This is a genomic window from Donghicola tyrosinivorans (genome assembly GCF_003003355.1).
Classification (GTDB): Bacteria; Pseudomonadota; Alphaproteobacteria; order Rhodobacterales; family Rhodobacteraceae; genus Donghicola; species Donghicola tyrosinivorans.
Map to the genome: position 1 here is coordinate 54,697 of NZ_PVTQ01000011.1, position 56,540 is coordinate 111,236.

The 56,540-nt window shown below is 61.2% G+C and carries 52 protein-coding genes and 2 riboswitches (2 of these 54 only partly in view); of the genes, 30 read left to right on the plus strand and 22 right to left on the minus strand.

What is annotated here, in order from left to right:
- From gcvT to CLV74_RS15060, 7 genes are all read right to left on the minus strand, one after another.
- Window positions 1-331, minus strand: the 5' portion of a protein-coding gene (gene gcvT, locus CLV74_RS15030) for a glycine cleavage system aminomethyltransferase GcvT (protein ID WP_106266346.1). It extends 776 nt beyond the left edge of the window; 331 of the gene's 1,107 nt are visible here — the first part of the coding sequence; it begins with the start codon at window positions 329-331; its stop codon lies beyond the left edge, outside the window.
- Window positions 332-471: 140 nt separating this feature from the next.
- A riboswitch (glycine riboswitch) is annotated at window positions 472-559 on the minus strand.
- Window positions 560-701: 142 nt separating this feature from the next.
- Window positions 702-824 (minus strand): cytochrome bd-I oxidase subunit CydX, encoded by a 123-nt coding sequence (gene cydX / locus CLV74_RS15035; RefSeq protein WP_106266348.1) that lies wholly within the window; start codon window positions 822-824, stop codon window positions 702-704.
- A gap of 18 nt (window positions 825-842) precedes the next feature.
- Complete coding sequence (gene cydB / locus CLV74_RS15040) at window positions 843-1,991, minus strand: cytochrome d ubiquinol oxidase subunit II (protein WP_106266350.1); 1,149 nt, start codon at window positions 1,989-1,991, stop codon at window positions 843-845.
- A 6-nt stretch (window positions 1,992-1,997) separates the two neighbouring features.
- Window positions 1,998-3,608 (minus strand): cytochrome ubiquinol oxidase subunit I, encoded by a 1,611-nt coding sequence (locus CLV74_RS15045; protein WP_106266352.1) that lies wholly within the window; start codon window positions 3,606-3,608, stop codon window positions 1,998-2,000.
- 133 nt (window positions 3,609-3,741) lie between these two features.
- Complete coding sequence (locus CLV74_RS22590) at window positions 3,742-5,370, minus strand: amino acid ABC transporter ATP-binding/permease protein (protein ID WP_146134966.1); 1,629 nt, start codon at window positions 5,368-5,370, stop codon at window positions 3,742-3,744.
- Complete coding sequence (locus CLV74_RS15055; RefSeq protein WP_106266354.1) at window positions 5,367-7,016, minus strand: ABC transporter ATP-binding protein/permease; 1,650 nt, start codon at window positions 7,014-7,016, stop codon at window positions 5,367-5,369. Before CLV74_RS15055 ends, CLV74_RS22590 begins: the two co-directional genes overlap by 4 nt.
- A 72-nt stretch (window positions 7,017-7,088) precedes the next feature.
- Window positions 7,089-7,835, minus strand: coding sequence for an ABC transporter permease (locus CLV74_RS15060; protein WP_106266356.1), 747 nt, complete (start codon window positions 7,833-7,835; stop codon window positions 7,089-7,091).
- Window positions 7,836-7,937: 102 nt separating this feature from the next.
- Between CLV74_RS15060 and CLV74_RS15065 the strand changes: the two genes are divergently transcribed.
- Both CLV74_RS15065 and CLV74_RS15070 read left to right on the plus strand, forming a co-directional pair.
- A complete protein-coding gene (locus CLV74_RS15065) occupies window positions 7,938-10,031 on the plus strand; it encodes a 4Fe-4S binding protein (RefSeq protein ID WP_106266358.1) in 2,094 nt (697 codons plus the stop codon).
- Window positions 10,028-10,897 (plus strand): FAD:protein FMN transferase, encoded by an 870-nt coding sequence (locus CLV74_RS15070; protein WP_106266360.1) that lies wholly within the window; start codon window positions 10,028-10,030, stop codon window positions 10,895-10,897. Before CLV74_RS15065 ends, CLV74_RS15070 begins: the two co-directional genes overlap by 4 nt.
- Window positions 10,898-10,961: 64 nt before the next feature.
- On the opposite strand, the gene CLV74_RS15075 is transcribed toward CLV74_RS15070, so the two are convergent.
- From CLV74_RS15075 to pedF, 6 genes are all read right to left on the minus strand, one after another.
- Entirely contained in the window at window positions 10,962-11,747 is a 786-nt protein-coding gene (locus CLV74_RS15075; RefSeq protein WP_106266363.1) for an FAD binding domain-containing protein, read from the minus strand.
- 93 nt (window positions 11,748-11,840) lie between these two features.
- The gene (locus CLV74_RS15080) at window positions 11,841-14,204 is read right to left on the minus strand and encodes a xanthine dehydrogenase family protein molybdopterin-binding subunit (RefSeq protein WP_106266366.1); all 2,364 of its coding nucleotides are present in this window, start codon (window positions 14,202-14,204) and stop codon (window positions 11,841-11,843) included.
- A gap of 70 nt (window positions 14,205-14,274) precedes the next feature.
- Window positions 14,275-14,760 (minus strand): (2Fe-2S)-binding protein, encoded by a 486-nt coding sequence (locus tag CLV74_RS15085; protein WP_106266368.1) that lies wholly within the window; start codon window positions 14,758-14,760, stop codon window positions 14,275-14,277.
- A 51-nt stretch (window positions 14,761-14,811) separates the two neighbouring features.
- A complete protein-coding gene (locus CLV74_RS15090) occupies window positions 14,812-15,369 on the minus strand; it encodes an SRPBCC family protein (RefSeq protein ID WP_106266370.1) in 558 nt (185 codons plus the stop codon).
- A gap of 85 nt (window positions 15,370-15,454) precedes the next feature.
- A complete protein-coding gene (locus CLV74_RS15095; RefSeq protein ID WP_106266372.1) occupies window positions 15,455-16,366 on the minus strand; it encodes a substrate-binding periplasmic protein in 912 nt (303 codons plus the stop codon).
- The gene (gene pedF / locus CLV74_RS15100; protein ID WP_106266374.1) at window positions 16,367-17,065 is read right to left on the minus strand and encodes a cytochrome c-550 PedF; all 699 of its coding nucleotides are present in this window, start codon (window positions 17,063-17,065) and stop codon (window positions 16,367-16,369) included. It abuts the gene before it with no gap.
- 196 nt (window positions 17,066-17,261) lie between these two features.
- Here pedF and CLV74_RS15105 point away from each other — a divergent pair, with 196 nt between their 5' ends.
- The 6 genes from CLV74_RS15105 to CLV74_RS15130 all read left to right on the plus strand — a co-directional run bounded on the left by CLV74_RS15105 (window position 17,262) and on the right by CLV74_RS15130 (window position 22,006).
- A complete protein-coding gene (locus tag CLV74_RS15105) occupies window positions 17,262-18,434 on the plus strand; it encodes an ABC transporter substrate-binding protein (protein ID WP_106266376.1) in 1,173 nt (390 codons plus the stop codon).
- A gap of 2 nt (window positions 18,435-18,436) precedes the next feature.
- Window positions 18,437-19,402, plus strand: a complete 966-nt coding sequence (locus CLV74_RS15110; protein ID WP_106266378.1) for a YVTN family beta-propeller repeat protein — start codon at window positions 18,437-18,439, stop codon at window positions 19,400-19,402.
- 25 nt (window positions 19,403-19,427) lie between these two features.
- Window positions 19,428-19,883 carry a cupredoxin domain-containing protein gene (locus CLV74_RS15115; RefSeq protein ID WP_106266380.1) on the plus strand — a complete coding sequence of 152 codons (456 nt, stop codon included), beginning with the start codon at window positions 19,428-19,430 and terminating at the stop codon, window positions 19,881-19,883.
- Window positions 19,880-20,602: an ABC transporter ATP-binding protein gene (locus CLV74_RS15120; RefSeq protein ID WP_106266382.1), complete on the plus strand. Its 723-nt coding sequence runs from the start codon at window positions 19,880-19,882 to the stop codon at window positions 20,600-20,602. The genes CLV74_RS15115 and CLV74_RS15120 overlap by 4 nt, the downstream gene beginning before the upstream one ends.
- On the plus strand, window positions 20,599-21,393 hold the full coding sequence (locus tag CLV74_RS15125) for an ABC transporter permease (protein ID WP_106266384.1): 795 nt from the start codon (window positions 20,599-20,601) through the stop codon (window positions 21,391-21,393). The genes CLV74_RS15120 and CLV74_RS15125 overlap by 4 nt, the downstream gene beginning before the upstream one ends.
- A gap of 67 nt (window positions 21,394-21,460) precedes the next feature.
- Window positions 21,461-22,006: a tetratricopeptide repeat protein gene (locus CLV74_RS15130; protein WP_170108073.1), complete on the plus strand. Its 546-nt coding sequence runs from the start codon at window positions 21,461-21,463 to the stop codon at window positions 22,004-22,006.
- Between the two features lie 16 nt (window positions 22,007-22,022).
- Here the strand turns inward: CLV74_RS15130 and CLV74_RS15135 are convergent, their stop codons facing one another.
- A complete protein-coding gene (locus CLV74_RS15135) occupies window positions 22,023-22,676 on the minus strand; it encodes an ATP-binding cassette domain-containing protein (RefSeq protein WP_245888564.1) in 654 nt (217 codons plus the stop codon).
- 9 nt (window positions 22,677-22,685) lie between these two features.
- On the minus strand, window positions 22,686-23,660 hold the full coding sequence (locus tag CLV74_RS15140; RefSeq protein ID WP_106266386.1) for an ABC transporter substrate-binding protein: 975 nt from the start codon (window positions 23,658-23,660) through the stop codon (window positions 22,686-22,688).
- Between the two features lie 160 nt (window positions 23,661-23,820).
- Between CLV74_RS15140 and CLV74_RS15145 the strand changes: the two genes are divergently transcribed.
- The 5 genes from CLV74_RS15145 to CLV74_RS15165 all read left to right on the plus strand — a co-directional run bounded on the left by CLV74_RS15145 (window position 23,821) and on the right by CLV74_RS15165 (window position 30,501).
- Window positions 23,821-24,237 carry a c-type cytochrome gene (locus CLV74_RS15145; RefSeq protein ID WP_106266388.1) on the plus strand — a complete coding sequence of 139 codons (417 nt, stop codon included), beginning with the start codon at window positions 23,821-23,823 and terminating at the stop codon, window positions 24,235-24,237.
- A 205-nt stretch (window positions 24,238-24,442) separates the two neighbouring features.
- Window positions 24,443-26,206, plus strand: a complete 1,764-nt coding sequence (locus CLV74_RS15150) for a PQQ-dependent methanol/ethanol family dehydrogenase (protein WP_106266392.1) — start codon at window positions 24,443-24,445, stop codon at window positions 26,204-26,206.
- A gap of 179 nt (window positions 26,207-26,385) precedes the next feature.
- Window positions 26,386-27,069, plus strand: coding sequence for a response regulator (locus tag CLV74_RS15155; RefSeq protein WP_106266394.1), 684 nt, complete (start codon window positions 26,386-26,388; stop codon window positions 27,067-27,069).
- A 97-nt stretch (window positions 27,070-27,166) separates the two neighbouring features.
- Window positions 27,167-28,294, plus strand: coding sequence for an FIST N-terminal domain-containing protein (locus CLV74_RS15160; protein ID WP_425430983.1), 1,128 nt, complete (start codon window positions 27,167-27,169; stop codon window positions 28,292-28,294).
- Window positions 28,294-30,501 carry a hybrid sensor histidine kinase/response regulator gene (locus CLV74_RS15165; protein WP_106266398.1) on the plus strand — a complete coding sequence of 736 codons (2,208 nt, stop codon included), beginning with the start codon at window positions 28,294-28,296 and terminating at the stop codon, window positions 30,499-30,501. The genes CLV74_RS15160 and CLV74_RS15165 overlap by 1 nt, the downstream gene beginning before the upstream one ends.
- 655 nt (window positions 30,502-31,156) lie before the next feature.
- Here CLV74_RS15165 and CLV74_RS15170 read toward each other — a convergent pair.
- Window positions 31,157-32,398 (minus strand): NAD(P)/FAD-dependent oxidoreductase, encoded by a 1,242-nt coding sequence (locus CLV74_RS15170; RefSeq protein ID WP_106266400.1) that lies wholly within the window; start codon window positions 32,396-32,398, stop codon window positions 31,157-31,159.
- Window positions 32,399-32,503: 105 nt separating this feature from the next.
- The gene (locus CLV74_RS15175) at window positions 32,504-34,390 is read right to left on the minus strand and encodes a bifunctional sugar phosphate isomerase/epimerase/4-hydroxyphenylpyruvate dioxygenase family protein (RefSeq protein ID WP_106266402.1); all 1,887 of its coding nucleotides are present in this window, start codon (window positions 34,388-34,390) and stop codon (window positions 32,504-32,506) included.
- A 150-nt stretch (window positions 34,391-34,540) separates the two neighbouring features.
- On the opposite strand from CLV74_RS15175, the gene CLV74_RS15180 reads away from it, so the two are divergent.
- A complete protein-coding gene (locus CLV74_RS15180; protein ID WP_106266404.1) occupies window positions 34,541-35,233 on the plus strand; it encodes a TetR/AcrR family transcriptional regulator in 693 nt (230 codons plus the stop codon).
- A 1-nt stretch (window position 35,234) separates the two neighbouring features.
- Window positions 35,235-36,158, plus strand: coding sequence for an AEC family transporter (locus tag CLV74_RS15185; RefSeq protein WP_106266406.1), 924 nt, complete (start codon window positions 35,235-35,237; stop codon window positions 36,156-36,158).
- A 2-nt stretch (window positions 36,159-36,160) separates the two neighbouring features.
- On the opposite strand, the gene CLV74_RS15190 is transcribed toward CLV74_RS15185, so the two are convergent.
- Complete coding sequence (locus CLV74_RS15190) at window positions 36,161-37,606, minus strand: cobyric acid synthase (protein ID WP_106266408.1); 1,446 nt, start codon at window positions 37,604-37,606, stop codon at window positions 36,161-36,163.
- 278 nt (window positions 37,607-37,884) lie between these two features.
- A complete protein-coding gene (cobO, locus tag CLV74_RS15200) occupies window positions 37,885-38,505 on the minus strand; it encodes a cob(I)yrinic acid a,c-diamide adenosyltransferase (RefSeq protein ID WP_106266412.1) in 621 nt (206 codons plus the stop codon).
- A gap of 36 nt (window positions 38,506-38,541) precedes the next feature.
- Window positions 38,542-38,775, plus strand: a riboswitch (cobalamin riboswitch).
- Between the two features lie 95 nt (window positions 38,776-38,870).
- Here cobO and CLV74_RS15205 point away from each other — a divergent pair.
- From CLV74_RS15205 to cobJ, 7 genes are read left to right on the plus strand one after another with little or no spacing between them, the layout of a single operon-like run.
- Window positions 38,871-39,239, plus strand: coding sequence for a DUF1636 family protein (locus CLV74_RS15205; protein WP_106266414.1), 369 nt, complete (start codon window positions 38,871-38,873; stop codon window positions 39,237-39,239).
- A gap of 2 nt (window positions 39,240-39,241) precedes the next feature.
- Window positions 39,242-40,276 (plus strand): cobalamin biosynthesis protein CobW, encoded by a 1,035-nt coding sequence (gene cobW / locus CLV74_RS15210; protein ID WP_106266416.1) that lies wholly within the window; start codon window positions 39,242-39,244, stop codon window positions 40,274-40,276.
- A gap of 3 nt (window positions 40,277-40,279) precedes the next feature.
- The gene (gene cobN / locus CLV74_RS15215; RefSeq protein ID WP_106266418.1) at window positions 40,280-43,525 is read left to right on the plus strand and encodes a cobaltochelatase subunit CobN; all 3,246 of its coding nucleotides are present in this window, start codon (window positions 40,280-40,282) and stop codon (window positions 43,523-43,525) included.
- Complete coding sequence (gene cobG, locus CLV74_RS15220) at window positions 43,522-44,691, plus strand: precorrin-3B synthase (protein WP_106266420.1); 1,170 nt, start codon at window positions 43,522-43,524, stop codon at window positions 44,689-44,691. Before cobN ends, cobG begins: the two co-directional genes overlap by 4 nt.
- Window positions 44,692-45,321, plus strand: a complete 630-nt coding sequence (locus tag CLV74_RS15225; protein ID WP_106266422.1) for a precorrin-8X methylmutase — start codon at window positions 44,692-44,694, stop codon at window positions 45,319-45,321.
- Window positions 45,322-45,324: 3 nt separating this feature from the next.
- Window positions 45,325-46,041 (plus strand): precorrin-2 C(20)-methyltransferase, encoded by a 717-nt coding sequence (locus CLV74_RS15230; protein WP_106266424.1) that lies wholly within the window; start codon window positions 45,325-45,327, stop codon window positions 46,039-46,041.
- A complete protein-coding gene (cobJ, locus tag CLV74_RS15235) occupies window positions 46,038-46,790 on the plus strand; it encodes a precorrin-3B C(17)-methyltransferase (protein WP_106266426.1) in 753 nt (250 codons plus the stop codon). Before CLV74_RS15230 ends, cobJ begins: the two co-directional genes overlap by 4 nt.
- Here cobJ and CLV74_RS15240 read toward each other — a convergent pair.
- Window positions 46,760-47,515 (minus strand): cobalt-precorrin-6A reductase, encoded by a 756-nt coding sequence (locus CLV74_RS15240; RefSeq protein WP_106266428.1) that lies wholly within the window; start codon window positions 47,513-47,515, stop codon window positions 46,760-46,762. The two genes, cobJ and CLV74_RS15240, sit on opposite strands and share 31 nt — an antisense overlap.
- Here CLV74_RS15240 and cbiE point away from each other — a divergent pair.
- The 6 genes from cbiE to cobF are packed head-to-tail and all read left to right on the plus strand — an operon-like array spanning window position 47,514 to window position 52,620.
- Complete coding sequence (gene cbiE / locus CLV74_RS15245; RefSeq protein WP_106266430.1) at window positions 47,514-48,701, plus strand: precorrin-6y C5,15-methyltransferase (decarboxylating) subunit CbiE; 1,188 nt, start codon at window positions 47,514-47,516, stop codon at window positions 48,699-48,701. The genes CLV74_RS15240 and cbiE overlap by 2 nt on opposite strands.
- Window positions 48,698-49,060 (plus strand): cobalamin biosynthesis protein, encoded by a 363-nt coding sequence (locus CLV74_RS15250; RefSeq protein ID WP_106266431.1) that lies wholly within the window; start codon window positions 48,698-48,700, stop codon window positions 49,058-49,060. The genes cbiE and CLV74_RS15250 overlap by 4 nt, the downstream gene beginning before the upstream one ends.
- Entirely contained in the window at window positions 49,057-49,842 is a 786-nt protein-coding gene (cobM, locus tag CLV74_RS15255; protein WP_106266433.1) for a precorrin-4 C(11)-methyltransferase, read from the plus strand. The genes CLV74_RS15250 and cobM overlap by 4 nt, the downstream gene beginning before the upstream one ends.
- Window positions 49,842-51,152: a cobyrinic acid a,c-diamide synthase CobB gene (locus CLV74_RS15260; protein WP_106266435.1), complete on the plus strand. Its 1,311-nt coding sequence runs from the start codon at window positions 49,842-49,844 to the stop codon at window positions 51,150-51,152. The genes cobM and CLV74_RS15260 overlap by 1 nt, the downstream gene beginning before the upstream one ends.
- Window positions 51,149-51,865 (plus strand): uroporphyrinogen-III C-methyltransferase, encoded by a 717-nt coding sequence (gene cobA, locus CLV74_RS15265; protein WP_106266437.1) that lies wholly within the window; start codon window positions 51,149-51,151, stop codon window positions 51,863-51,865. Before CLV74_RS15260 ends, cobA begins: the two co-directional genes overlap by 4 nt.
- A complete protein-coding gene (gene cobF / locus CLV74_RS15270) occupies window positions 51,865-52,620 on the plus strand; it encodes a precorrin-6A synthase (deacetylating) (protein ID WP_106266439.1) in 756 nt (251 codons plus the stop codon). The genes cobA and cobF overlap by 1 nt, the downstream gene beginning before the upstream one ends.
- Window positions 52,621-52,873: 253 nt before the next feature.
- Here cobF and CLV74_RS15275 read toward each other — a convergent pair whose 3' ends face one another.
- Together CLV74_RS15275 and CLV74_RS15280 are read right to left on the minus strand one after the other, a co-directional pair.
- Window positions 52,874-53,719, minus strand: coding sequence for a fumarylacetoacetate hydrolase family protein (locus CLV74_RS15275; protein ID WP_106266441.1), 846 nt, complete (start codon window positions 53,717-53,719; stop codon window positions 52,874-52,876).
- 9 nt (window positions 53,720-53,728) lie between these two features.
- Entirely contained in the window at window positions 53,729-54,403 is a 675-nt protein-coding gene (locus tag CLV74_RS15280; protein WP_106266443.1) for a GntR family transcriptional regulator, read from the minus strand.
- A 228-nt stretch (window positions 54,404-54,631) separates the two neighbouring features.
- Here CLV74_RS15280 and CLV74_RS15285 point away from each other — a divergent pair, with 228 nt between their 5' ends.
- Both CLV74_RS15285 and CLV74_RS15290 read left to right on the plus strand, forming a co-directional pair.
- Window positions 54,632-55,648 (plus strand): TRAP transporter substrate-binding protein, encoded by a 1,017-nt coding sequence (locus tag CLV74_RS15285; RefSeq protein WP_106266445.1) that lies wholly within the window; start codon window positions 54,632-54,634, stop codon window positions 55,646-55,648.
- 116 nt (window positions 55,649-55,764) lie between these two features.
- Window positions 55,765-56,540, plus strand: partial view of a TRAP transporter small permease subunit gene (locus tag CLV74_RS15290; protein WP_106266447.1) — the 5' portion only. 31 nt of this gene lie beyond the right edge of the window; the window shows 776 of its 807 coding nt (coding positions 1-776); the start codon lies at window positions 55,765-55,767; its stop codon lies beyond the right edge, outside the window.

Here is a 56,540-nt window from a genome sequence, read left to right on the forward strand (position 1 = left end):
ACAGATGATCGCCACGGTTGGCAAACATCAGGTCATCCAGAATACCGCCCTGATCATTGGTAAAGAACCCGTAGCGTTGGCGACCCTCTTTCAGACCCAGCACGTTCTGGGGGATCAAGCCTTCCAGCGCCGCGCCCGCGTTTGCCCCGCGCAGGATCACCTGCCCCATGTGGCTGACGTCAAACAGACCTGCCTGCGCACGGCAGTGCAGATGCTCGTTCATCACGCCAAGGGGATACTGTACGGGCATCTCATAGCCCGCGAAAGGCACCATCTTGGCGCCAAGCTCCAGATGCAGGTCGTATAGCGGTGTGCGATGCAGATCGCTCATTCGTCTCTCCGGTTCTCCGGAGGCGCACTCCGGCATCGTAAAATGACGGCAAATCCCGTCACCCGATGCCCCCTCTGTCCGTTGCGCCTGAGATCGCTATCCCTTCGGCGGACGCTGTTCGCGCCTCTCTCCAGAGTTTTTGAGTAGGAAGGTTCTTTTGCCTGAGAGTTTACCGGGGCGGTTGCTCCTTCGGCCCTGAGAGTACTCAGTGTCTCCCGTTCCTGTCGTTTTCCCTAAAAGAAGAGTCGCAATGGCGCAATAGGGATTCTTTATCGATTTGAAACTGCGGCACCTTTGCGGGCCGCGACGGCGTCAAAATGCACAAAGGCGACCCGATGGGCCGCCTTTGCAGATGTCCGATGGACGGTCTTCAGTGATCGTCGGGATGCTCTTCGGCCAGCCGAGCATCCTCGCGCAGCTCTAGCCACATGGCGTTCAGAACTGCCAGCAAAGCGGCCAGAGGCAGACCCAGCATCCATGCAAAATACCACATAAGATTGGCTCCTTTTCCTTAGTACAGCGTCTCGCCGCTGGTTTTGATTTGCTCTTCGGTGACCTTGCCCCACAGCACTTTGTAGACCCATGCGGTGTAGGCCAGAATGATCGGCATAAAGAACACCGCCGCCACCAGCATGATGAACAAGGTCATGTGCGAGGACGACGAATCCCACACCGTAAGCGAGCTATCGGGATCGACCGAGCTTGGCAGGATGAAGGGAAACATGGTCAGCCCCACGGAAGAGATCACCCCAAGGATGCCCAGTTTGGACCACAGCAGCGTGGTCGCCTCGCCCCCCGACTGCAAGCCGCGCAAGGCCATGGCCATCCCGACGAACCCCATGATGGGCGCCACGATGATCCACGGACGATCTGCATAAGCTGCCAGCCAACTGCCGCCGTGAGCCACGCCATTGAACAGCGGGTTCGACGGGCCATCCACTGCTACTGCGTGGGTGAAGTGATAGCCCGGCATCATTGTCAGCCAAAGACCGGCCAGCGCATAGCCTGCCATCGCCACCACACCCGCGCGAGTGCCAAAGCGGCGGGCACGGGACTGGATCAGCCCTTCGGTCTTCAGATTGATCCAAGCCGCGCCATGCATGGTCAGCATTGCCAGCGACGTCAGACCCACCAGCAGCGCAAAGGGGTTCAGAAGCCCAAAGAACGAGCCCTCATAGGTCGGCATCAGAAAGTCATTCAGGCGGAACGGCACACCGCGCAGCACATTGCCCACGGCCACGCCAAAGATCAGCGCCGGAACCGCGCCACCAGCAAACAACGCCCAATCCCAGACGCTGCGCCACGTACTGCTTTGCCGTTTACTGCGGTATTTGAACGCCACAGGCCGCACGATAAACGCCGCCAGAACGATGAACATCGCCATGTAAAAGCCGGAAAAGCTGATCGCATAAAGCGGCGGCCAAGCGGCAAAAATCGCACCGCCCCCAAGGATGAACCACACTTGGTTGCCTTCCCAGACGGGGCCAACAGTGTTGATCACCACGCGGCGTTCGGTGTCATTGCGGGCGACGAAAGGCAGCAAAGCCCCCGTCCCCATGTCAAAGCCATCGGTCATCGCGAACCCGATCAGCAGCACCCCCAGAAGGGCCCACCAGATCACGCGCAGCGTGCCGAAATCGATCAATTCATGCAGGATCATCTTCGTTTACTCCGCAGGGGTTGCGCCGGGGACGTTGCCGTCATGGGTACGCAAACGGTGGCTGTGCTTTTCCATCCACTTGTCCGTGATCTCCTCGTCCTGGACGGGGCCTTTGCGGATGTACTTCAGCATCAAGCCCATTTCGACGATGAAAAGGACCGAATAGAACAGGCTGAAGCCCGCGATGGTCAGCAACAGCTGCCCTGCGCTTAGGTTACTGACCGACATGGCGGTTGGCAGAATGCCGTCTACGGTCCAAGGCTGACGGCCGAACTCGGCCACGATCCAGCCCATCTCGGCGGCGATCCAAGGGGCGGGAATGACCACGACGGCCAGACGCAACGCCCAACGGGGGAACTGCATGCCTTTGAACGATGCGCGGTAAAAGAAGTACCCCAGAACAGCGATAAAGCTGAACCCAAGGCCCACCATGATACGGAACCCCCAGAACAGCGGCCAGACGGTGGGCACGGTATCCTCGGCCGCCTGCGCAATCTGCGCGTCGGTCGCCTGACGGGGATCATCCAGATACCGCAGCAACAAGAAGGCATAGCCCAAATCGTCGCTGTGCTCCTCAAAGGTCGCCTTCACAGTGTCAGAGGTCTTCTCACGCTCGGCCTGAATGGTCATCAGCGCGTCATAGGCGATAAGACCCGAGCGAACGCGCTCTTCGGCCTCTTCCACCAGCTGCTCGATCCCCGGAATTTCCGTGTCCAGCGAGCGGGTGCCGATCAGGCCCATCACATAAGGCACGTGGATCGCATAGTGGGTTTCGCGTGCCTCTTGATCAGGGATACCGACCAGCGTGAACGAGGCTGGTGCGGGCTCGGTCTCCCACATGGCCTCAATCGCGGCCAGCTTCATCTTCTGGTTCATGCCCGCGTCATAGCCGCTTTCATCCCCCAGAACGACGACCGACAGGGCCGAGGCCAGACCGAAAGACGACGCTATTGTGATCGAGCGGCGGGCCAGTTCCACATGGCGTCCCTTCAGCAGATACCAACTGGACACCCCAAGCACAAAGATCGACGCGGTCACATAACCCGCCGATACGGTGTGAACGAACTTGGCCTGCGCCACTTCGTTGAAGATCACCTCAAAGAAGTTCGTCATCTCCATCCGCATGGTCATCGGATTGAATTCCGCGCCCACGGGGTTCTGCATCCAGCCGTTGGCGATCAAGATCCACAGGGCCGAGAAGTTCGAGCCGATCGCCACCAGCCATGCCACCACAAGGTGCTGCACGCGGCTGAGCTTATCCCAACCAAAAAAGAACAGACCCACAAAGGTCGCCTCAAGGAAAAAGGCCATCATGCCTTCCAGCGCCAGCGGTGCGCCAAAAACGTCGCCCACATAGTGGCTGTAGTAGGCCCAGTTCATGCCGAACTGGAACTCCATCGTGACGCCGGTTGCGACACCCAGCACAAAGTTGATCCCGAAGAGGGACCCCCAGAATTTCGTCATTTGCCGCCAGATCGGGCGGCCTGTCATCACATAGACTGTCTCCATGATCGCGACGATGATCGACAGACCCAGCGTCAGCGGCACGAAGAGAAAGTGATACAAGGCGGTCAGCGCAAATTGCAGGCGCGACAGCTCTACCACATCGAATTCCATTTCCTTCTCCTTCGCAGGAAAGCTGAAACAAAGATTCAGCTTTACAGGTGCATTCGTGCCTCATGAAGCAACTGGCGCACCTTGATCCATGTCAAAAGATGAATCACAGATTTGGAATTTATGAGAGCGCAAATCAGCGCAGGGGGATCACCCGATCCGCAAAGCGGCGGTCAGACTGGCGATGGCTGGCGATCACAATCGCCGCCTCTGGCAGGGCTTTGCGCACCCCTTCCAGTACCGCTTTGGCCGTGGCTTGATCCATACCTTCTGTTGGCTCATCCATAAGCAAAATCATAGGCTTGCATGAAATAGCTCGTGCAATTGCCACACGTCGACGCTGGCCGCCCGACAGGGTATCGCCCGCAACACCAACGGGCGCATCCAAGCCGCCCCGCGCAACCAGTAACTGCGACAGATCGACCGAGCCATAAAGCGACTGCATAGCGGCATTGTCCATCTCTCCGCCAGCCAGAGTCAGGGTCTCTGCGAACGTCCCGCTTAGCAGGACAGTGCGCTGGGGCACGTAACCCAGCATGTCCCGAAGGACAGCTTCGGGCATCTTGTCCGGCGCAGCACCATAGATTCGCACCGCCCCGTGGGTTGGCGCCGCAAGCCCCGCCAACTGCCCCAACAGCGTGGTCTTACCGCCTCCGGATGCGGCCGAGAGGATCACCGTTTCCCCTGCCCCAACCGTAAAGCTGATCGGCGCGTCATCGCCGCGCAAGCGCCAGTCGCGCACTTCGATCATAGGAGCAGACAGATCGGCCTGCGCCGCGCCGGGATCCGGTGCAACGGCCATGACATCCCGCTGCACGCGGCGGGCCGCATCGGCCATCCGCCCCAGTTCTGAAACGGCACGGGCCAGCGGCATCAGGCTTTCACCCAAGGCCAAGGCCACCAGAACCGCCATCATCGCCAGCGGAGCGCTCAGCGCCCTCTCAGCCACAGCTGTGAAGCCCACATAGACCGACAGCGCCAATGAGGTTTGCACCCCAAGACTGGTCAGCAAACGTGTCCCGCGCTCGATCCGATCTTGTTTATCCTGAGCATCATCCAGACGACGGGCCGCCGACATCACATGATCGCGTTGCCGCCCCATCGCACCGTAGACGGTCAGATCAGCGCGGGCGGCGAACAGGTCATAGGCCCGCTTGCGCACCGCTTGTAGGGCGCGTTCGGCGCGGGTGGCAGGTTTCAGCCCTGCCCGCCCGAACATTGCCACCACCACCACCACCGCTGCGATCTGGGGCGCAACCACTGCCAGCGCGACAGGCCATGAGGTCAGCCAGACCAGTACCCACAGCGCCGCCAGTTGCGTCAGAACACCAGCCCCAAGCGGCAAGGCCAAACGCAGCAGCACCCCGTCCAGCGCATCCACATCCGCCACCATCCGGTTCAGGGCGCTACCGGCCCGCAAACGCTCGATCCCGCGCAGGGGGCGGGTCATCAGACCGGCCAACAAATCCACGCGCAAAGCGGCTAGCGCCCGCAAGGTCGCCTCATGGGTCACAACACGCTCACCATAGCGGGCCGCCGTGCGGCCAATGGCCAGAAAACGCACGCCTGCGCTGGGACGGAAGACGTCAAATAAAACGCCACTGCCCGCAAGGCCCGCGATCCCGGCCGCCGTGATGAACCAGCCCGACACACCCAGCAGCGCCACGCCCATCAAGAGCACCGCCACCGTCAGCAATGCTCCCGCAATGATCGACTTGGGGGCAGAGGCAACCGTCCGCCTCAGGATAAACCACATCGCCCTCATGCTGCGGCCTCCGCAAGTTCCGGCGCGATTTGCAGATCACACGCAGCGATAAGAGCAGGGTCATGGCTGGCGATCACCAACATCGCGCCCGAAGCGCGTAGCCCCTGCAAATGCTGGCGCACCGCCTGCGCGGTCTCTTCATCCAGATCGGCGGTCGGCTCATCGACCAGCAAGACTTTGCCGCCAGCCAGCAAGGCACGGGCCAGTGTGATCCGCCGCGCCTCTCCCCCCGAAAGCCCTGCGCCAGAGGTGCCAAGCGATGTACCAAGACCCTTGGGAAGCGCGACCACTTGCGCGGCAACGCCTGCATCTTCCAATGCGCGCATCGCAGCAGAGCGATCAGCATCCGGCGCACCAAGACGCAGGTTCGCCAGAACCGACCCTTCTAAAAAATGGGGTGACTGCGGCATCCAGCCCAAACCGGCCCGCCACGCATCGGCGGTCTCATCGGTCAAAAGGGTGCCATTCACCACAACCTGTCCGCCTGCCACGGGCAGCAGCCCCGCGATAGCGGCCAGCAAAGTGGATTTCCCAGCACCACTGGCACCGCTGACGGCCAAAGCCTGACCGGCTGCAACCGTGACATCGGGATAGCTGATGATTTGATCGCCACGCCGGATCCGCACCCCTTTCAGGGACAGTTCCGAGGCAGCAGCGGCCGGCTTCGCGGCATCTGCATTCCCCAGAATGGTGTCCGCCTGCGCCTCACGCCACTGGGCGAGTTCTGCCAGCACCGCATTGGCGGAGGCACGGTCATGCCATGCAGCCGACATCTCGCGCAGGGGGGCGAAGAAATCAGGGGCGATCAGCAGCAGGAAAACGCCGGACCAAATGCTTAGCGGAGCGCCCCACGTGCCAAATCCGATCTCACCCAGCAGGGAAAAGCCCACATAGACCGCCATCATCGCCACCCCAAGGGACGAGAATAGCTCTAGAACGGTCGAGGTCAGAAACGCGATGCGCAGCACTTCCATCGTGCGCTTGCGCAGAGTGTCGGCGCTGGTGCGAAACTGATCCAGAACGCGGGTCTGCGCCCCAAGAACACGCAGGTCCAAAAGCGCACTGACCCGTTCTGACAGCATGGTGCCAAGGCTTGCCATCTGGTCCAATTGCCGTGCGCTGGCCTGCTGCGCCGCCATCCCCACAAGGGCCGAGAACAAAGGGATCAGCGGCCCCGCCACCAGCAGGATCAGCCCCGCCGCCCATGATTGCCAGAAAGCAACCACCAGCAGAACCAAAGGCACCGTCCGCACCCGCAGGCCTGCAGGGCCATAGCGCAGGATCGCAGGGCGCAGCATCTCTAGCTTTTCTGCCAGCAGCCCTGCCAGAACAGCAGGAGACTGGCTTTGATGGCGGCGGCTTTCGGTGTTTAGAACCTCGGTCCGGTAGGCCGCAACGGTCCGTCGGGCCATCGCCGACAACCTGCCGCTGGCAAAAAAGTCCAGACCGGCCCGCATGCCCCCCAGCGCCAGCAAACCCGCGCCCAAAGGCAGCAGCCCCGCCAAATCACCCGCAATCGCTCCAGCTACGCAGCTTGCGATCAGTGCCGCCTGCCCCAGCCATAGCAAGGACGACAGTACCAGCGCCGCTTCGGCAGCAGGGTCCCGTGGCAATTTGGCTGCGGAGGTCTTTGTCTTGCGCGTCATGGTTTCGGGGCTACCCGCGCGCCGTCACAAGAACAAGAGCGATAGATGCGACAAATTCTGCTGTTTTCACAATCACACGTGCCGCCACGCCGAGGACCGCTTTTCCCACGGCTGAACCAGCAGATATTCGATCAGCAGCATCAGGGCCGTAAAGCTGAAGGCATAGGCCAGCACCGAGGCCGTATCGAACAGTTGGAAATACAGATGGATCTGAAACCCCACCCCGTTCGAGCGGCCCAAAAACTCGACCACCAAAACGATTTTCCATATGACAGCCAATCCGTTACGGGTCGCAGTTGCCACAAACGGACCAAGCTGCGGCCAAACCACATGGCGCAGCCGCGCCCACGGGCTCATCCGATAGACCTGCGTCATTTCCGTGACGCCGCGATCCATGGACCGCACCCCTTCGCGTACGGTGACGATGACCATCGCGGTTTTGTTCATTGCCACAGCGATGATTGCGGCGGTCTCGTTCAGACCGATCCACAGGTAGCACAGCACGATGATCACAAGCGCGGGGATGTTCAGGAACACTGTGACCCACGGGTCCAGCCATTGGTTCAGCCGCGCGGACTGCCCCAGCGCCACGCCGATGATGCCGCCAACGACCATCGCCAGCACAAAGGCCAGCACCACCCGCCGCAGGGTGTGTCCGATGTGGAACCAAAGCTTGCCGCTGGCCGCTTGTTCCATGATCACCTGCCACACCGCATCGGGAGTCGGCAGCACCATCGGATCAGCGGTTAGCACTGCCGCGCCGTACCAAAGCGCCAGCAGACCTGCCAGCGACACAAACGTGACCCAGGTCTTTTCCATCCTGTTCCTCCCCGTTCGTCACCTTAGCGGCGCTGGCTGCCGCATCAACCTTGGACGAAGGTCGCATATCTCGGACGGGGGCGCTGCTTCTAACGTCGCGCCATGGGAGTCTTTCGTTTTCTACTTATCGCGATTGCTACGCTGTGGCTGGCCGTTCCCCTTGGGGCCGCCCCCCTCAGCCGTGAAGAGATCGCACCCTTGATCATGCCGCCCATGTCCTTGGGCGAACCTCTGAACGATCAGGGGGTCTGGCAGCTATTGAACTCGGGCGGTGCCCCCGCAGGCTACGTGTTCGAAACCAAGGAAATGGCCCCTTTACCGGGATTTTCCGGTGCGGCCATCAACATCCTTGTGGTTCTGGACCCCGAGGGGCGCTTTCTGGACGTCAAACTGCTGTCCCATAATGAGCCGATCTTTGTATCTGGCTTGGGCGAGGCACCGTTCCACAAGTTCTTTGAACAGTACCTCGGGCATTCGATCTCGGACTCGATGGTGGTCGGCACGCCTTACGGCCACGGCGCAGATGGTGGCCAGTTGGTCTATCTGGACGGGGTGACCAAGGCCACCGCTTCGGTCCGCATCGCCCATGAGACCATTCTGGGCGCCGCCAACCAAGTGGCCCGTACCTTCCTGCAAGGCATCTCGACCGGTCGTCCTGCCTACCCCGATCTAGAAGTGGATGAGGCACTAAGCTGGCAGGATCTGTTGGACCAAGGGTTGATCGGCCACCTGCCCGTGAGCAACGCGCAGGTGCAAACGCTGTTCGAAGGCACTCTTTGGGAAGATGACGATCCCGTCGCTACCGATGAACCCGACGCGCTTTATCTGGACCTCTGGGTTGCCGATCTTGGCCCCAAGTCCATCGCTCGCACCCTACTGGACGAAGGCACGCTGGATGAGTTGGACCACTTCATGTCCATCTCTACCACCGATGAGCCGATCCTTGTGGTGGACACCGCCCGCCACGGCCTTGTCTCGCCCGAATTCGTCCGCAACACTTCGCCCGAGTGGATCGGGATGCATCAGGACGGCTTGCCCATCGCCCTGCGGGATTCCGACATTTATACAGAGTTGTCCGATCAGGTGCCTGAGGCCCTGCGTGATGGCACCGCGATGATCCTGCGCACGGATCGCCGCTTGGGCTTTGATCCCAGTCGCGAATGGACCATGACCCTGCAAGCCGTCCGCCAGCACGGGATGTTCCAACCGGAAACCGGCTCGGTCGATCTTGAGATTACACACACCACCGACACCCGCTTTTTCGTCCAACCCGATAACGTGGAACGTCTGTCGCCCTTTGAAGAAGCGATCCGCAACCGTCAGACCGATCTGGTCATTGCGGCGGTCTTTCTGGCGGTGCTGCTGCCCGCCCTGCTGTTTGCCCAATCGCGGCTGGCAGGGCATCGGCATTTCCAAACCATTCGCCTGACCGCGCTGGCCTTTGTTACCGGCTTTATCGGCTGGTGGGGCCAAGGCCAGCTTAGCATCGTCACACCCATGGCCACGCTGCAAGCGGCGATCAGCAAAGGCTCGTTCGCCTTCCTGCTTTATGATCCCTTCGGCCTTCTGATCTGGGGCGCGGCGATTCTTGGCTTTGTTCTCTGGGGACGCGGGCTATTCTGCGGCTGGCTCTGCCCCTTTGGCGCACTACAAGAGTTCGCAGACCGCTTCGCCCGCCTACTGCGCCTGCCAACGATTCGCATTCCCGACCGCATCGACCGCCCCCTGCGCGGGTTGAAATACGTGATCCTTGCAGGCCTTGTGGCTGTCACCATTTTCGCCCCCCAGCACATCGACAAAGCCGCCGAGGTCGAGCCCTTCAAGACCGCTATCACCACCTTCTTCCTGCGCGAATGGTACTATGTGGCCTATGCGGCGCTCTGGCTGGTTCTGGGCCTGTTCGTGTTCAAAGGCTTTTGCCGCTACGTCTGCCCGCTTGGCGCGCTGATGGCCATCGGTGGCCTGCTAAGGGGCCGCAAATGGATTGACCGCCGCAGCGAATGCGGCAACCCCTGTCAGCTGTGCAAGGTCCGCTGTCAGTACGGAGCCATCAAGAAATCCGGCGCGATCCAGTATTCCGAATGTTTCCAATGCCTTGATTGCGTCACCATCCATGATGACCCCAAGCAGTGCGTCCCGCTCATTCTGGCCAATCGCCCGAACCGACACATGCCCAAGACGGAGCCCGCCGAATGAAGCGCCGCCGTTTCCTGACCCTTGCCGCCGCCTTCGCCTGCGCCCCCCGTCTGGCACAGGCCAGCACATGGCAGGGCTATGCCTTGGGGGCCGAGGTCTCAATCACTCTGCACGGTCCCCGCGAATGGAGCGCCCCGTTGCTGGCCGCCCTGCCCGCAAGACTGAGCCAGATAGAAGAGGACTTTAGCCTCTACCGCGACACCAGCACCTTGTCGCGGCTGAACGCCCGCGGGCAGCTTGAGGTCAGCGACAGCTTTACCAAGCTCTTGGATCACTGCGACACCGCCCACCGCCTGACACGTGGCGCGTTTGACCCCACCGTGCAGCCCCTGTGGCACGCCCTCAGCCAAGGGGCAGACACCCAAGGGCCCCAAGCTGCCATCGGCTGGGACCACATCACACGGCGGGGTCGCAGCGTCACCCTTGGCAAAGGACAGGCGCTGACCCTGAACGGCATCGCCCAAGGCTTTGCCACCGATCTGATCGCAGAAGAACTGGCACAGGCTGGTGCCACCAAAGCGCTGATCAACATTGGCGAGTTTCGCGCCCTCGGCGGTCCCTTCACCTTGGGCCTCTCTGACCCCCAGCAAGGCTACATCGGCAACCGGCGCCTGCAAAACGCAGCCATCGCCACCTCCAGCCCGCTGGCCACCCGCGCAGGCACCGCGCCCCATATCCTTGGCCCCCAAGGGCAGCGGCCATTGTGGTCCACGGTCTCGGTCACCTCCAAAAGCGCAGCGCTAGCCGATGCCCTGTCCACCGCCGGCTGTCTGATGCCGAAAAGCGCCCTGAAAACACTGGCGCAACATCCCGATATTCAGGCCATCCAGATCGTGGATCAAAACGGCACCCTCTTCACCCTGTAAGCACCAAGAAAAAGGGCGCGCTGACCATCGCCAGCGCGCCCTCTTTTTCATGGATCAGGCAAGATCAGCTGGCCGCAGCCACCGCCCGCTTGGTCATCACACCAATCAGATGCGCACGGTATTCAGGCGTGCCATGCAGATCGCCGATCATGCCATCCGCACTGACGCTCAAGCCGTCCAAGGCCGAGGGGCTGAAGTTCGCGCTCAGCGCGGCCTCTGCCTCGGTCCAGCGGAAGACGCCGTCGTTCGACGCGCCGGTCACCGCCACACGGACACCGTCCGCATATTTGGCTACAAACACGCCCACCAACGCAAAACGTGATGCGGGCTGGACGAACTTCTGGTAGTTCGCGGCCTGCGGCACGGGGAAGCGCACCTCGGTCACGATCTCGCCCTCTTCCAGCGCGGTCTGGAACAGACCCTGGAAATAGTCGTCCGCCGCAATCTCGCGGCTGTTGGTGACGATGGTCGCCCCCGATGCCAGCGCCGCCGACGGGTAGCACGCCGCCGGATCGTTGTTGGCAATGCTGCCACCGATGGTACCACGGTTGCGCACCGCGGGATCACCGATGTTGCTGGCCAGTGCTGCCAGCGCCGGATAGGCGCTTGCTTCGGCGGCCACCACCGCATGAGGGGTCGCCCCGCCGATGCACAGGGTATTGCCGTTCATGCAAACGCCCTTCATCTCGGGGATCGCCGTCAGGCTCACCAGCTTCGAAGGCATCGCCAGTCGCTGCTTCAGGGTGGGGATCAGGGTCTGACCACCCGACAGAGGCTGCGCCTCGTCGTCGGCCAAAGCCGCCACTGCTTCCGCAATGGTCTTGGGTTGTTCAAAGTCGAATGCGTACATATCGCTCCTCCTGAAGACGCAGTTTCCTGCTTCCTCTTGATAGAAATACTCCGGGGGTCCGGGGGCAGCGCCCCCGGTCCGTCCTCTCGCTTCTTAGTCTTGCATCGCAGCCCAAACGCGCTGGGGCGAAAGGGGCATGTCGATATGCAGCACATTCTTGCCACCCGACTGGATCGCATCGATCACCGCGTTGACCACCGCCGGCGGCGAGCCGATCGCGCCGGCCTCGCCGCAGCCCTTCACACCCAGTGGGTTGTGGGTACAGGGCGTCTGGCAGGAATGGTCAACCACGTAGAACGGCACGTCATCCGCGCGCGGCATCGCATAGTCCATGTAGGACGCGGACAAGAGCTGGCCTTCGTCGTCATAGACGCAGTTCTCCAGCAGAGCCTGACCGATCCCCTGTGCGATACCGCCATGAACCTGACCTTCCACGATCATCGGGTTCACAACGTTGCCGAAATCGTCAGCAGCGGCGAACCGTTCGATGGTGACCTTGCCGGTATCGGGGTCCAACTCGACCTCGCAACAATAGGCACCCGACGGGTAGGTAAAGTTCGAGGGGTCATAGAACGCGGTCTCTTCCAGACCGGGCTCGATGTCCTCAAGCGGGTAGTTGTGGGGCACATAGGCCGCCAGGGTCACATCGCCCCAAGCCACCGACTTGTCGGTCCCTGCCACGGTGAACTTGCCGTCCTTGACCTCAATATCGGCTTCGGAAGCTTCCAGCAGGTGGCTGGCGATCTTCTTGGCCTTCTTGATGATCTTCTCGGTGGCTTTCACCATCGCGCTGCCGCAAACCGCCAACGAACGCGAGCCATAGGTGCCCATGCCGAAGGGGATTTTCGAGCTGTCGCCGTGGACGATCTCGATCATCGATTCGTCGATGCCAAGCATATCCGCGACAACCTGCGGGAAGGCTGTTTCATGGCCCTGACCGTGGCTGTGCGCCCCGACCATGACGCTGATGGTGCCGGTGGCGTTCACGCGCACGGTGGCCGCATCATACAGACCGGCACGGGCACCCAGCTGACCCACAAGGTTTGACGGCGCGATGCCGCAAGCCTCGATGTAGCAGTTCACGCCAAGACCACGCAGTTTGCCGCTGGCTTCCGACGCTTTGCGGCGCGCTTCAAAGCCTGCAAGGTCTGCGACCTCTTCCAGCTTATCCATGGTCGCAAAGTAGTTGCCGGTGTCATATTCGACCGCCACAGGCGTTGCGTAGGGGAACTCGGAAATGAAGTTCTGACGGCGCAGGGCAATCGGATCAACGCCAAGCTCACGGGCAGCTTTGTCCACCACACGCTCCAGCTGGTAGGTCGCTTCGGGACGACCTGCCCCGCGATATGCGTCCACCGGTACGGTGTTGGTGAAGACAGCCTTCACGTTCACATAGATCAGAGGCGTTCTGTAGTTGCCCGCCATCAGCGTGCCGTGCAGCCACGTGGGAACCGAAGGCGCGAATGTGGACAGGTAAGCGCCCATGTTCGCGTAGGTCTCGGTCCGGATCGCGGTGAAGTTATTGTCCGCATCCAGTGCCAGTTCGATCTTGGTGACGTGGTCGCGACCATGGGCGTCCGACATGAACGCTTCCGAACGCGAGGCCGTCCATTTCACCGGACGGTTACACTTCTTGGCCGCAAAGGTGCAGAAGGCCTCTTCCGCGTAGTGGAAGATCTTGGTGCCAAAGCCACCACCCACATCGGGGGCCACCACGCGCAGCTTGTGCTCGGGGATCCCCAGAACAAAGGCGCCCATCAGCAGACGGATCACGTGGGGGTTCTGGCTGGTGGTGTAGAGGGTCGACTCGTCGTTGGCACGGCTATAGTCGCCCACCGCCACACGAGGCTCCATCGGGTTCGCAACCAGACGGTTGTTCACCAGCTCCAGCGTGGTCACATGCGCGGCGTTCTTGATCGCCTCATCAACGGCTGCCTTGTTGTCCTCGACGAAGCCCCAGTCATAGCAGAGATTCGAGGTCAGATCGTCGTGAACCTTGGGCGCGCCTTCTTGCAGAGCGGCCTTCATGTTTACAACAGCGGGCAGTTCTTCGATGTCCAGCTCGATCGCTTCGGCCGCGTCGCGGGCCTCTTGCAAGCTGTCAGCGACAACGGCGGCGATGGGATCACCGACGTGACGGACCTTGCCCTGCGCCAGAACCGGGTGGGCCGGTTCCTGCATGGGCTGGCCGTGACGGTCGGTGACCTGCCATCCGCAAGGCAGACCGCCGACACCCTCAAAGTCCGCACCGGTAAAGATGCGGACAACGCCTGGCATCTCTGCTGCGGCGCTGGTGTCGATGCTGTTGATCTTTCCGTGCGCTACGTCCGAGCGCAGGAAATACACATAAGCCTGACCGTAAATGTTGATGTCGTCGGTATAATTACCGGCTCCGGTTAGGAACCGCACGTCTTCGCGGCGTTTGCTGGCCGCGCCAATGCCTGAATCCTTCGGCATGTCCTTCCTCCCTAAATCTCAGTGGGTTGGAACCACCTAGCTCCGGCGCCTCCCCGCGCCGGCGCCACGATTACTCAGCTGCGATCTTGCTAACGTCCTGACCGGCAGCGGCCAGGATGGCTTTCACAATGTTGTGGTAGCCGGTGCAGCGGCAGATGTTGCCTTCCAGATAATGACGCACGTCGGCTTCGGTCGGGTTGGGGTTGTCCTTCAGCAAAGCTGCTGCCGACATCACCATGCCCGGAGTGCAGAAACCGCACTGAAGACCGTGGTTGTCCTGAAATGCCTGCTGGATCGGGTGCATCGTCCCGTCCGCTTCGGCCATTCCTTCGATGGTGGTGATGTCTGCGCCATCGGCCTCGCTGGCCATCATGGTGCAGGACTTCACCGCCTTGCCGTTCACGTGCACGACGCAAGCGCCGCACTGGCTGGTGTCACATCCTACGTGCGTGCCTGTCAGGCGCTGATCTTCACGCAGAAACTCAACCAGCAAACGGTTGCCGGGAACCTCTCCGCTGACCTTACGACCGTTTACGGTCATGGTTACTTTTGCCATCTAACTCCTCCCTAGCTGGCGAAATGCTTGGTACTTTCAACTAAGAGCCTGTCACGAGAACAGGCGCTTGAAAAATCCTTTCTTCTCTTCTTGTGGTTCTTCGGCGGCTGCGGGCGCAGGTGCGGCAGCGGGGGCAGCAGTCTCCTCAGGTGCTGCGGCTGCGGCGGGGCCTTCGACCGTCTCTTGGAAATTCTGGAAGAACTGGTCAGCCATCTTCTTGGCGAACCCGTCGATCACGCGGCTGCCGAGCTGTGCCAGCTTGCCGCCGACCTTCGCATCCACGTCATAGGTCAGCAGCGTGCCACCATTGCCAGAAGGGGCCAGCGTTACCGCAGCCTCGCCTTTGGCAAAGCCTGCCGCGCCGCCCTTCCCCTCGCCCGACAGCTTCAACGAGCTGGGGGCAACCATGTCGCTCAGGGTCACTTTGCCGCTGAACTTCGCCTTCACCGGTCCGACCTTCTGGACCACGGTGGCATCAAACCCTTCTTCGGGGCTGCCTTCCATGGCCTCGCAGCCGGGAACGCACTGTTTCAAGACTTCCGGATCCAGGATCGCCTTCCAGACCTCCTCGGGGCTGGCGGCGATCTCGCGCGAGTCGCTCATTTGCATCGGTAAACTCCTCCCTAATGAAAAACAGCCTAGGCGCGGGACCTAGGCTGTTCATATTAGACTAAGGGATGAGAAAGATGCGACTTTACCGGACCGGCATTTGATGCGTTAGGCCGTATTCCGCATAGATTTCCGCGATCCGACCGTTTTGCAGGCCCTCTGCGATTGCGTCATCTACTTGATATCCCAGCTGTTTATACGCGAAATGCACCGCAACGCCCAAGGTCCACTTGGACACGGCGAAACCGGCCAGCGGTGGCTGGTGAATTCCGATGGAATCCGTCGATCCGAACTGCAACTGACTGATCGGTCCCATCACAGCGCTTACTTCGTGCGCAGACAGCCCTTCCATCGCGTCCAAAGTGTCAGGATAGCGGTGGATATTGTCCCCAAGCTGCCCCCCAGCCATGCCCGTCAGATAAAAATCGGAGATCGAGTCATTCTCGACCCCGACCGCATCATAGCGGAAATAGGCAGGAACAGGTTTGTCTTCGGGATAGGTTGCCTTGTCATAGGCAATCGCGATGCTTTCAGCCGCATACTGACCGGTAAAGGTCACTTGCTCGACCCGGCATTTGAACTGGCGGTCATAGGGAATACGCATCATGACGTTCGACACGCGCCCTCCGACAACCGGACCCTTCCAGACGTTGTTACGCAGGTCCGCATCCAGATTTTCATCAGCCATGACGAAATTGAACTGGGCCTTTACGCCGATGTAGTCGGCGATCATACGGGCAATCTCGATGTCCACCCCTTTGGGTTTTCCACCTTCCTGCCAGCTGTAGGGAGCGTAATCGTCGTAAACCGCGAACAGCATATGTCCTTGTTCGAGAATCTGGTCAAAGTCCTGACCAACGATATCCCGACCTGCGTTCTGCGGTTTGGGTTGCGGCACGTAGTCCGCACAGGGGTCCTGTGCATGGGCGGCAGTTACGCCGCCCATGACAAAGGCTATAACAAGGACAGAGAGAGAACGGGTCCTTGCTGCCGTCATTTAGTGCGCCGCCGACAGGCCGATGGTCAGGGTCTCGGCCGCCTTGTGGTAGGCATTGTCGCCGCCTGCTTCCAGGATCAGGGCCGCGCGACGTGCGATGCTGTCTGCGACAGGTGCGCCCGACAGGGTCTCGATGCCGCCAGCAACTTCGGTCAGCTCATCATGAATAGCTTGCGCGTCGCCTTCGCCACCTTTGGCCATGGCAACCAGCTGGTCACGCAGAGCGGTCAGTTCGCCGGTCAGTTCTTCGATCTGGTCTGTATCGGGACGGGTTTCTATGTAAGTACGGATCGCCCAAGCGGCTTCCTGACCCAGCAGCTCGCCAAAGGCGGGCATCTTGGTAGTGCCGTTCTGGGTGTAGCCAAAGCGGAAACGCTCGATGAACCATTCATCACCGAATTCTTCAGCTTCAAGGAAGCGCAGGTCAGGGGCAAGACCACCCGAGACCACGCCAAGACCGTGGCAGCGTGCGCAGTTCTGGTTGTAGCCAGAATCGCCGATCGCAACGGCTTTGGCCCAAACTTCTTGACCGGCAGCTTCTGCACGGTAGGGGTTTTCGGTCAGCCATTCTTCGCCAACAGCGGGCAGACCGGCGGTATCTACAGCCTGAGGCGCGACATCACCGTGCGCAAGCGCAAGAGTGGCGGTCAAGGCAAGGGTAACCCCGGCAAGGGTCAGCGACGAGGGTTTCGTGAGCATTGGGATCTCCTCCTGGTGCCGAATGCGTTTTTTTGCTTTTTGCATTTTTGTTTTTTCTTGTTCTAAATCGCCGCCCCCAGCGCGGCTATGCGACCTTGGTTGGGGATCGCCCCGTTCAAAGGGTCATAGGGCAGGACATTGGTCGTATTTCACCCGCACCTGCGTATTCGTAGCGTGCAGGCAGGGAGGAATTTTCATGCGCTTCACACCCCACGCTGCCGCTGTGGTTGCAGGGCTTTGCCCGCTTTCAGCCTATGCAGATGGGCTGGAGATCAACGTCCAGTTTTTACGACAGCAGACCGAGGCGATTGCCACGCTTTCGAATCTGGACCCGCGTCCCGAAGATCTGGCGATCCGCGGGGCCGAACTGGCGACGGTGGACAATGCGACCACCGGAAAATTCCTCAAACACACCTACAGCCTGACCCTGCATTACGTCCCCGTCGGCGGCGATGTTCTGGCCGAAGCAAAGGCCGCGCTGGCGCTTTCGGACCTGCTGGTCACGGATGTGGATGCGGCAACGCTGCTGCAAATCGCCGATCTGCCCGAAGCCGCAGGTGCCCTGATCCTGAACGCCACCGCCGAGGACACCGCCTTGCGTGACGCAGACTGCCGCGCGAACGTCCTGCACACCGCGCCATCTATGGCGATGCGGACCGATGCCTTGATGCAGTTCTTCCTCTTCAAGCGCTGGCCGCGCCTTGCCATGATCGAAGGCACCTACCCTGAGGATAAGGCATTTGCCGCCGCCCTAAACCGCTCGGCCGAGAAGTTCGGGCTGGAGATCGGCGCAACCAAGACATGGGCTTTTGACGCCGACATGCGCCGCAACGCCGCCGCCGAGGTTCCCCTGTTCACCCAAGACCTGCGCGATCACGACGTGCTTCTGGTCGCCGATGAGGCCGATGATTTCGGGCGTTACCTGCCCTATAACACATGGCTGCCCCGCCCTGTTGCGGGCACCGAAGGGATCACCCCTCAGGTCTGGGCACCGGTGGTGGAACAATGGGGCGCAGCGCAACTGCATTCGCGGTTTGAGGATCTGGCCCACCGCAACATGGCCCCCGAAGACTATGGCGCGTGGGCCGCTCTCCGCAGCATTGGCGAGGCTGTGACCCGCACCGGCAAAACCGACGCCGCCAGCCTACGCACCTATATGCTGTCAGAGGATTTCGAACTGGGAGGCTTCAAGGGCTCGCCCCAGACCTTCCGCGACTGGAACGGCCAGATGCGCCAGCCGATCCCACTGGTCACCACCCGCGCGGTGGTGATGCAGGCCCCTCTTCCCGGTTTTCTGCACCAGACCAACGAACTCGACACTCTGGGCGTCGATGCGCCCGAAAGCACCTGCACTGCCTTCAAGGAATGATCATGCGTGTATCCACTCTTGCCCTGCTTGCCGCGATCACCGCGCAGCCTGTTCTGGCCGACGAAATCTGGGTGACCAACGAAAAGGACGACACCGTCAGCGTGATCGACATCGACACGATGGAGGTTACCCACACCTATGAAACCGGCGAGCGGCCCCGCGGCATCACCTTCAGCCACGACTACAAATACGTGTACATCTGTGCCTCGGACAGCGATGCGGTTCAGGTGATGGACCCCGCAACGGGCAAAATCCTGCACGATCTGCCCTCGGGCGAAGATCCCGAACAATTTGTGCTGCACCCCGACAACAAGCACCTCTACATCGCCAATGAGGACGACGCGATCACCACTGTGGTAGATGTGGAAAGTCGCACTGTGGTTGCCCAGATCGACGTGGGGATCGAGCCCGAAGGCATGGCGGTCTCGCCCGATGGTAAAATCGCCATCACCACCTCCGAGACCACCAACATGGCCCATTGGATCAACACGGAGACCCAAGAGTTGTTCGCCAACACGCTGGTCGATTCCCGCCCCCGCCACGCGGAATTCGTCAAGGATGGCGCAGAAATGTGGGTCAGTTCAGAGATCGGCGGCAGCATTTCGGTCTTTGACACGGCAACCCAGACCGAAAAGGCGAAAATCCGGTTTGAACTGCCCAACATCCACCCCGACCGCATCCAGCCTGTGGGCTTTGAACTGGGCGAAGGGGACAAGTTTGCCTATGTGGCGCTGGGTCCGTCGAACCACATCGCCGTGTTGAACGCCGAGACCTATGAGGTCGAGGATTACATCCTTGTGGGCCGCCGCGTCTGGCACATGGCCTTTAACGCGGACAAATCGCGCCTTTTCACCACCAACGGTATTTCCGGCGACGTGACCGTCGTCGATGTGGCCAAGCGCAAAGCGCTGAAGACCATCAAGGTTGGCCGCTTTCCTTGGGGCGCCGCCTTCCGCCCCACCAACTGACTTGTCCTAACGAACGAGGAAACCGATGAAGAAATTTATCGCGATGGCGGCTCTTGCCGCCACCCTGCCCCTTGCTGCTCTTGCGGATGACGACGGCGACGACGATGCACCCCAGTTCGGTCTGGCAGGACTTTTGTCCGCCAAGAACAAACATGATCTGGAACCTATCCAGCTGAGCGCCGGCATGCCTTTGACACAGGCCCCTTGGGTGCTGAAATCGGGCAGCTACTATGAGTTCGAAATTCAGGGCGACGGCAGTCAGGAACTGGGTCTGGTCGGTCCCGAGTTCTTCCGCGCCATCTGGATCGACGAGATCGTCGTCGAAGGCCTTGAGATCCGCCCCTTGGGTCTTGATTCCATTGAGTTTGACGAAGCGGGTGAAATGGAAATAGGCTTCATAGCAATCAAGCCCGGTTCCTATTACCTCAAAATTCCGGGCTCCACCGGGGACTCCCAGAGACTGGAGATTACGATCGAATGACCAGCGGCCTCAGCGTCGAAAATCTGGCCTACCGTTATGGGGCGAAAGAGGCGCTGAAAGGTGTCTCGTTCCAGCTTGAGGCAGGCGAATTCGGCGCGCTTTTGGGGCCTAACGGCGCGGGCAAGTCGACCCTGTTCAGCTTGCTCACGCGTCTTTTCACCGCGCCGCAAGGGCGGATATCGATCGCGGGCCATGACATGGGCCGCACACCCCGCGCCGCTTTGGCGCGGATGGGGGTAGTATTCCAAAGCTCGACTTTGGACATGGACCTGAGCGTCAAACAGAACCTGTCCTATTTCGCGGCCCTTCACGGCATCGCAGGGCGCGAGGCCGCCCGCAGATCCGATGGCGCGCTGGAACGGATGAACATGGCCGAGCGCGCCCATGAGCGGGTGCGCGACCTGAACGGAGGCCACCGACGCCGCACGGAAATAGCCCGCGCTTTGCTGCATGATCCGGCGGTGCTGCTGCTGGATGAGCCGACCGTCGGCCTGGATGCCGCCGCCCGCCAATCAATCACCAGCCATGTCCACCAGTTGTGCGCCGATCAGGGGCTGACCGTCCTTTGGGCGACCCACCTGACGGATGAGGTCTACGACAGTGACCATCTGGTCCTGCTGCATCAGGGGCAAATCCTGCAAGATGGAAATGTCGGGGAATTACGCAGCGAATCAACCCTTTCCGACCACTTCCTCAACCTGACCGGAGCCCGCGCATGAACGCCTATCTCATCGCGCTGAGCGCCATCGTCAAACGCGAGGCGCTGCGCTTCCTGCACCAGCGCGAACGGTTTATCGCCGCCCTCGTGCGGCCTCTGGTGTGGCTTTTGGTCTTTGCCGCAGGGTTTCGCGCCGCGCTGGGTCTGTCGATCATTCCGCCCTATCAGACCTACATCACCTATGAGACCTACATCATCCCCGGCCTCTGCGGGATGATCCTGCTGTTCAACGGGATGCAAAGCAGCCTGTCGCTGGTCTATGACCGTGAGATGGGATCTATGCGGCTGTTGCTAACGGCTCCTTTGCCCCGTGGCTGGCTGCTGTTTGCGAAACTTTGCGGGTCCACGGCGATCTCGATCCTTCAGGTCTACACGTTCCTAGCGGTGGCATGGGCCTTTGACATCATGCCCGACAGCCCTTGGGGCTATCTGGCCGTCCTGCCTGCCCTGCTGATCAGCGGTCTGATGCTGGGGGCGCTGGGGCTGGCCCTGTCCAGCCTGATCCGCCAGCTTGAGAATTTCGCGGGCGTCATGAACTTTGTGATCTTTCCGATGTTCTTCCTGTCCTCGGCCCTCTACCCGCTTTGGAAGATGGCCGAAAGCTCGCCGCTATTGCGGGACATCTGCGCCCTGAACCCCTTCACCCACGGGGTCGAGCTGATCCGCTTTGCCCTCTACCTCAAGTTTGAACCCATCGCCCTGATCTGGGTATTGGCATCGACCGCGGTGTTTATGGGGCTGGCGATCTGGGGCTATGATCCGGCCCGCGGCCTGACCCGCCGCAAGGGTTGATCTACGACCCTAAGGGGGCAGAAAACCCTATGATAATATGCTAGTTTCCCCAAAAGGGAGGAATTTGATGCGCATATTATCCGTGATCTTTGCAATGACGCTGGCAGGTGGCGCATACGCTGCTGAAATGGGTCCTGGGGCCGAAGACAATCTGAACCCCGATGAGCTGACATGGCAGCGCAACGTTCAACTGGCCGAGGATGGCAAGGTTGACATGATGGTCTGCGCCTCGGGCTATCTGATGACCAAATCCGGTGATCACGCCAACGCCCGCAAGATTTTTGAGGCTTGCGCAGAGGCCGGTTACACCGCTGCGATGACGTGGATGTCCTATATGGAGAACAACGGCTTTGGCGGCGAATATAACCCAGACGCCGCCGCCCAGTGGGACAAGCGCGCCGCAGAACTGGGCGATCCGGTGGGCAAGTTCAATCACGGGATCAACCTGATGCGCGGCCACGGCATTGCCGCCGATCCGGAAATGGGCCGCAAATATGTGGATCAAGCTGCCAAGGAAGGGCTGAAGATCGCCCGCCGCCTGCAAGGCGCAGGCTATGATCTGGACGAAGTTACCCCTGACGCAGACAACTGGCGCTACGCCCCGCTGTTCTAAGGATTTGGCCTGCGGTTCAGACTTGGGTCAGGACGGCAGGCGCCCCTTCCAGCCGCAAAGTACGGGTGGCCAGACGCTGCGCCTCTTCCTGCGAATGTGTGACGATCAGGGTCGCCATCGTCCGGCGCTGGCGGCGCAGGTTTTCGAACAAGGTCATCATCTCGTTCGCCATTGCCGGATCAAGCGAGACAAAGGGTTCGTCCATCAGCAAAAGCGGCGGCGTTCCCGCGAACGCGCGCGCCAGCGCCAGTCGGCGCTGCTGCCCCAAGGACAACTGCCCCGGCATATCGGCCCCCCGGCCTTCTAACCCGACCTCGGCCAGCAGGGCAGTTGCGTCCCGCAAGGCGATGCCGGTGGTCAGCATCAGGTTCTGCGCCAAATTGCGCCATGGCAGCAAAGTGGGTTCCTGGAACACCATTCCGATCCTGTCGGGACAGGTCAGCGTGCCGTCATAGTCGCTGTGCAGACCGGCGATCACCCGCAAAAGCGAAGTCTTGCCGATCCCCGATGGCCCCGTCAGGGCCACCGTTTCACCTTCATGCAAGGTCAATTGGCTGGCGCCAAGAATCGCCCTCCCCGAACGGCGCAGACCGTGCAGGTCCAGACGCATCACCACAGGGTGCGATGCGCCTCGGGGATCAGGATTTGAGGCCACCAGCCGGATCGACACAGGGCCGCCTCAGCTACCAGGCTGGACGAAGACCCCTTCGGGCAGGGTGTCGGCCTTACCGGTCAACTCTGCGCCGCCAAGACGGGCCATCAGCGCCAGCATCTTGCCAGCTGCCTCTTCATCAACAGGCGCGTCCGAGGGAATGCCAGCGCGGTAACCCGCAATCAGCGCCTCGAACTGGGCGTCGTTGTTGACATTCATCCGGTCTTTCAGGCGATCCCAAGCGGCCTGATCATCCGCCAAAAGATGTTTTGCATCGCGCGAGGCTTGGGCGAAACCGTTCACCAGTTCGGGATGCTCTTGCAGCATTTCGCCTTTAAAAACATACCCCAGCAGCGGCGTTTCAGGGTCCAGCCCCAGCGCCTGCGCCGCATCCGCGACCGAGATCACCGAGCGCATGCCCGCCGCTTCCATCTTGGCCATGAAGTGCCAGAAATTGATCGCGCCGTCCGTTTCGCCCTGTAGGGCAGTCTTGAAGATCAGCGGCGGTGCGCCGAAGACCTGCTCGGTCTCGGTGGCCAGATCCATGCCGTATTCCTGTTCCGCATAGGCACGCAGGATCAGCCAGCTTTTGTCCAGCGGACCGCCTGCGATCCCGACCTTTTTGCCTTTCAGATCGGCCAGCGTCTGCACAGGGCTGTCACCCTTGACCAGAAGGCCGCCCACGGCCTTGGAATAGGGTACGAACACATAGTCATGCCCGTCCGCCCGCTGCCGCGCGACCCAAAGCCAGTCGGAGACGATCACATCCGCTTCGCCGCCCTGAAAGGCCACCTGCGCGGCAGGACCGCCCGCTACACCTTGCACGTCCAGCGTAAACCCGTTCGCGGTGTCGAACCCGTTGTGCTTGATTGTATCCAGTTCCCAGTTGACCGTGCCGATCTCAAGAACCGCCGCTTTCAGCACCGGCATCTCTGCCCACGCGCTGTTTGCGATCAGAACCAGCGCAGTCGCTGCTGCGCCAATGGCTTTTGTGAATGCCATAATAACCCCTCCCTAAACTTGCGGGCAGCTTACCAGCGCAAAGAAAATGACCCATATAGGACTAAAGGATAGGTATCACAGCCCCTCTGTGTTGACCTGCGTCAAAACGGGTCTCTTTTTACACGCCTACCCTTGGCGCGTGTGACCAAGGAGGTTTCCCATGCACTATCTTAAAACTCTTGCCATTGCCGTCGCAACCGTCAGCGCCCTGCCCGCCGTTGCCGCCGAAAGCACCTTTGAAGCCGTGAAAATCAGCGCAGGTGAAACCCTGTTCGAGACCGAATGCCGCCGCTGCCACTCCCCCGACGCGGACAAAGAATCATACGGCCCGCCGCTGGAGAATATCGTTGGCCGCGCCGCTGGCATGTCACCGGACTACGACTATTCGACAGCCCTTGAGGCATCGGGCATCGTCTGGACCCCTGCCGCCCTGCGCGCATGGATGGAAGACAACGACGGCTTTATGCCCGGCACCAAAATGCGCCACGTGGGCATCGAAGACCGCACGGTTCAGGACTTTATCCTAGCCTATCTGGCTTCGATCACCACGGTCGATAACAGCGCCGTATCGAAGTAAAACACCCCCTTCGGACGGGGTGCCGAAAAGTTGATTTGCAGGTGCGGCGACTCAACGCATCCCGTCCGAAAGTTACTGTCAAGGCGACTGGGGTCGTACGACCTAAGCCGTGTACCCGACGATGACCTGTTCCGTATACTAGCGATGTCAGAAGGCCGAACACCCCATGCAAACGGCTTTCCGTACATCGTCTAGGGAGGACAGAATGAAAAAATTCATCGCCGCAATGTCGGTAAGCGCTCTGGCTGTGACCGCAGCCTACGCGGGCGTGACCGAAGAGGATCTGGCCAACGACCAGGCCTCGACCGACCAGGTCGTGACCAACGGCATGGGCCGTCACCTTCAGCGCTATTCGCCGCTGGAAACCCTGAACAAGGACAACGTCAAGAACCTGGTTCCCGCATGGGCCTTCAGCCTTGGTGGTGAAAAGCAGCGCGGTCAGGAAACCCAGCCGCTGGTTTATGACGGCGTGATGTATATCACCGGTTCCTATTCGCGCCTTTACGCGATCGACGTGAACACCGGCGAAGAGCTGTGGCAGTACGATGCCCGTCTTCCCGAAGGCATCCTGCCCTGCTGTGACGTGATCAACCGCGGCGCGGCCATCTATGGCGACAACATCTACTTCGGCACGCTGGACGCACGTATCGTTGCGCTGGACCTGAAGACCGGTGACGTTGTCTGGCGCGACAAGATCGCTGACTACAAAGCTGGCTACAGCTACACCGCAGCACCCCTGATCGTTGACGGTCTGGTTGTGACCGGGAACTCGGGCGGTGAATTCGGTATCGTAGGCGAGGTTCAGGCCCGCAACGCAGAGACCGGCGAAATCGTCTGGACCCGTCCGATGATCGAAGGCCACATGGGCACCCTGAACGGTCAGGAATCGACCATGACCGGTACCCTGAACGCGACCTGGCCCGGCGATCTGTGGAAGACCGGCGGCGGCGCAACCTGGCTGGGTGGCTCGTACGACATCGACACCGATACCCTGATCTTCGGCGCGGGTAACCCTGCTCCCTGGAACAGCTGGCTGCGCGGCGCGGGCGAGCCCACCGAAGGCAATGTTGGCGACAACCTGTACGCTGCAAGCCGCGTCGGCATCGACCCCAAGACCGGCGACATCAAGTGGCACTTCCAGACCACGCCCCGCGAAGGCTGGGACTATGACGGTGTGAACGAAGTCGTTGCCTACACCGACCGCGGCGGCAACAAGCGCTACGCGACTGCTGACCGTAACGGCTACTTCTACGTTCTGAACCGCGAAGACGGTGCCTTTGTTTCGGCAGCACCCTTCGTGAAGGACATCACCTGGGCCAACGGTATCGATGAGACCGGTCGTCCGATCTTCAACGAACCCAACCGTCCCGGTAACCCCGCGAACGCGACCGATGGCAACAAAGGCGAAGTCGTCTTCTCGTCGCCCTCGTTCCTTGGCGGTAAGAACTGGATGCCGATGGCCTTCAGCCAGAAGACCGGCAACTTCTACGTTCCCTCGAATGAGTGGGGCATGGACATCTGGAACGAGCCTGTAACCTACAAAAAGGGCGCGGCTTACCTGGGTTCGGGCTTCACCATCAAGCCGAACTACGAAGACCACATCGGTTCGCTCAAAGCGATCGACCCCGACACCGGCAAGTGGGTTTGGGAATACAAGAACGACGCACCCCTGTGGGGCGGCGTGATGACCACCGCAGGCGGTCTGGTATTCTTCGGCACCCCCGAGGGCAAGTTCATCGCTCTGGATGACGCCACCGGCGAAGAACTGTGGTCGTTCCAGACCGGCTCGGGCATCGTTGGCCAGCCCATCACCTGGGAAATGGAAGGCGAGCAGTACGTCTCGGTCGTTTCGGGCTGGGGTGGCGCGGTTCCGCTCTGGGGCGGCGAAGTGGCCAAGAAAGTGAACTACCTGAACCAGGGTGGCACTGTCTGGACCTTCAAACTGCCCAAGCAGCTGGCATCGAACTGATCCACTGATCTAACGGTCAAACATTTGGAAACGCCCGAAGATTTTCTTCGGGCGTTTTCCTTTTCCCGCCCCTTCTGTGGGCAGATAAGATGCGCCGCGAAAGGGTATTAGACTTTTTGGCTAAAGCAGACCTTGATCGAATGGCGTAAGCTGAAGATGAGGAAACAAGGAAAACCCAAATGTCTCAGGTCAGCGCAGCAACACATTTGTCCGGCAACGCCTTGGTGGTCGACGATCACCCCCTGTTCTGCGACGCCCTGACCCTGACGCTGAAATCGATTTCCGAATTTGGCACCATCCACACCGCGGGCACCCTTGAGGCCGCCTTGGATGAGGTCAGCGCCGACAGCGATATCCGTGCGATCATTCTGGATTTGAACCTGCCCGACGTGAACGGCCTGGACGGCTTGGTCCGCCTACGCACGGCCGCGCCGCGTGCCAAGATCATCATCGCGTCCTCAATGTCCGACAACCGCATGATCAGCCGCGCCATCAAGGCCGGTGCAGATGGCTTTGTTCCCAAGCAAGCGCAACGCGCCGTGTTCCAGCAAGCTTTCGACACCGTGCGCACGGGCAAACACTTTGTTCCCGAAGGGTTTATCGATCCCGATGGCGAGTCGGCCACGCAGGATGATGCACTGCAACGCCTTGGCACCTTGACCAACCAGCAGGCCCGCATCCTGAACCTGATCTGCGAGGGCAAGCTGAACAAACAGATCGCCTATGACCTGTCGATCGCGGAAACCACCGTCAAAGCCCATGTCACCGCAATCATGCGGAAACTTGGCGTGCATTCGCGCACTCAGGCCGTTCTGATCGCGCAAGAGGCCCACTTTAACCGGGTCTTGCCAACGAATGAGTAATCGCTCATCCTCACGCAACTAAAGTACAGAGGACATCGGTCTAGTGAACGAAGCGCCACCACGCTTCGCCAGGGAGGGGACCGAAGACAGTAAGGCAGTGTGCGTCGCACAGGTCTTTTGTGATGAGCTGGCGCCTGTAGAGGAGATCAAGCGCCAGTTCGGATCAGAGCCTATGGCGCTCGTGTGTTTGTTTTCAGCTCCCTGCGCGGATTTCAACGGCCTGATCATGGCCGCCCAATCTTCTTTCGGAGATGCCGATATCGTCGCCTGTACCACAGCGGGCGAGCTTGGCCGTGCGGGATATGAGGAAAAGCAGATCATCGCGGTGGGCTTCCCTGCCCGCTATTTCTCGGCCATCACCTTTGCCTTGGAAGACCTGAAAGCGCTGGATGATCAGAACGTTATCGATTCTATCATTCAAAAGCGCATGGCCCTTGCGCAACTGGCCCCTGACCGTCCCCATGAATTCGCCTTCCTCTTGGTGGACGGCCTGTCCTTGTCGGAAGAGAACCTGACCACCGCGCTGGCCTCGGGTCTGGGGCCCATGCCACTTTTCGGTGGCTCGGCTGGCGACGGGATCGATTTCCGCCAGACATGGCTGGCCTGCAACGGCCAGATCATGAAGGACGCCGCCATCCTGACCATGGTGCGCAGCCTCTGCCCCGTCCGTGTTTTCAGCCATGACAATCTGGCCCCGACCCAGGCCCGCATGGTCGTCACCAAGGCCGATCCTGAGCGCCGCATCGTGCAAGAGATCAACGCCGAGCCAGCAGCAGCCGAATATGCCCGCCTTTTGGGCAAAGACCCCAACCAGTTGGACCCGTTCATCTTTGCCGAACACCCTGTCGTGGTGCGTCTTGGCGAAAGCCATCACGTCCGCGCCATCCAGCGGGTCAATGAACACGGGGAATTGGTCTTCTTTTCCGCCATCAACGAAGGCATGGTTCTGACCCTTGCCGAACATCTTGATATTGCGGCACATCTGGAAAGCGGCTTAGATGAGCTATACCGCAACGGTGCGCCGGACATGATCCTTGGCTGTGACTGCGTGTTGCGCCGGATCGCTGCCGACCAGCGGCAAAAAACCCGCGAGATTTCGCAGATACTCGCAGATAAAAAAGTTATTGGTTTCTCGACTTATGGTGAACAGATTGGTGCCCTGCATGTGAACCAGACCCTCACGGGTGTGGCGATCTATCCTCCGCCCCGCGACGAAAGCAACTGATGACCCTGATCAACCCGTCCGACAGTCTAGAACGGCAGAATGAAAAACTCCTGAAGATCGTCGACGCGCTGATGAGCCGTGTGGAATACGGCACAGCGCAATCGAATGCCGCCTATGCGCAATTCGAACGGGCGGCCTTGCTGGAAAAGCGGGTGCGCGAACGCACGCTGGAACTGGAAAGCACCCTAGAGCTGCTGCACGACAGCAACTCGGAACTGGCTAAAGCCCACGCCGAAACCGAAGCGGCCCGCCGCAACCTTGCCGACGCGATCGAGGCGGTCTCTGAAGGCTTTGCCCTGTTTGACCCCGAAGACGTTCTGGTTATGTGCAACTCGCGCTTTTGTCGCGATTTCAAAGACCTCAGCCCGCTGTTGTCCCCCGGCCTGCCCTTTTCCGACTATGTGCGCCATATCGGAAAATCTGCCTATCTGGCCCTGCCAGAGGATGAAACGCCCGCCTCTTGGGCCGCCCGCCGCATCCGCCGCCATATGGATCGGCACGTCATGTTCAACGTCGAGCTTAGCGGCGACCGCTGGCTGCAAGTGTCGGAACATCGCACCAGCAACGGCGGTACCGTGGTCCTGCAAACCGACGTCACCGACATCATGCGGATCGAGCGGCAGGAACGCGCCCGCCTGAAAGACAAACAGACCCGCGTCATCCGCGCCACGCTGGACCACCTGAACCAAGGGGTCTGCGTCTTTGACGAAAACGCGCAGCTTGTGGGCTGGAACCACAAGATAAGCCAGCTGCTGTCGGTCCCTGTTCGCCGTCTGGTAATCGGCGCGTCCTTCGGTGGCCTGCTGGACCGTTTGGGCGATGATGTACAGTTCAGCCGCGGTATTGACCTTGAAGGATTCCGTAACTGGGCGCTGGTGAAAGGTGCCCGCGCCCCGATTTCCTTTGAGGTACGCCGTGGCGGCATGACCCTGCAAATCTTCGGCCGCGGAATGCCGGATCAGGGCTTTGTCATTTCCTGCACCGATGTGACCGCCGAACGGGAAGCCGCGCAAAAGCTGTATGAGTTGAACGAAATCCTCGAACAGCGCGTGATGGAGCGCACGCTGGAACTAGAGGACGCCCTATCCGCCGCCGAACGGGCCAACGCCTCGAAATCCCGCTTTGTGGCTGCTGCCAGCCACGATCTGCTGCAACCCTTGTCGGCAGCAAAGCTGTTCATCTCGTCCCTCTCGGACAAGGCGACCGACCCCGATGACATGGCGGTTCTGTCCAAGGCCGAGACCGCACTTACGGGGGCCGAGCAGATTATCGATGCGCTGCTGGACATCTCCAAACTGGAGTCCGACGGTCTGCGTTTCGACGTGCGCCGGTTCTCGCTGCGGGAAATCCTTGCGCCCCTGCGCGATGAGATGACCATCCACGCCGTTCGCAAAGGGTTGGAACTGACCGTTGTGGACAGCAATCTGGTGGTGGAAAGCGATCCCGCCTACATGCGCCGCATCGTGCGCAATCTGATCTCGAACGCGATCCGCTATACCGCCACGGGCCGCGTGTTGGTCGGGGTACGCCGTAACGGAGGCTCGGCCCGGATCGAGGTCTGGGACACCGGCCCCGGCATCGCCGAGGAAAACCAGAACACCATCTTTGAGGAGTTCAAGCGGCTGGACACCAAAGCCAGCGCCAACGAAGGTCTGGGCCTTGGCCTTGCCATCGTGGAGCGCGCCTGCGCCCGTCTAGGCCACCCCCTTGGCCTCTGGTCCGAAGTGGATCAGGGCAGCTGCTTTATGGTGAACGTCCCCGTCGCATCCGAGGCCGATCCCGCCCGCCCGAAAAGCGCCCGCATGACCCTGCCCATCGGGCTGGAACAGTCAGGCCTGATCGTCCTGCTGGTGGAAAATGACCCGCAACTGCGCCGTGCGATCTCAATTCTGGTGGAAAGCTGGGGCGTTAACGTGATCGAGGCCGAAGACGCCGCATCGGCGCTGGATCTGTTAACGGATTTGCAAATCCGCCCCGATGCCTTGCTGCTGGACTACCAACTGGGTCCCGGCATGTCGGGGATCGAACTTTACAGCGCGGTTCAGGACAGTTTGGGGCCAATCCCCTGCGCCATCATCTCGGCCGACCGGTCAACCGATCTGCGCCAAACCTGCAAATCTATGGGGCTAGAGCTGCTGCTGAAGCCTCTGGACCGCCATAAGCTGGGGCATATGCTGCATACTGCGGCGCAGGCCATCACCCTTTAACAGGCCCCCATCCATTTACGAGTCACTTAAGTTTCGCTGCACTCACCTGAGTCGGGGTCACACATTTTATGGCCAAAGTGTTTGCGGATATGTCGTTTGAAGTCCGAAATTACAAATAATTAGGCAGAAATGTGAAATTTTTTAGGTCCGAACAGGTTAATTTCCTCGCCTTTTGGGTAGTCTTGCGTTATCCTTCTGTTAACCCCTTTAACCATTAAGAGCTAACTTAAAGGCAGGGTTTCGGGGGTCAGTTAAGTTTTGCATGCCCTTTGGGGAGCGGAGTAAACGATTATGTCTAAAGAACAGGCCGCCACATCTTTGACCGCCCTGGCCCACTCGAATAAACTTGGAAAAGACAATCAAGAATTCTGCATGAGCATGTGGGCCGCATGGCGCCTGAAGGCTCTGTGTGAAGGCCAGAAGGCCACAGCGCCTCAGACGCAAAAATAAGCACCGGTCCCGTCGCATTTTGCCCGGGACCAGCACAGCCACTTCTTATTAAGACAGATGGCACTTGGCCGGTTCGGCCCACCTTTCAAAAATTCCACCGATCGCGGCCCCTGCCGCGACCCCGGACAAGGCTTGGGGACAACGCCCCTTGCCTTTCAGCCCGTGCCAAAGCGCGGGCGGTTGCTTTTTGCGAGGCCGCAAATCCTTAGTGGAACACACCCGGACGTGGCACCGCCAAGGCGCGGGCCAGATCACTGTCCGCCCCATCCATCTGCGCAGCCAATAGACCCGCCGTCACCGGCCCCAGCGTAAACCCTTGGTGCCCATGACCAAAATGGCACCATAGCCCCTTGTGGCGCGGCGCCTCGCCGACCACAGGCAGCATGTCGGGCATACAGGGACGTGTGCCGGACCACTGAGGCTCATCCACGCGCGGCCCTAAATCAATGATGTCCGAAACACCTTTGGCGCCCCGCGTGATCTGGCGGGTATCCACCGCCCCCTTGCGCCCTACCAGCGCCGCGCCGGTCGCCAGACGCAGCCCCTTGCGCATGGGCGTCAGCACCACCGCGTTATCTGCGTCCATGATGGATGCGTTCAGGGTCTGCTCCATCCGGTAATGGGCGTGATAGCCGCGCTTGTAGACCATTTGCACGCGATAGCCGAAACGGGCCAATACCTCTGGCGACCAGGGTCCCAGCGCAACAACTGCCGCCGTCCCGCTTTCAAGGCCGTCCTCGGTCTGTACCTGCCAGCCTGCCCCACTTTGGCGCAGGGATAAGGCATCACCATGCCGGATCACACCGCCCCGCGCTTTGAACAATTCCGCATAGGCCTGCACCAAGCCACCGGGATCGGCGCATAGCATTGTGGCCTGCCAGTGGATTGCCCCGGCCACATCGCCCTTCAGCACCGGCTCGGCCCGCCGAAAGGCGCGCGTATCCAGAAAATCTGCCTTCACGCCATATTCCCGCTCCAACCGTTCAGCATCGCGGGCCATCGCGGCGAACTCACTAGGATCGCGGTGAATCTGGTAATAGCCCGCCTTGGTGATCAGATTGCCCGCGCCCGCCGCCTCGATCAGCGGCGCATGGGCCGCAGGAGCGCAAGTTGTCAACCGAGTGTATACCTGCGAGACCGCCCGATGCCGGTCGGGCCGCGAATAGCGGTAGTAGGACCACAGCGCTGGCACCATCTTGGACACGCCCGCAAATGACCACATCACGTCATTGCGCAGGCCCAAAGCGAATTGGGTCAGTGTTTTCAGATCACGGGGCAAGGCATAGGGTTCAGACGCCTCGCCTTGGATATAGCCCGCATTGCCATAGCTGGTCTCACGCCCCGCCTCGCGGCGGTCGATCAGGCAGACCTCATGCCCGCGCTCTTGCAAGGCAAGCGCGGTCGAGACCCCGACCATCCCCGCCCCAAGGACCAATACCTGTGCCATATCGTTCCATTCCGTCTTTTGCCCGAAAGGAACATTTCCACGCGCAAGGATGCAAGCACCGAATTGAACTGAATTCAGTCCGTTCCTGCATACCCCTTGTTGCGCTTAGAAACGGGGCATGCCCTTGGGCCGCATCAGACGCTTTTGCGCGGCGATCCGGAAAGGCGCGTTGGGGGCACCATAGCCCGCATAACTTTCACGACGTTGCAGGATTTCAAAGAACATCCCGTTGCCGAAGGGCTGAGAATACAGCTGGAAGATCTCGCCGTGGGCATCCTGATCATAGAGGATGTTGCTGCCCTTCATGCGGGCCAGCATATCAGGCTCCAGATCGAAACGAGCGGCCAGATCGTCATAGTAGTTCGCGGTGATCGGCAACGGCTGGAAGCCGCGCTTGGACAGCTTTGCCGCCGTCGCAAAGATGTCGTCGGTCGACAATGCGATATGCTGGACACTGGCCCCGAAGCTTTCAGCAAGGAAGCCACCCGCCAACGTTCGGTGCGTCTCGGCCCCGTTCAGGGTGATCCGGAAGTCCCCGTCACCGGCCTGCAACGCCTGCGAGCGCACCAGACCGTCAGGGTCAATCACGTCCACCATCGGCGACTTTTCCATCTCGAACAGCGAGGTGTAGAACAAAGACCAGCTGAGCATCTCGTCGTAAGTCATTGTTTGCGCGATATGATCCACGCGCGTCACACCTGCACCAGTATCTTCGGTCGGGGCCTGATTGAACTCGACCTGCCAGACGTCCGACAGACCGCTGGTCTCGTCGATAAAGTGCATCAGGCTACCACCAAGACCACGGATCGCGGGGATGTCCAGCTCACCGGGCCCAATGGGCTGCGCGAAGGTATCCGCGCCCAAGGCCACCGCACGGGCAATGGTATCGGCAGCGTTCGAGACCTTCAGCCCCATGTCACACACAGTCGTGCCGCGCACGTTATAGGCGCTGGCCGCATAGCCTTTGGTTTCGCGGTTCACCACGATCCGCACCTCACCCTGCTGCCACAGGGTCAGTTCTTTGCTGATATGGCGCCCTTCCAGACGGAAGCCCAACGCAGCCAAGGTCGCCTCAAGGCGGTCTGCGTCGTCCCCACGGCTGGCGAATTCGATAAAGGCGGTGCCCTGCACGTCGATCCGTGCGGGCATCGGCTCTAGGTCAACTTCCAGCGCGGGTTCTTTCCGGCGCACTTCGTCCATCACGTAGATCAACGACCGGTAGCCGTCCTTGGAAATCGTGCGCGGGCTGCCACCTCGGAACTGGTCGTTAAAAATCTCAAGGCTGACAGGGCCGTCATAACCGGTCGCTGTCACAGCCCGCATGAAATCGGCCACTGGCAGATCGCCCTCTCCGGGCATGTTGCGGAAGTGGCGCGACCAATACAGCAGGTCCATATCGATCAGCGGCGCATCAGCCAGCTGCACAAAGAAGATCTTGTCGCCGGGGATACGTCGGATGGTCTCAGGGTCAATCTTGCGGCTCAGGGTGTGGAAGCTGTCCACGATCAAACCGATGTTCGGATGATCTGCACGGCGCACGATCTCCCACGCGTCGCGATGATCATTCACATGACGGCCCCACGCCAGCGCCTCATAGCCCACACGCAGGCCGCGCTTGGCCGCCCGTTCTCCTAGTTCAGCAAAGTCATCGGCGGCGCGGTCAATCCCGCCCATTGATTCAGGATGCACGGTCGAACAGACCAGCACCAGATCGGTGCCCAACTCTTGCATCAGGTCAAACTTACGCTCTGCCCGATCAAAGGCCTTGGTGCGCAGCGCCCCCGGTAGACCTTCAAAATCGCGGAACGGCTGGAACAAGGTGATCTCAAGGCCCTTGTCGCGGATCATCCGCCCCACATCACGGGGCGAGCCGTCATAGGCCAGAAAATCCTGCTCGAAAATCTCGATTCCATAGAAACCTGCGGCCGCAATCGCGTCCAGTTTTTCGGTGAAATTACCGGAAATCGAAACCGTCGCGATCGAAGTTTTCATCTGTGCATCCCGCCTTTTGCGCCGCGCTGACCTGCCAGCCGCAATGATGTCTGAGTGGTTTTGACCCCGACAGACAATCACTTTGTTCCCATCGGTTAATTTCGTGATATAGAAGAGCCGTCACCATTTCCAGCCTGCATTTCGATAGCCATGCCAGAAAAAACCGCACCTGCCCGAAATCCGCGCCGCCAGTCCTGGAAACAGGACCCCGAGGCCGTGCGTGCCGACATCCTGCGCGCTGCCACCGAAGAGTTCGCGGCCAAAGGGTTCAAGGGCACACGCATCGATGACATCGTGGCCCGGACGCAGACCTCGAAACGGATGATTTTCTACTATTTCGATGACAAAGACACGCTCTACCGGACCGTGCTGGAACAGGCCTACAGCCGCATCCGCACCCATGAGGCTGCGCTGGACCTAACCGGCCTGCCCCCCGAAAAGGCACTGGCCCGTCTGGTAGCCTTCACGTTCGAATACCACCGGCAGGACCCCGATTTCATCCGCCTTGTGATGATCGAGAACATCCACCGCGCCCGCCAGCTTAAAGCCTCGGATTCGGTCGCCCATGAAAACGCGCAAGCGATCGAACGCCTCAGCACCCTGATTGACGAAGGGATCGCAGCGGGCCGTTTCCGCGCCGATCTGGACCCGCTGGAATTGCACTGGCTGATCTCGGCCCTTTCGTTCCACAACGTGTCGAACATGTTCACCTTCCAACACATCTTCGGGGATGCCCTCCATTCAAAAGCAGGCCAACACACGCTTTGCCGTCATGTGGTCTCGACAGTGCTGCGCTCAGTACTCATAGACACCCACGACATCGACACTCTTCTGGACGACTGACATGCTCAGCATTCTTGCGATCACCACACCGATTTACCTGCTGATCACGCTGGGGTTCGTCGCCATCAAAACCAAGTATGTGGCGTTGGAGACCACTCGGTCGCTGGGGATGTTCGTCCTGCGGGTCTGCATGCCCGCGATGGTCATCTCGGCAGTGAACCGCGAAGGGGCCCCTGCCCTGAACTGGCACTTTCTGGCCTGCTATGGCGCGGCATCGCTGGCGCTTTTGACCGGCGGCATTACCGTGATGCGCCTGCGCGGGCGCTCCATCCCCGAGGCGTCGATGTTCGCCCTAGGCATGTGCAACTCAAACAGTGGCTTTATGGGCTATCCCATCGCCGCATTGGTCGTCGGCGGCATGGCCATCGACATGCTGGCATGGGCCTTGATGGTCGAGAACCTGCTGACCATCCCGCTGGCCATCGCCATCGCGGACGCAGGCATGTATGCGAATGAACGCTTCACCACGGCCTTCCTCAAAGCGATCAAGGGCCTCTACAAGAACCCGATCTTCGTCGGCCTTGGCGCGGGTCTGGTGATCAAGATCACCGGCCTGCCAATCCCCGACGTCATCGGCACAGTGCTTGGTTATCTGACCTACACCGCCCCCGTGGTGGCGCTATTTGTTGTGGGCGGCACCGTGGCCAGTTTTCCGGTCAAGCGCATCTCTGGCGATACTGCGCTGATCACCTTCGGCAAGCTCTTCCTCCATCCGGCCCTGATGTTCGTGGCCTTCACACTGTTCCCCGCAGGCCAGCCCGAATACATCCTAGGCGCCATGCTGTTCGCCAGCGTGCCGATGCTGTCGATCTACCCGATTTTCGGCCAGCGCTACGGGATCGAGAGCATCACCGCGACCACGCTGGTCTTCACCACCACAATCTCGTTCTTCACGGTCAGCGCCCTGATCTACCTGCTGGGATAACCCTACCGCGCCAAGGCAAGCAGGCCGTCCACGTCCAGATAGGCGTCCATATGGTCGGCCAGCTTATCAAGGGTCTCTTCAACCACCGCCCCATAAGACTGGCCCGCTGACTGCACACCAAAACCCGCCAGATAGGCGCGACGGAAGGCATCATCGGTGAACATCCCGTGCAGATAGCTGCCCACGATCCGCCCATCGGCCGAAATCGCCCCATCCGCCTGATCCCCGATCATGGCAAAGGGCCGCGCGCAATCGGGCCCCTCGGTCCGGCCGATGTGGATCTCATAGCCATCCACCTCAAGACCACTGGGCACATGCAGCGCCCGAACCTGCGTCAGGCGCTTGTCTGCCGTCATCCGTGTCTGCACATCCAGCAGCCCAAGGCCCTTTTCCGTGCCAGCGGTACCTTCCAAGCCCTCAGGGTCAATCACCTCTTGGCCCAGCATCTGATAGCCACCGCAAATGCCCAATACATGGCCACCGCGCCGCACATGGGCCAATAGATCAATGTCCCAACCCTGCGCCCGCACATAAGCCAGATCGCCCCGCGTGGATTTGCTGCCCGGAATGATCACCAAATCCGCATCCCCGGGGATCGGTTCACCCGCCAGCAGAACACTTAGATCAACGCCCTCTTCCTGCGCCAGCGGGTCCAGATCATCAAAATTAGCGATCCGTGATAGCCCAAGGCACACAACCCGCAGCCCCTTGCCGCCCGAGCGTTTCGGCAAGTCCAAAGCATCCTCAGCCGGTAGCTTCGAGGCATCAGGGAAGTAGGGTAAAACCCCGAAACCGTGCCAGCCGGTCTGTACCTCAATCATAGCATAGCCATCATCAAACAGGCTTGGGTCACCGCGGAACTTGTTAATCAGAAAACCCGCGATCATCGCCTCATCCTCAGAGGCCAGAACCGTGCGCGTCCCGACCATCTGAGCGATCACCCCGCCCCGATCGATATCCCCCGCCAAGATCACCGGCACATCTGCGGCAACCGCAAAGCCCATATTGGCGATATCGCCTTTGCGCAGGTTCACCTCTGCAGGGCTTCCCGCCCCCTCGACAATCACCAGATCATACTGCGCTTTCAGACGGTTAAAACTCTCAAGCACGCTTTCCAAAAGCCGAGGCTTCAAGGCCGCATAATCCCGCGCCTTCACCGTCGCAATCCGCTTTCCCTGCACAACCACTTGCGAGCCCACATCGGTTTCAGGCTTCAAGAGCACAGGGTTCATATCCGTGTGCGGCTGCACCCCACAGGCCAGCGCCTGCAAAGCCTGCGCCCGACCGATTTCTCCCCCATCAGACGTCACAGCAGCATTGTTCGACATATTCTGCGGCTTGAACGGCGCAACCCTCAAACCCCGCCGCGCAGCGATACGGCAAAGCCCCGCTACCAGCATGGACTTGCCCACGTTCGAGCCCGCCCCCTGTACCATGATTGCCCGCATCAAAGACCTTCCTGCGACCAAAGTTGGCGCCCGCTCATGCCTCCGGCGGAGGTATTTTTCACCAAGATGAAATAGGGGTCACTCTGCATCCGACGCGGCACATGCGGCGCGGATGCAGAGCCTTCACCTTGGGCGGTCATCGGGACCTCTCCCTGTACCGCAAGAGCACTTTGACGGATCATCATTAACAAACCGTTGCTTTCATCTTGGCAAAAATACCTCGGGGGTGAATTGACGCCGCAGGCGGCAAGAGGGGGCTGCGCCCCCATCTCTCAGGCTCAGAACTCAACGCCTTTCTGGCCTTTGACCCCAGAACGGAACGGATGTTTGATTAGTGTCATCTCGGTCACCATATCTGCGGCCTCGATCAACGGCTCTTTGGCATTGCGGCCAGTCAGGCAGACGTGGGTCATCTCCGGCTTATCGTTCTTCAGAAACTGAACAACTTCGTTCACATCGATATAGTCATAGCGCATCGCGATGTTGATCTCGTCCAGCAGCACGAACTTGATCTCCGGATCTAGGATCAACTCTTTCGCCTTCGCCCAGCCCTTCTGCGCCATCTCGATATCCCGCGCCTTGTCTTGGGTTTCCCAGGTAAAGCCCTCGCCCATGGCATGGAACTGGCAGAGGTCGGCAAAGTTCGCCTCGATGAGGGTCCGCTCTCCGGTCTCCCAAGCGCCTTTGATGAACTGCACCACGGCGCAGGGCATCTGGTGCGCGATGCACCGCAGGATCATCCCGAATCCGGACGAGGATTTCCCCTTTCCCGGCCCTGTATGCACGATGATCAAGCCTTTCTCGCCCTCTTTCGAGGCCATGATCTTGTCCCGCGCCGCTTTCTTCTTGGCCATCTTGGCCGCGTGACGGGCTTCATCGGTTTGGGGCAATTCGCTCATAGGACGATCCTTCCGCTTGACAAGGTAGGGCACCTTCCCTCAGGTGGGCGCGCTGGTTCCTGTCTATGACAGGCGAAGAGGGAATGCGATACCACTTTGCGACGTCATACCGTCCCAAAGCGTAAAGCGCAGCCGCCCCCGCGACCGTGACCGGAGACGCCCCGCAACCACTGGCCTCAAATGGCCCGGGAAGGCGGCGGGGCAGCCGCAGGGCCGATTGGCCTTACGGGCTCCGCAAGCCGGGAGACCTGCCAGCGCGTTGAAATGTACGGGCGAACGGGGTGTGTCGCGGCCGGCTTTGACAGGCGCACTCTGCCTGTTGGCCAGTGATCCCTGTTTCCCCCAAACCCAATGGGAGGCACCCTATGGCCGAGGTCACCCTGACCGTCTGCACCACCTGCCGCCGCATCGCGGGCGGCGAGCCCGTGGCTGATGAGCCCCGCCCCGGTGCGCGCCTCTATGAGGCTCTGACCCAAGCCGATCTGCCCGACAACGTGCAACTGAAACCGGTCGAGTGTCTCTCGGCCTGTTCGCGCGGGTGTTCGATCGCCCTGACCGGTGGGCCCGCCCGCTGGACCTATGTCTATGGCGACATGGACCCCGACACCCAAGTAGACGAGATCCTGACCGGCCTGCGCGCCTATGCCCAGACCAGCGACGGTATCGTTCCGTGGCGCGAACGCCCTCAGGCTTTCCGCAAGCAATCCATTGCCCGCATTCCCCCGCAGGAGTAACCATGTCCGATCTGTCCAAAATCCCCGTGACCGTGATCACCGGCTTTCTCGGTTCCGGCAAGACCACACTGATCCGTCACCTGATGCAGAACCCGCAGGGCAAGCGTCTGGCTGTGTTGGTCAACGAATTCGGCACCGCTGGTGTGGATGGCGATATTCTCAAATCCTGTGCCGATGAGAACTGCCCCGAAAGCAACATCATGGAGCTGGCGAACGGCTGCATCTGCTGCACCGTGGCCGATGACTTTATCCCCACCATCGAACAGCTTATGGCCCTGCCCGAAACGCCCGAGCATATCATCATTGAGACCAGCGGTCTGGCCCTGCCCAAGCCCCTGCTCAAGGCCTTCGACTGGCCCGCGATCAAATCGCGTATCACCGTCGATGGCGTGATTGCCGTGGCCGATGCCGAAGCTGTGGCCGCCGGTCAATTCGCCCCCGATCTGGATGCGGTACAGGCCCAGCGCGAAGCGGATGACAGCCTTGACCACGAAACGCCCCTCTCTGAGGTCTTCGAGGATCAGATCAGCTGCGCCGACATTGTGCTCTTGTCCAAAGCCGATCTGGCCGGTGAGGCAGGTATCGCGAAGGCCAAAGAGGTGGTCGAGGCTGAGGCCCCCCGCAAGCTGCCGATCATTGCCATCACCGACGGGGTTGTAGACCCCCGCGTGATCTTGGGTCTGGAAGCCGCGGCTGAGGATGATCTGGAGAACCGCCCCTCGCACCATGACGGGCACGATGATCACGAACATGACGATTTCGATAGCATCGTGGTCGATCTTGGCGAAGTCGAAGATGTTCAGGCGTTGCAAGATGCCATTGTGAAAATGGCAAAGGACCAGAACATCTTGCGTGTGAAAGGCTATGTGGCAGTCAAAGGCAAACCGATGCGCTATCTAGTGCAGGCGGTGGGCACCCGCATCCGTGCGCAATATGACCAGCCTTGGGGCACCCGCCCTCGTGCGTCCTTGCTTGTCGTGATCGCCGAGCATGACCACATCGATGAGGCCGCCATCAAAGCAGCACTGGGCGTCTAACCCATGCATGTTGTCTTCCGCGAAAGTCACGGGCTCGACCAGAGCGACACACCGCAAGATCTGGGGCAAACGCCTTCGGAACTGATTGTGCTGTCCTTCTCGGATTCGGACCTTGGCGCTTTCGCGGCAGGCTATCACCGTGCCAAAGGATCGCTGCCCAGCTTGCGGCTGGCGAACCTTGTGGCGCTAAAACATCCGCTCTCGGTGGATGTCTACGCCGAGCAAACGCTTGAAGGGGCCAAGGGCATCCTTGTTCGTCTGATCGGCGGCGAAAGCTATTGGTCCTACGGGCTAGCGACGCTGCAAGACTTGGCGCGGCGCAAAGGCATTGCCTTGGCGATCCTGCCTGCGGACGGGCGCGAAGACCCCCGTCTGGATGAACTTAGCACACTGCCTGTGTCCACCCTGCGCCGTCTACAGCACCTGTGCGATGCAGGCGGCGCTGTGGCGGCCCAAGCAGCATTGGCGCAACTGGCGCTGGCAGCGGGTCTTTACGCGGCCCCCGTCATCGGTGCCAAGACCGTCCCTGATGCGGGCTTTTACCTGCCAGCCAAAGGTGTCATCGCAATCCCAGAGCGCGACCACCGTCCCTTGGCGCTGGTGACCTTCTACCGCTCTTACCTGACCTCCGCAGATACATCGCCCGTGGATGCGATGATCGAGGCGCTGGAAGAGCGCGGTTTTCAGGCTCTTGGCGTCTTTGCCAGCAGCCTCAAGGCGCCGAACGCCAGTGCTTGGCTGCGCGAACAGATCGCCTTCCTTGCCCCCGCCGCTATTGTCAACGCCACCGCCTTTTCCGCCCAAGGGCGCGATGGTGAGCCCTCGCCCCTTGATGCCGCAGGCTGTCCGGTGTTCCAGATCGCCCTGTCCACCGCCCGCAAGAAGGATTGGGCAGAGGCTGAACGGGGCCTGTCGCCCGCCGATCTTGCCATGCATGTGGTACTGCCAGAGGTGGACGGCCGCATCTTCGCCGGTGTTGCCAGCTTCAAGCAGCCTTCCAAGCGCGACCCAGAGCTTGAGTATTCGCGCTTTGCCCACCGTGCGAACCCCGAACGCATTGCGGCATTGGCTGATCGGGTGCTAGCGTGGCACATCCTTGCCACCTTACCGACTGCGGACAAACGCATCGCGCTGGTGCTTTCGACATATCCCGGCAAGCAATACCAGATCGCCCATGCGGTCGGCATGGATGCCCTTGCCTCGGCAGAACAGATCCTGACCGGTCTGGCGGGCAGCGGCCACAGCGTCCAGCCCCAGACCGATCTGGGCCAACGCCTGACCACTGAGGCATTGGAATACCCGCTGGCGGAATACCTAGAGGCGCTGGACACCCTGCCCCAATCCCTGCGCGATGATCTTTACGCCGCATGGGGCCAGCCGGAAACCGATCCGCTGTTCCAAGAGGATGCCTTCCTCTTTCCGGCCATTGACGCAGGTAACGGGCTGGTCGCCCTTCAGCCTGAACGGGGCGATGTTGCAGTGCGCGATGACGATTACCACGATCTGTCGCGTACCCCGCGCCACAGCTATGTGGCCTTCTACCTGTGGCTCCGCGCCCAATCCGACGCACTGGTCCATATCGGCGCCCACGGCACACTGGAATGGCTGCCCGGTAAATCCGTGGCCCTCTCGGACGCCTGCTGGCCCGAGGCACTGATCCGCGATTTGCCCGTGATCTATCCCTTCATCGTCAATGACCCCGGTGAAGCCGCCCAAGCCAAGCGCCGCATCGCTGCCGTGACCATCGGCCACCTGCCGCCCCCTATGGCGCAGACCAAACTGCCCGAGGGCATGGGACGGCTTGAACACCTGCTAGACGAATACTCGACCGCAGACGGCCTTGACCCCGCCCGCCGCGACCGCCTGATCAAGGACATTCGCGCCGAGGCGCAGGGGACCGGCGTTGAGGCCGACCTTGGCATTCCCGAAGACGCCTCTGCCGCCGAAGCGATCACCCGCATCGACCGTTTTGTCTGTGACATCAAGGAAAGCCAGTACGGCGAAGGTCTGCACATCTTTGGCACCGGCGATTGCGGGGCCGAGGAAACCGCTGGCCTGCACGCCGCCCTGAGCGGACGCTTCGTTACCGCTGGGCCGTCGGGCTCGCCCTACCGTGGCCGTTCAGACGTGCTGCCCACGGGGCGGAACCTTTACACCACAGATCCCCGCTCGGTTCCCTCGCGCGCCGCCCATGCCCATGGGGTCAAGCTGGCCGAGGAACTGCTGCGCCGTCACCTGCAAGACCACGGAGACTGGCCGCGAGGCTTAGTGATCGACCTATGGGGCAGCGCCACCATGCGCACCGCAGGCGAGGAATTCGCCATGGCCCTGCATCTGGCGGGACTTGCGCCCAAGTGGGACGACGGATCGGAACGCGTCAGCGGGTTCGAGGTCATCCCCCTTGCCCTCTTGAACCGCCCCCGTATCGACGTGACCTTGCGTGTCTCGGGCCTCTTCCGTGATGTCTTCCCCGGCCTTGCCCAGATGTTCGAAGCCGCCGCCGACAAACTGGCCGACCGTGAAGAGACGCCAGAGGATAACCCCTACGCCGCCCGCACCCCCCGCGTCTTTGGTCCCAAACCGGGCCAATATGGCTTGAACATGGGCGCGGCGATGGACGATTACAGCGATGAGGCCCGCAAAGCCGCAGGCGAGGCATGGCTTGCCGCCAGTTCTCACGCCATCGACGCCAAAGGCGAAATCCGCGAGGCCCGCGCCGCGCTAGAGACGCGCCTGCAAACCGCAGACAGCTTTGTCCACCTACAGGACTTGCCCGAAACCGATGTGCTGATGGCCAGCGACTATGCCGCCCATGAGGCAGGCTTTGCCGCCGCCATGGCCCGCCTTGGGCAACAGGCCCCCAGCCTTTACCACATGGACGCCACGCAGACCGACCGCCCCCGTGCGCGGTCCCTGAACGAAGAGATCGCCCGCACGGTCCGCGCCCGCGCCGCCAACCCCGATTGGGCCAATGGCATGATGCACCACGGCTTCCGTGGCGCGGCAGAGATCGCGGCAACGCTGGATCACATGGCCGCATTTGCCCATCTGGCGGGTGTCGTCGGCGGGCATCTGTTTGACCAATACTATGAGGCCACCCTTGGCCGTGATGACCTGACCGATTTCATGGCCGACGCGAACCCGCAGGCGCTACAGGCCCTCAAGGACCGCTTCCGCGCGCTGATGGACGCAGGCCTTTGGGTGACGCGCCGAAACTCGATCATTGCCGAACTGGAGGCGCTGTCATGAGCGATCCTGTGAACCAAGGCCCGATCATTCAGGGCTGGTGCCCCGGTGCCCTGCGTCCCATGCAATCGGGCGATGGTCTGGTGGTGCGCGTCCGTGCGCCCCTCGGGCGGCTCAGCCAGACACAGGCCGCGCAAATCGCTGATCTGGCGCAGACCTACGGCGACGGCCTGCTAGATGTGTCGAACCGTGGCAACCTGCAAATCCGCGGCGTCACCGAAGCCAGCCACGCGCCGCTGATCGACGGGCTGCGGATGCTGAACATGATCGATCAGGATGTGGCCCGCGAAACCCGCCGCAACATTGTCCTGACCCCGTTCTGGCGTCATGGCGACGACAGCCACCGCGTCGCCACCGATCTGATGCTGGCCCTCGCGGCCGAGGACGCCCCCGCCACCCCCGGCAAATTCGGCTACGCCATCGATTGCGGCGCGGACCCTGTGCTGCAAGACACCCCCGCAGATATCCGGATTGAACGCACACCCCACGGCCTGATCGTCCGCGCGGATGGCTCGACCAAGGGCCTGCCCGTCACAGCAGACAGCGCCGCCGAGGCCGCGCTGACCCTCGCCCGCTGGTTCCTTGACACCGGCGGCGTGAAAGATGGCCGTGGCCGCATGGCCCGCCATCTGGCCAAGCCCGACGTTCAACTGCCCGACAGCCACTGCGCCCCGATGCTGCCGAACCAGTTGGCCTTCGCCCCCGGCAAGGCCTGTCAGGGCTTCATGGTCGCGCTGGAATTTGGCCAGATGACGACAGACACCCTGCGCACGCTTGCGCAAACCGCCGCAATCCGCCTGACCCCGTGGCGCATGGTGCTACTGGAAGGGGCCAGCAGTATTCCCGCCACCGAAGGGCTGATCACCGATCCCTTCAGCCCGCTCTTGCACGTCACCGCCTGTACCGGTGCCCCCGGCTGCCCGCAGGCGCTTAGCGAAACACGTCCAACCGCCCGCGCCTTGGCCTTCTATACCCAAGCGCTGCTGCATGTGTCGGGCTGCGCCAAAGGCTGCGCCCACCCCACGGCCGCGCCCGTAACCCTGACCGCCACGGCGCCCGAGACATTTGACCTCATTGTCGGCGGCACCGCCGCCAGCCACCCCACCCGCACGGGCCTGAGCTCCCAAACCCTGCTCGCCCGTCCCGAATTGCTGAACGAAAGACCCTGAATGCCCCACGTGTATGAGACCAACGGCGCTGCGATCTACAAGGAAAGCTTCGCCACCATCCGCTCCGAAGCCAACCTTGCCCGCTTCAACAAGGACGAAGAGCCTGTGGTCGTGCGCATGATCCACGCTCTGGGCTTTGTGGGTCTGGAAGAGCATGTGCGCTTTTCCGAAGGCATGGCCGAGACCGCCCGCGCCGCACTGGCAAATGGCGCGCCGATCCTGTGCGACGTGCGCATGGTCTCCGAAGGGATCACCCGTCCGCGCCTGCCCGCCGACAACCAGATCATCTGCACCTTGCAAGACCCGCGCGTCCCCGAAATGGCCGCCGAAATGCAGAACACCCGTTCAGCCGCCGCGGTCGAACTGTGGCGTCCCCATATGGAGGGCGCACTAGTGGCCATCGGCAACGCGCCCACGGCGCTGTTTCACCTCTTGAACATGCTGCAAGACCCCGACTGCCCGCGCCCTGCCGCCATCATCGGCTGCCCCGTGGGCTTTGTCGGCGCCCGCGAATCCAAGGATGCACTGATGGCCGACCTGCCTGTTCCTTCGATGATCGTCGAAGGCCGTCTGGGCGGCTCGGCCATCACTGTGGCCGCGGTGAACGCGCTGGCCAGCTGGAAGGAATAACCGATGGGCAAGGTGATCTGCGTCGGCCTCGGGCCCGGCGATCCGGACCTCATGAGCGTCAAGTCCCATCGCCTGATCGGGACCGCCCGCCATGTGGCCTACTTCCGCAAAGAGGGGCGCAAAGGTCAGGCCCGCCAGATCGTCGAAGGCATGCTGCCCGCGACCGCCATCGAACACCCGATGGAATACCCCGTCACGACCGAGATCCACTTCAGCGATCCCGAATACAACCGCGTGCTTGGGGCGTTCTACGATGACTGGGCCGACCGTCTGCACGCCCTGACCGCAGATGAGGATGTCATTGTCCTGTGCGAAGGCGATCCGTTCTTCTACGGCAGCTTCATGCACCTGCACAGCCGCCTGCAAGGCCGCTGCGAGGTTGAAGTCATCCCCGGCATCACCGGCATGTCCGGCTGCTGGACCGCCACCGGCATGCCCATCACATGGGGCGACGATGTACTGACCGTCTGCATGTCCACTCTGCCGCAAGAGGAACTGAACCGCCGCGCCGCCGACTCTGACGCGCTGATCTTCATGAAAATCGGCCGCAACCTACCAAAGGTCCGCGCCGCATTGCAGGCCGCAGGCCGCCTGCAAGATGCATGGATCGTAGAACGGGGCACCATGCCCACCCAAACGGTGCAGAAACTGACCGACATCGGCGACGAGGTTCCCTATTTCAGCATCATCGTTGTCCACGGCCACGGGAGACGCCCATGAGCGGTAAAGTCATCATCGCAGGTCTTGGCCCCGGCGCCGACGATCTGATCACACCCGAAGTGCAATCCGCGCTGGATGAAGCCACCGATATCGTCGGCTACTTTCCTTATGTGGCCCGCGTCCAGCCCCGCGACGGTCTGACCCTGCACGGATCAGACAACCGCGTTGAGGTAGACCGCGCCACCCACGCACTAGAAATGGCCGCCGAAGGCCGCACCGTTGTTGTGGTCAGCAGCGGCGATCCGGGCGTCTTCGCCATGGCCTCGGCCGTGTTCGAGGCGCTAGAGGCCCGTCCCGAATTCCACGATCTGGATATCCGCGTCCTGCCCGGCATCACCGCCATGCTGGCCGCTGCCTCGCGCCTTGGGGCGCCTCTGGGCCATGACTTCGCGGCCATCAACCTCAGCGACAACCTCAAACCGTGGGAGCTGGTCGAGCATCGCCTGCGGCTAGCCGCGCAAGCCGGATTCTCGATGGCCTTCTACAATCCGCGCAGCAAATCCCGCCCGCACCAGTTCGGTCGCGCACTTGAGATTCTACGTGAAGAATGCGGGCCTAATGTTCTGATTTCATTTGCGAAAGACGTGACGAAGCCGACGCAGGAATTGCTGACCGTCACCTTGGGCGAAGCCACACCAGAGATGGCCGACATGCGTACTGTGGTCATCGTGGGCAATGCCGACACCCGCCGTGTCGGCCCCCACGTCTACACCCCCCGTTACGCCAAGCCGTCCGCCTCAAGCGCATGATCCAGCCAGTCCATCACATCGGTCACGGTCCGCATGATCGGGCGCGTCGGGATATGGGGACGGTCGATCAGAATGACCGGAATGCCCAGCTCTCGGGCCGCGTCCAGCTTGGCTCGCGCCCCGACCCCGCCCGAGTTTTTGGCGACGATCAGATCGATTTTATGCTCTTGCAACAGCGCCCTGTCGCCCGCCAGATCGAATGGCCCACGCGCCAGCACGACCGAGGCATTCGGCACCGGCAGATCGCTCTCGGGCGCATCGACCAGACGCAGCAGGTAATGGTGCTGGGGCTTGGCGGCAAACTCGGCCACGTGCTGACGGCCAATCGCCAGAAAGATCCGGCGCGGGCTGTCAGGCAGTGCCGCCAAAGCACCCGCCATGTCGGTCACGTTCTTCCAGCTGTCACCGGGTTTGTTGCGCCACGGTCCGCGCTCCAACGCGCACAGATCAATGCCTTCGGCGGTGCAGGCCTCAACAGCGTTCTGGCTCATCTGCGCGGCAAAGGGATGTGTGGCGTCCACCACATGGGTGATGCCCTCATCGCGCAGATACTGACGCAGGCCATCCACGCCACCAAAGCCGCCCACGCGGGTAGGCAGCGGGGGCTCGACGGGGTTGTTCGTCCGGCCCGCGTAGCTGAACACCGCATCCACCTGATAATCGGCCAGCGTCGCGGCAAGTTTCATGGCTTCGGTGGTTCCACCAAGAAGAAGGATGCGTGTCATGTCTGAACCTTGGTTAAGCATCATCGGGCTGGCGGAAGATGGACCGGGCGGCCTCTCGGATGCAAGCCGTGATCTGATCGCCCGTGCCGAAGTCATCTTTGGCGGCCCGCGCCACTTGACCCTACTGGGGATCACCGACCGTGGCCGCGCATGGCCCGTGCCTTTCAGCATCGATCCGGTACTGGCCGAGAGGGGCCGAAACGTGGTGGTCCTCGCCTCTGGCGATCCGTTCTGGTTCGGCGCTGGCACCACTTTGGCCAAGCACTTGTCGCCTGAGGAATGGACCAGCGTTCCCGCCAAATCCAGCTTCACCCTAGCCGCGAACGAGCTTGGCTGGCGCATGGAAGAGACTCTGTGCATCGGCCTGCACGCCGCCCCCTTTGACCGCCTGCGCCCCATCTTTGGCCGTGGCGTCCGCGCCATCTGCACCCTGCGCGACGGCGCAGCGGTGGAACAGATCACCGACTGGCTGACCGACAACGGCTTTGGCCCCTCGACCTGCCACGTGCTGGAACGGCTTGGCGGCACCCGCAAACGCGTGCGCACCATCACTGCCGAGACCTTTGATCTGGTTGAGGTCGACGCCCCCGTGGTCATCGCCATCGACTGCGCCGGTGATAAAGGCCTGCCCCGCGCCTCTGGCCTCAAGGATGATCTCTTTGCCAGCGACGGGCAGATCACCAAACGTCCCGTCCGCGCCCTGACCCTCTCGGCCCTTGCCCCAAGGGTGAATGAGGTGCTGTGGGACATCGGCGGCGGCTCGGGCTCGATCTCGGTGGAATGGTGTCTGGCCGCAAACGGCTGTACCGCTGTCGCGCTTGAACCGCGTCAGGATCGTTGTGCCAACATCCGCCAGAACGCCGCGCAATTCGGCTTGGATCACCGCCTGACCTGCGTCCTAGGCACTGCGCCTGAGGGCCTCATGAACCTGCCCACCCCCGATGCGGTCTTCATCGGCGGCGGCAACAGCCCTGCCCTGATGCAGCACCTTTGGGACACCTTGCCCACCGGCACCCGCATCGTGGCAAACGCCGTCACGCTGGAAACCGAAAGCCTGCTGCTGAACTGGCACGGCATGCATGGCGGAGACCTGCTGCGGGCGGAACTGGCGGAAAGCGCCCCCTTGGGCCGCATGCGCGGATGGGACCGCGCCCGCCCGATCCTGCAATGGAGCGTCACCCGATGAAAATCGCAGGTCTCGGCTTCCGCTCTACTGCGCCGGAAAGCGCCCTTGCTCAGGCCATCGCCCTGACAGGCCACAGACCCGACGCGCTGGCCACCGCCGAAGGCAAAGCCCAAGCGCCGCAAATCAAAGCGCTGGCCGCAACCCTTGGCCTGCCCCTGATCGCCGTGCCTGAGGGCGATCTTGCAAACCAACCCGTTTTGACCCATTCCCCCCGCGTGGCCGCCCGTTTCGGCACCGGATCACTGGCCGAGGCCGCCGCTCTTGCTGCCGCAGGACCGCAGGCCCGCCTGCTAGGACCCCGCGTGCAAACCCAAGACGGCATGGCCACCGCCGCAATTGCTGAAGGATCTCTGACATGACCGTTCACTTCATCGGCGCCGGCCCCGGCGCGGCTGACCTGATCACCCTGCGCGGGCGCGACCTGATCGCCTCTTGCCCGGTCTGTCTTTACGCAGGCTCGCTGGTGCCTGAGGAACTGCTGACCCACTGCCCCGAAGGCGCAAAGATCGTCAACACCGCCTCCATGTCGCTTGACGATATCGTGGCCGAGATCAAAGCCGCCGACGCCGCTGGCCATGACGTGGCCCGCCTGCACTCGGGCGATCTGTCGGTCTGGTCTGCCATGGGCGAACAGTTGCGCCGCCTTCGGGCTGAAGGCATCGCCTATGACGTCACCCCCGGTGTGCCCTCTTTCGCCGCTGCCGCTGCTGCCTTGGGCGCAGAACTGACCCTGCCGGGTGTCGCCCAGTCACTGGTCCTGACCCGCACCTCTGGCCGCGCCTCAAGCATGCCCGATGGCGAAACGCTTGAGAACTTTGCCAAGACCGGCGCGACGCTGGCCGTGCACCTGTCCGTCCACGTACTGGAAGAGGTGGTTGACCGCCTTTCGCCCAGCTACGGCAGCGATTGCCCCGTCGCCGTGATCTGGCGCGCCACTTGGCCCGACCAGAAGATCATCAAAGCCACCCTTGGCACGGTGATCGAGGCAACCCAAGGCGAACGGGGCCGCACCGCCCTGATCATGGTCGGCCACGCCCTTGGCGCCGAAGACTTCGACGAATCCTGCCTCTATGCGGCAGACTATGATCGTCGCTACCGTCCGCTTGGCACCAACCCGCGCTTTCCCGAAGGAACCGAATGATGCTGCCCAAGGGCCTTTTGATCTCGGCGCCCGCCTCTGGCACGGGCAAGACAACCCTGATGCTGGGTCTGTGCCGCGCTCTGTCCGATCAGGGCCTGACGGTGCAACCGTTCAAAAGCGGCCCTGACTATATCGATCCGGCCTTCCACACCGCAGCCGCAGGACGGACCTCGGTCAACCTTGACAGTTGGGCCATGGGCCGTGGCCTGATGGCCGATCTGGTCCAAGCCGCAGAAGGCGCGGATATCGTGCTGGCCGAAGGCTCGATGGGTCTCTTCGACGGCGTCGCCTGCCCCGGTGAAACCGGATCAGGGGCCAGCGCCGATGTGGCCGCCCTGATGGGCTGGCCCGTGGTGCTGGTGATTGACGTGTCGGGACAGGCGCAATCCGCCGCCGCCGTTGCCAAAGGCTTTACCCTGATGCGCCCCGATGTGCAGGTGGCAGGCGTTGTGCTGAACCGCGTCGCCAGTCCCCGCCATGACGCGCTGGTCCGCGCGGGCATGGCCGATGCAGGCATCACCGTTCTGGGATCGCTTCCACGTATGAAGGACATCGAGATGCCCGAGCGGCACCTTGGCCTTGTCCAAGCAGAAGAGCATTCGGATCTGAACCGCATCCTCTCGGCTGCCGCCAGTTTCGTAGCCGAGCATGTGGACCTGAACGCGATCCGCGCCGCCGCCGTGCAAACCCAGCCCCCAGCGATCCAGCCGCGCCCCTGTCCGCCCCCCGGTCAGCGCATCGCCCTGGCTCGTGACGCAGCCTTCAGCTTTGTCTATCCGCACCAGCTGAACGCTTGGCGCGCCGCCGGCGCCGAGATCCTGCCCTTCAGCCCCCTTGCGGACCAAGCCCCCGATCCCAGCGCCGACGTCTGCTGGCTGCCCGGTGGCTACCCCGAACTGCACGCAGGCAAAATCGCAGCGGCGCAGAACTTCCGCAGCGGCCTGCAAGCCTTTGCCGAAACCTGCCCCGTCCACGGCGAATGCGGCGGCTACATGGCTATGGGCACGGCCCTGATTGACAAAGACGGCACCCGCCACCAGATGGCAGGGCTCTTGGGTCTTGTGACCAGTTATGAGAAACGCAAGATGCACCTCGGCTACCGTCTGGCCGATCTGCACGCCCCCTTGCCGGGGTACAGCGCCAAGGCCCGCCTGCGCGGCCATGAATTCCACTATTCAACCATTCTGGAACAACCGGACGCGCCTCTGGCCCATGTCACCGATGCCAATGGGGCCGACGTGCCCGAAACCGGCTCGGTCAAAGGTCACGCCACCGGCACGTTCTTTCACATGATTTCGGAGGCCACATGAGCGGCTTTGTCAGTTTCGTATCCTCAGGCCCCGGCGATCCAGAGCTTTTGACCCTCAAGGCCCTGAACCGGATGAAAGAGGCCGACGCGATCCTCTATGACGATCTGGGTGCAGCTCCGATTCTGGAACATGTAAAACCCGAAGCCGACCTGATCGGCGTCGGCAAACGCGCTGGCCGTCCCAGCCCCAAACAGGACCACGTCAGCCAGCTTCTGGTGGATTACGCCAGCCAAGGGGCCAAAGTCGTGCGCCTGAAATCCGGCGATTCCGGCATCTATGGCCGTCTGGAAGAAGAAATCATCGCTCTGCGCGCCCACGGCATCCCCTATGAAATTGTCCCCGGCGTCACCACCGCCTCGGCTGCCGCCGCTGCCGCTGGCATTCCCCTGACCCGCCGCCTCACCGCACGCCGCCTGCAATTCGTCACCGGCCATGATGTGACAGGCGGCCTGCCCGACCAGCTGAACATGGCCGCTCTAGCCGATGCGAATGCCACCACAGCAGTCTACATGGGCAAACGCACCTTTGCCCAGATGGTAGCCGAACTGATCAAACACGGCATGCCCGCCGACACCCCCGCTATGCTCTGCGAAGGGGTCTCGAAACCAGATGAGGTCCTGACCCGCAGCACCATCGCGGAACTGGCAGATAGCCTTGAAGGCGCGGAAAGCACCCAACCCGCCCTTATCCTCTACGGACCGCTGGCGGACTGATGGCCTATACCCTGAAACTGGTGGGGATCGGCTCAGGCAACCCCAAGCACCTGACCCTTGAAGCGATCGAAGCCCTGAACAGCTGCGATGCCATCCTCATCCCCCACAAAGGCGCGGATAAAGATGACCTCGCAGGCCTGCGCCGCCAGATCTGCGCCGATGTGCTGACCGGCGACACCCCGATCCATGAATTCACCCTGCCCATTCGGGACGAGGCCACCACCGACTACCGTCAGCGCGTAGACGACTGGCACGACGCCATCGCCGCCGTCTGGCTGGACGCGATGCAAAAGGCCCTGCCATCGGGCGGCACCGTCGGCTTTCTGGTGTGGGGAGACCCCTCTCTCTACGACAGCACCCTACGCATCGCAGACCGCCTCACAAAACAGACCCGAATCACCACACAAGTGATTCCCGGCATCACTTCGATCCAGACCCTGACCGCAGGCCACGCCATCCCGCTGAACCGGATCAACGGACCCTTTACCATCACCACAGGCCGCCAGTTGCGCGATAACGGCTGGCCGAACAAAGTGGATACAGTCGTCGTGATGCTCGACGGTGCCTGTAGCTTCCGGCATCTGGACCCAACGGGCATCACCATCTACTGGACCGCCTTCGCAGGTATGCCCAATGAAATCCGCCGCTCCGGCCCCCTGAGCGATATCACCCAAGACATCATCGAAACCCGCGCCGAGGCCCGCAAAAAGCATGGATGGTGCATGGACATCTACCTGCTACGCAAAGACGATTAAGTCCCTGACTTCTTTATTGCCCAAATACTCAAATCCATGCCGTACAAGGTGAACCACATTTCGAGATAAATCGCGCCAACAACCATAGGGTTCGATCAGTAGGCGATCGGCTATGAATGAGTATTTATGCAATAAAGAAGCAGCAGTTTCTTCTTGATCCAAATACTCACAGTCCCGCCAGCACCGCCGAGTGCTGCAAACAAATAAGGGCCGCCCCGAAAGGCAGCCCCTCTGTCAATCTTTGCGACGCAAATCAGCTGTAGGCGACGGCGGTTTGCTCTTGCTCGCCCAGACCTTCGATGCGCACGGTCATCTTGTCACCGGGCTTGAGGAAGCGCTGGGGCTTCATGCCCATGCCCACACCCGAAGGCGTGCCGGTGGCGATGATGTCGCCCGCCTGCAGCTGCATGAACTGGCTCATGTAGCTGATGATCTGGCGGACGGTGAAAATCATGTCGTCAGTGTTTGAATTCTGCACGGTCTCGCCGTTCAGATCCAGGCTCAGAGCCAGTGCTTGCGGGTTCGGCACCTCATCGGCGGTGACCAAATAGGGGCCGGTCGGGCCGAAGGTGGGGGCCGATTTGCCTTTGACCCACTGGCCGCCCTTTTCGATCTGGAACTCGCGCTCGGACATGTCGTTGATCACGCAGTAGCCCGCAACGTAGTCCAGCGCGTCGTCTTCGCTGACGTAGCTGGCGTCCTTGCCGATCACCACACCCAGTTCCACTTCCCAGTCCGATTTGACCGAGTTCTTGGGAATCACCACGTTGTCGAAGGGACCCGACAGAGCGCTGGTGGCTTTGTTAAAGATAATCGGCTCTTTCGGCGGCTCGGCACCGGTTTCGGCGGCGTGCTTGGCGTAGTTCAGACCGATGCAGAAGAAATTCGGCACCGACGCCACGCAAGAGCCGATCCGGCCGGGGTTTTCCACCACGGGAAGGCTATTCACATCAATCGCACGGATTGCGTCCAATGCGGCCAGCGACACGCCCTGACCTGCGAAATCGGCCACTTTGCCGCTCAGGTCGCGCACGTTGCCGTCGCTGTCCAGAATGCCCGGCTTCTCCTCGCCAGCAGGGCCAAAACGCAATAATTTCATCACTCTCTCCTATGATGTCCCCGAGACCATATTCGCCTCGGCTTCTTGTTCGATAACCTCGCGGATATCGTGTTCCAGATGGCCCAAATGGGCCTCGATGGCTTCCAGCGCCGCGACCCGGTCGCGGGCTTTCAGCGCGTCCAGAATCGCTCCGTGCTGCAGGACCACACGCGCGCGGTTGCGGCGGCGGCGGGCGGCTAGATAGCGGGCGCGCCAGAGGCGCTCAAGCAGGGTGCGGTGCATGTCGGCGATCACGTCATTGCCCGACGCCCGCGCGATGGCGGAATGGAAGGACATGTCCACTTCGAACATATCCAGCGGGTCCGAGCCGTCGAAATTCAGATCCACGTATTCCTGAATCCGTTCCAGTTCCGCCAGATCTTCTTCGGTGGCGTTCTTGCAGGCCAGTTCTGCGGACAGTTTTTCCAGTGCCAGCAGAACCTCGACCTGATCGGAAATCTCTTTGATGCTGGGTTCGGCCACGATCGGGCTGCGGGCGGGACGCAGAATCACCAGCCCCTCTTTGGCAAGAATTCTGATGGCCTCGCGCATAGGGGTCCGGCTGACGCCCATCTCTGCGGCGTTGTCCCGTTCTTTAATAGAAGAGCCCGGCGCCAACTTTCCGCGCAGAATGTCACGTCGCAGTTGCCGCGCAATCTGTTCGGCCAGTGTTTCTTCGATCATTTCAGGCCAACTCCCCGTTATTAAACGCTTTTTACCCGAACCACAGGCCCATCGACAGCGCAGTTATCTATTTTTTCAAATTTGGTATACCAAAAGTCGTTGATTGTCTGCAACGGTTTCGCTAGCGTCTTTTCAGGATGGTATACCATTCGACCGCAGGGCCACACTCAAGCGTGGTTCTTAGGGATAAATCGGCGGCAGAGGAGGCCGCCATAGGGAGGATTACGAATGAAACTCAGCAAGCTTCTTGCATCCGCAGCTCTGGCCGCCGTGGCCGCTGGTGCCGCATCGGCAGCAGACGTGACCCTGCGCATCCAGACGCACTACGCGACCGAGCATCCCTCGGGCAAACTGGCAGCTGGCTTTGTCGATGACATCCAGACCATGTCGGGCGGCGAGATCGCGATCGAGATGTTCTACAGCTCGTCGGTTGTTGCGACCACCGAGACCTGGGATGCGGCTGTGAACGGCATTCTGGACTGTGACATGACCGGCGGCGCTTACCAGACCGGTAAGAACCCTGCGTTCCAGTTCGTTGGTGACATCATGGGTGGCTATGACACCCCCTGGCAGCAGATTTCGTGGCTGTATTACGGCGGCGGTTATGACGCGGCTCAGGCACTGTACAACGCAAACGGCATGCAGCTGATCGGCTGGTGGCTCTACGGTCAGGAATCCCTGTCGTCGTCCAAGCCCATCGCAGGCCCCGCAGATCTGAAGGGCTGGAAATTCCGTTCGCCCCCGGGCCTGGAGACCGAAATCTTCACCGAAATGGGCGCAACGCCCATCGTGATGGACTTCACCGAGATCTTCACCGCGCTGGAAACCGGCATCATCGACGGTGCGGACGCTTCGGGCCTCTACAACAACGTTGGCCTGGGTCTGTATGACATCGTGAAGCACGCCACCTACCCCGGCTTCCACTCGATGCCGTCGGACCACCTGGCATGTAACAAAGAAGTATGGGACGGCCTGAGCGAGAAGCACCGTCGCATCATCGACACTGCGATGCAGAAACTGACCCTGCACACCGCTCTGTCGAACGAGAAGAAGAACGCCGAAGCAGCAGCTGAACTGGCCGCAAACGGTGTGACCCTGTACAACTGGTCGGAAAAAGACCGCGCAGACTTCCGCGCGGCCGCCCAGAAAGCATGGGACGGTTGGGCAGCCAAGACCCCCGAGGCAGCGGCGCTGGTTGAAAGCCACCGCACCTACCTGGGTCAGCTTGGCCTGCTGGCAAAGTAATCCGGTCTTAATACAAGACCTTACAGCCTGAACCCCTTCGGCGGGCCAGTCGCCCTGGCCCGCCTTTTCTCACCCGGACATATGCGTCGGGTGACAGGCCGGGAGATTTTTTCATCATGGTTACCGAAAGCGTTTGGCTAGGGTCCCTCAGAGGACCGGTCAAAAAGGGCATGATCGGCTTTACTGCTCTGACACTTCTGCTGTTCGTTGGCATCCTAGCCATGAACGCGGTGTCTGCCGAACCCATCACGATGTTTGACATGATCCGACCCAAGGGCAAGCCCATGGTCCAGATCTTCCTTGCATCGATGTCACTTGCACTTCTGTTTGGTTCTCTCTTCCTGTCCGATACCGTCGGCGCGATCGAGGACAAGCCCAGTGGTTTCTTCGACTACCTCAGCCTTGTGACCTCGCGTCTGGCGATGATCTCGATCGCCTTCGTTGTGATCGTCATGTTCTACGAGGTGGTCGCCCGCTACGCGTTCAACGCCCCGACCCTCTGGGCGAACGAACTGTCTCTGTGGATCGCGTCTTTCATCTTCCTGCTGGCCGGCCAATACGCCATGCAGCAGCGCAGCCACATCCGTATCTATGTCATCTATGACATGTTCCCCCGCTGGATGCAGAAAGTGGCGGATGTGATCTCGGTCTCGCTGATCGTCATCTTCACCTTCACGCTGGTCTGGGGCGGCTACAATGACGCCATGACCCGTATGCTGCGTCTGGAAGGCTTTGGCACCGCATGGGATCCGCCGATCCCCGGCACCGTCAAACCCGCAATTCTTTTCATTATCGTTCTGGTGACCATTCAGGCCGTCTCGAACCTGATCGCCGACTGGAACAAAGCACCCGAGCACCACGCCCATGACGATATCGACGAAACCGAGATCGA

Excerpts from the sequence above, each read along its gene's own strand:
- cydX (WP_106266348.1), bottom strand. The coding sequence starts at position 824 with ATGTGGTATTTTGCATGGATGCTGGGTCTGCCTCTGGCCGCTTTGCTG.
- cydB (WP_106266350.1), bottom strand. The coding sequence starts at position 1,991 with ATGATCCTGCATGAATTGATCGATTTCGGCACGCTGCGCGTGATCTGG.
- CLV74_RS15045 (WP_106266352.1), bottom strand. The coding sequence starts at position 3,608 with ATGGAATTCGATGTGGTAGAGCTGTCGCGCCTGCAATTTGCGCTGACC.
- CLV74_RS22590 (WP_146134966.1), bottom strand. The coding sequence starts at position 5,370 with ATGAGGGCGATGTGGTTTATCCTGAGGCGGACGGTTGCCTCTGCCCCC.
- CLV74_RS15055 (WP_106266354.1), bottom strand. The coding sequence starts at position 7,016 with ATGACGCGCAAGACAAAGACCTCCGCAGCCAAATTGCCACGGGACCCT.
- CLV74_RS15060 (WP_106266356.1), bottom strand. The coding sequence starts at position 7,835 with ATGGAAAAGACCTGGGTCACGTTTGTGTCGCTGGCAGGTCTGCTGGCG.
- CLV74_RS15065 (WP_106266358.1), top strand. The coding sequence starts at position 7,938 with ATGGGAGTCTTTCGTTTTCTACTTATCGCGATTGCTACGCTGTGGCTG.
- CLV74_RS15070 (WP_106266360.1), top strand. The coding sequence starts at position 10,028 with ATGAAGCGCCGCCGTTTCCTGACCCTTGCCGCCGCCTTCGCCTGCGCC.
- CLV74_RS15075 (WP_106266363.1), bottom strand. The coding sequence starts at position 11,747 with ATGTACGCATTCGACTTTGAACAACCCAAGACCATTGCGGAAGCAGTG.
- CLV74_RS15080 (WP_106266366.1), bottom strand. The coding sequence starts at position 14,204 with ATGCCGAAGGATTCAGGCATTGGCGCGGCCAGCAAACGCCGCGAAGAC.
- CLV74_RS15085 (WP_106266368.1), bottom strand. The coding sequence starts at position 14,760 with ATGGCAAAAGTAACCATGACCGTAAACGGTCGTAAGGTCAGCGGAGAG.
- CLV74_RS15090 (WP_106266370.1), bottom strand. The coding sequence starts at position 15,369 with ATGCAAATGAGCGACTCGCGCGAGATCGCCGCCAGCCCCGAGGAGGTC.
- CLV74_RS15095 (WP_106266372.1), bottom strand. The coding sequence starts at position 16,366 with ATGACGGCAGCAAGGACCCGTTCTCTCTCTGTCCTTGTTATAGCCTTT.
- pedF (WP_106266374.1), bottom strand. The coding sequence starts at position 17,065 with ATGCTCACGAAACCCTCGTCGCTGACCCTTGCCGGGGTTACCCTTGCC.
- CLV74_RS15105 (WP_106266376.1), top strand. The coding sequence starts at position 17,262 with ATGCGCTTCACACCCCACGCTGCCGCTGTGGTTGCAGGGCTTTGCCCG.
- CLV74_RS15110 (WP_106266378.1), top strand. The coding sequence starts at position 18,437 with ATGCGTGTATCCACTCTTGCCCTGCTTGCCGCGATCACCGCGCAGCCT.
- CLV74_RS15115 (WP_106266380.1), top strand. The coding sequence starts at position 19,428 with ATGAAGAAATTTATCGCGATGGCGGCTCTTGCCGCCACCCTGCCCCTT.
- CLV74_RS15120 (WP_106266382.1), top strand. The coding sequence starts at position 19,880 with ATGACCAGCGGCCTCAGCGTCGAAAATCTGGCCTACCGTTATGGGGCG.
- CLV74_RS15125 (WP_106266384.1), top strand. The coding sequence starts at position 20,599 with ATGAACGCCTATCTCATCGCGCTGAGCGCCATCGTCAAACGCGAGGCG.
- CLV74_RS15130 (WP_170108073.1), top strand. The coding sequence starts at position 21,461 with ATGCGCATATTATCCGTGATCTTTGCAATGACGCTGGCAGGTGGCGCA.
- CLV74_RS15140 (WP_106266386.1), bottom strand. The coding sequence starts at position 23,660 with ATGGCATTCACAAAAGCCATTGGCGCAGCAGCGACTGCGCTGGTTCTG.
- CLV74_RS15145 (WP_106266388.1), top strand. The coding sequence starts at position 23,821 with ATGCACTATCTTAAAACTCTTGCCATTGCCGTCGCAACCGTCAGCGCC.
- CLV74_RS15150 (WP_106266392.1), top strand. The coding sequence starts at position 24,443 with ATGAAAAAATTCATCGCCGCAATGTCGGTAAGCGCTCTGGCTGTGACC.
- CLV74_RS15155 (WP_106266394.1), top strand. The coding sequence starts at position 26,386 with ATGTCTCAGGTCAGCGCAGCAACACATTTGTCCGGCAACGCCTTGGTG.
- CLV74_RS15165 (WP_106266398.1), top strand. The coding sequence starts at position 28,294 with ATGACCCTGATCAACCCGTCCGACAGTCTAGAACGGCAGAATGAAAAA.
- CLV74_RS15170 (WP_106266400.1), bottom strand. The coding sequence starts at position 32,398 with ATGGCACAGGTATTGGTCCTTGGGGCGGGGATGGTCGGGGTCTCGACC.
- CLV74_RS15175 (WP_106266402.1), bottom strand. The coding sequence starts at position 34,390 with ATGAAAACTTCGATCGCGACGGTTTCGATTTCCGGTAATTTCACCGAA.
- CLV74_RS15180 (WP_106266404.1), top strand. The coding sequence starts at position 34,541 with ATGCCAGAAAAAACCGCACCTGCCCGAAATCCGCGCCGCCAGTCCTGG.
- CLV74_RS15185 (WP_106266406.1), top strand. The coding sequence starts at position 35,235 with ATGCTCAGCATTCTTGCGATCACCACACCGATTTACCTGCTGATCACG.
- CLV74_RS15190 (WP_106266408.1), bottom strand. The coding sequence starts at position 37,606 with ATGCGGGCAATCATGGTACAGGGGGCGGGCTCGAACGTGGGCAAGTCC.
- cobO (WP_106266412.1), bottom strand. The coding sequence starts at position 38,505 with ATGAGCGAATTGCCCCAAACCGATGAAGCCCGTCACGCGGCCAAGATG.
- CLV74_RS15205 (WP_106266414.1), top strand. The coding sequence starts at position 38,871 with ATGGCCGAGGTCACCCTGACCGTCTGCACCACCTGCCGCCGCATCGCG.
- cobW (WP_106266416.1), top strand. The coding sequence starts at position 39,242 with ATGTCCGATCTGTCCAAAATCCCCGTGACCGTGATCACCGGCTTTCTC.
- cobN (WP_106266418.1), top strand. The coding sequence starts at position 40,280 with ATGCATGTTGTCTTCCGCGAAAGTCACGGGCTCGACCAGAGCGACACA.
- cobG (WP_106266420.1), top strand. The coding sequence starts at position 43,522 with ATGAGCGATCCTGTGAACCAAGGCCCGATCATTCAGGGCTGGTGCCCC.
- CLV74_RS15225 (WP_106266422.1), top strand. The coding sequence starts at position 44,692 with ATGCCCCACGTGTATGAGACCAACGGCGCTGCGATCTACAAGGAAAGC.
- CLV74_RS15230 (WP_106266424.1), top strand. The coding sequence starts at position 45,325 with ATGGGCAAGGTGATCTGCGTCGGCCTCGGGCCCGGCGATCCGGACCTC.
- cobJ (WP_106266426.1), top strand. The coding sequence starts at position 46,038 with ATGAGCGGTAAAGTCATCATCGCAGGTCTTGGCCCCGGCGCCGACGAT.
- cbiE (WP_106266430.1), top strand. The coding sequence starts at position 47,514 with ATGTCTGAACCTTGGTTAAGCATCATCGGGCTGGCGGAAGATGGACCG.
- CLV74_RS15240 (WP_106266428.1), bottom strand. The coding sequence starts at position 47,515 with ATGACACGCATCCTTCTTCTTGGTGGAACCACCGAAGCCATGAAACTT.
- CLV74_RS15250 (WP_106266431.1), top strand. The coding sequence starts at position 48,698 with ATGAAAATCGCAGGTCTCGGCTTCCGCTCTACTGCGCCGGAAAGCGCC.
- cobM (WP_106266433.1), top strand. The coding sequence starts at position 49,057 with ATGACCGTTCACTTCATCGGCGCCGGCCCCGGCGCGGCTGACCTGATC.
- CLV74_RS15260 (WP_106266435.1), top strand. The coding sequence starts at position 49,842 with ATGCTGCCCAAGGGCCTTTTGATCTCGGCGCCCGCCTCTGGCACGGGC.
- cobA (WP_106266437.1), top strand. The coding sequence starts at position 51,149 with ATGAGCGGCTTTGTCAGTTTCGTATCCTCAGGCCCCGGCGATCCAGAG.
- cobF (WP_106266439.1), top strand. The coding sequence starts at position 51,865 with ATGGCCTATACCCTGAAACTGGTGGGGATCGGCTCAGGCAACCCCAAG.
- CLV74_RS15275 (WP_106266441.1), bottom strand. The coding sequence starts at position 53,719 with ATGAAATTATTGCGTTTTGGCCCTGCTGGCGAGGAGAAGCCGGGCATT.
- CLV74_RS15280 (WP_106266443.1), bottom strand. The coding sequence starts at position 54,403 with ATGATCGAAGAAACACTGGCCGAACAGATTGCGCGGCAACTGCGACGT.
- CLV74_RS15285 (WP_106266445.1), top strand. The coding sequence starts at position 54,632 with ATGAAACTCAGCAAGCTTCTTGCATCCGCAGCTCTGGCCGCCGTGGCC.